This window comes from Gammaproteobacteria bacterium, from assembly GCA_029880545.1.
Classification (GTDB): Bacteria; Pseudomonadota; Gammaproteobacteria; order Acidiferrobacterales; family SZUA-150; genus JAOUOD01.
Map to the genome: position 1 here is coordinate 173,015 of JAOUOD010000001.1, position 57,671 is coordinate 230,685.

At 53.1% G+C, this 57,671-nt stretch carries 47 protein-coding genes (2 of these 47 running past the window's edge); 23 read left to right on the forward strand and 24 right to left on the reverse strand.

Annotation, left to right across the window (positions count from 1 at the left end):
* The 3 genes from OEZ10_00735 to OEZ10_00745 all read right to left on the reverse strand — a co-directional run.
* A protein-coding gene (locus OEZ10_00735) for an Ig-like domain-containing protein (protein ID MDH5631497.1) crosses the window boundary here: on the reverse strand, positions 1 to 1,159 show its 5' portion. The gene continues 4,745 nt to the left of window position 1, outside the view; only the first 1,159 of its 5,904 coding nucleotides appear in the window; its start codon is at positions 1,157 to 1,159; the stop codon falls past the left edge of the window.
* An 811-nt stretch (positions 1,160 to 1,970) separates the two neighbouring features.
* Positions 1,971 to 2,324, reverse strand: a complete 354-nt coding sequence (locus OEZ10_00740; protein MDH5631498.1) for a hypothetical protein — start codon at positions 2,322 to 2,324, stop codon at positions 1,971 to 1,973.
* Positions 2,325 to 2,517: 193 nt separating this feature from the next.
* The gene (locus OEZ10_00745) at positions 2,518 to 6,117 is read right to left on the reverse strand and encodes an Ig-like domain-containing protein (protein MDH5631499.1); all 3,600 of its coding nucleotides are present in this window, start codon (positions 6,115 to 6,117) and stop codon (positions 2,518 to 2,520) included.
* 767 nt (positions 6,118 to 6,884) lie between these two features.
* On the opposite strand from OEZ10_00745, the gene OEZ10_00750 reads away from it, so the two are divergent.
* From OEZ10_00750 to OEZ10_00775, 6 genes are read left to right on the forward strand one after another with little or no spacing between them, the layout of a single operon-like run.
* Positions 6,885 to 7,289, forward strand: a complete 405-nt coding sequence (locus tag OEZ10_00750) for a hypothetical protein (protein ID MDH5631500.1) — start codon at positions 6,885 to 6,887, stop codon at positions 7,287 to 7,289.
* 30 nt (positions 7,290 to 7,319) lie between these two features.
* On the forward strand, positions 7,320 to 8,444 hold the full coding sequence (locus OEZ10_00755; GenBank protein MDH5631501.1) for a toxic anion resistance protein: 1,125 nt from the start codon (positions 7,320 to 7,322) through the stop codon (positions 8,442 to 8,444).
* The gene (locus OEZ10_00760; protein MDH5631502.1) at positions 8,441 to 9,085 is read left to right on the forward strand and encodes a hypothetical protein; all 645 of its coding nucleotides are present in this window, start codon (positions 8,441 to 8,443) and stop codon (positions 9,083 to 9,085) included. The genes OEZ10_00755 and OEZ10_00760 overlap by 4 nt, the downstream gene beginning before the upstream one ends.
* 1 nt (position 9,086) lies before the next feature.
* A complete protein-coding gene (locus OEZ10_00765) occupies positions 9,087 to 10,790 on the forward strand; it encodes a hypothetical protein (protein MDH5631503.1) in 1,704 nt (567 codons plus the stop codon).
* 28 nt (positions 10,791 to 10,818) lie between these two features.
* Positions 10,819 to 11,676: a DUF350 domain-containing protein gene (locus OEZ10_00770; GenBank protein MDH5631504.1), complete on the forward strand. Its 858-nt coding sequence runs from the start codon at positions 10,819 to 10,821 to the stop codon at positions 11,674 to 11,676.
* 28 nt (positions 11,677 to 11,704) lie between these two features.
* Positions 11,705 to 13,372 carry a polyamine aminopropyltransferase gene (locus OEZ10_00775; GenBank protein MDH5631505.1) on the forward strand — a complete coding sequence of 556 codons (1,668 nt, stop codon included), beginning with the start codon at positions 11,705 to 11,707 and terminating at the stop codon, positions 13,370 to 13,372.
* A 54-nt stretch (positions 13,373 to 13,426) separates the two neighbouring features.
* Here the strand turns inward: OEZ10_00775 and OEZ10_00780 are convergent, their stop codons facing one another.
* The 19 genes from OEZ10_00780 to OEZ10_00870 form a co-directional block, all read right to left on the reverse strand.
* Positions 13,427 to 14,305, reverse strand: coding sequence for a hypothetical protein (locus OEZ10_00780; GenBank protein ID MDH5631506.1), 879 nt, complete (start codon positions 14,303 to 14,305; stop codon positions 13,427 to 13,429).
* A 31-nt stretch (positions 14,306 to 14,336) separates the two neighbouring features.
* Complete coding sequence (locus OEZ10_00785) at positions 14,337 to 15,242, reverse strand: hypothetical protein (protein ID MDH5631507.1); 906 nt, start codon at positions 15,240 to 15,242, stop codon at positions 14,337 to 14,339.
* A gap of 52 nt (positions 15,243 to 15,294) precedes the next feature.
* The gene (locus OEZ10_00790) at positions 15,295 to 16,512 is read right to left on the reverse strand and encodes a hypothetical protein (protein MDH5631508.1); all 1,218 of its coding nucleotides are present in this window, start codon (positions 16,510 to 16,512) and stop codon (positions 15,295 to 15,297) included.
* A gap of 520 nt (positions 16,513 to 17,032) precedes the next feature.
* On the reverse strand, positions 17,033 to 17,332 hold the full coding sequence (locus OEZ10_00795) for a fibronectin type III domain-containing protein (GenBank protein MDH5631509.1): 300 nt from the start codon (positions 17,330 to 17,332) through the stop codon (positions 17,033 to 17,035).
* Between the two features lie 245 nt (positions 17,333 to 17,577).
* Positions 17,578 to 18,174: an L-threonylcarbamoyladenylate synthase gene (locus OEZ10_00800; GenBank protein MDH5631510.1), complete on the reverse strand. Its 597-nt coding sequence runs from the start codon at positions 18,172 to 18,174 to the stop codon at positions 17,578 to 17,580.
* On the reverse strand, positions 18,125 to 18,625 hold the full coding sequence (gene purE, locus OEZ10_00805; protein ID MDH5631511.1) for a 5-(carboxyamino)imidazole ribonucleotide mutase: 501 nt from the start codon (positions 18,623 to 18,625) through the stop codon (positions 18,125 to 18,127). The genes OEZ10_00800 and purE overlap by 50 nt, the downstream gene beginning before the upstream one ends.
* A 43-nt stretch (positions 18,626 to 18,668) precedes the next feature.
* A complete protein-coding gene (gene purD / locus OEZ10_00810; GenBank protein MDH5631512.1) occupies positions 18,669 to 19,955 on the reverse strand; it encodes a phosphoribosylamine--glycine ligase in 1,287 nt (428 codons plus the stop codon).
* 20 nt (positions 19,956 to 19,975) lie between these two features.
* Positions 19,976 to 21,535 (reverse strand): bifunctional phosphoribosylaminoimidazolecarboxamide formyltransferase/IMP cyclohydrolase, encoded by a 1,560-nt coding sequence (gene purH / locus OEZ10_00815; GenBank protein ID MDH5631513.1) that lies wholly within the window; start codon positions 21,533 to 21,535, stop codon positions 19,976 to 19,978.
* 79 nt (positions 21,536 to 21,614) lie between these two features.
* Positions 21,615 to 22,178: a DUF3365 domain-containing protein gene (locus tag OEZ10_00820; protein ID MDH5631514.1), complete on the reverse strand. Its 564-nt coding sequence runs from the start codon at positions 22,176 to 22,178 to the stop codon at positions 21,615 to 21,617.
* A 13-nt stretch (positions 22,179 to 22,191) separates the two neighbouring features.
* On the reverse strand, positions 22,192 to 22,446 hold the full coding sequence (gene fis, locus OEZ10_00825; protein ID MDH5631515.1) for a DNA-binding transcriptional regulator Fis: 255 nt from the start codon (positions 22,444 to 22,446) through the stop codon (positions 22,192 to 22,194).
* Positions 22,443 to 23,429 carry a tRNA dihydrouridine synthase DusB gene (gene dusB / locus OEZ10_00830; protein MDH5631516.1) on the reverse strand — a complete coding sequence of 329 codons (987 nt, stop codon included), beginning with the start codon at positions 23,427 to 23,429 and terminating at the stop codon, positions 22,443 to 22,445. The genes fis and dusB overlap by 4 nt, the downstream gene beginning before the upstream one ends.
* Positions 23,430 to 23,583: 154 nt before the next feature.
* The gene (locus OEZ10_00835) at positions 23,584 to 24,417 is read right to left on the reverse strand and encodes a zinc-ribbon and DUF3426 domain-containing protein (protein MDH5631517.1); all 834 of its coding nucleotides are present in this window, start codon (positions 24,415 to 24,417) and stop codon (positions 23,584 to 23,586) included.
* 31 nt (positions 24,418 to 24,448) lie between these two features.
* On the reverse strand, positions 24,449 to 25,333 hold the full coding sequence (prmA, locus tag OEZ10_00840; protein MDH5631518.1) for a 50S ribosomal protein L11 methyltransferase: 885 nt from the start codon (positions 25,331 to 25,333) through the stop codon (positions 24,449 to 24,451).
* A 200-nt stretch (positions 25,334 to 25,533) separates the two neighbouring features.
* Positions 25,534 to 26,880 (reverse strand): acetyl-CoA carboxylase biotin carboxylase subunit, encoded by a 1,347-nt coding sequence (gene accC / locus OEZ10_00845; GenBank protein MDH5631519.1) that lies wholly within the window; start codon positions 26,878 to 26,880, stop codon positions 25,534 to 25,536.
* Positions 26,881 to 26,939: 59 nt separating this feature from the next.
* Positions 26,940 to 27,398 (reverse strand): acetyl-CoA carboxylase biotin carboxyl carrier protein, encoded by a 459-nt coding sequence (gene accB / locus OEZ10_00850; protein MDH5631520.1) that lies wholly within the window; start codon positions 27,396 to 27,398, stop codon positions 26,940 to 26,942.
* A gap of 5 nt (positions 27,399 to 27,403) precedes the next feature.
* Positions 27,404 to 27,847, reverse strand: a complete 444-nt coding sequence (gene aroQ, locus OEZ10_00855) for a type II 3-dehydroquinate dehydratase (GenBank protein ID MDH5631521.1) — start codon at positions 27,845 to 27,847, stop codon at positions 27,404 to 27,406.
* Positions 27,848 to 28,084: 237 nt separating this feature from the next.
* Positions 28,085 to 28,606: a TlpA family protein disulfide reductase gene (locus OEZ10_00860; GenBank protein MDH5631522.1), complete on the reverse strand. Its 522-nt coding sequence runs from the start codon at positions 28,604 to 28,606 to the stop codon at positions 28,085 to 28,087.
* The gene (gene dsbD, locus OEZ10_00865) at positions 28,607 to 30,871 is read right to left on the reverse strand and encodes a protein-disulfide reductase DsbD (GenBank protein MDH5631523.1); all 2,265 of its coding nucleotides are present in this window, start codon (positions 30,869 to 30,871) and stop codon (positions 28,607 to 28,609) included.
* Positions 30,872 to 30,886: 15 nt separating this feature from the next.
* On the reverse strand, positions 30,887 to 31,219 hold the full coding sequence (locus OEZ10_00870) for a divalent-cation tolerance protein CutA (protein MDH5631524.1): 333 nt from the start codon (positions 31,217 to 31,219) through the stop codon (positions 30,887 to 30,889).
* 324 nt (positions 31,220 to 31,543) lie between these two features.
* Between OEZ10_00870 and OEZ10_00875 the strand changes: the two genes are divergently transcribed.
* The 6 genes from OEZ10_00875 to rlmJ all read left to right on the forward strand — a co-directional run bounded on the left by OEZ10_00875 (position 31,544) and on the right by rlmJ (position 42,837).
* Positions 31,544 to 34,816 (forward strand): PAS domain S-box protein, encoded by a 3,273-nt coding sequence (locus tag OEZ10_00875; protein ID MDH5631525.1) that lies wholly within the window; start codon positions 31,544 to 31,546, stop codon positions 34,814 to 34,816.
* A gap of 85 nt (positions 34,817 to 34,901) precedes the next feature.
* Positions 34,902 to 35,705, forward strand: a complete 804-nt coding sequence (locus OEZ10_00880) for a hypothetical protein (GenBank protein ID MDH5631526.1) — start codon at positions 34,902 to 34,904, stop codon at positions 35,703 to 35,705.
* Positions 35,706 to 35,775: 70 nt separating this feature from the next.
* The gene (locus tag OEZ10_00885; protein ID MDH5631527.1) at positions 35,776 to 36,234 is read left to right on the forward strand and encodes an FxsA family protein; all 459 of its coding nucleotides are present in this window, start codon (positions 35,776 to 35,778) and stop codon (positions 36,232 to 36,234) included.
* A gap of 204 nt (positions 36,235 to 36,438) precedes the next feature.
* Positions 36,439 to 40,119, forward strand: a complete 3,681-nt coding sequence (locus OEZ10_00890; GenBank protein ID MDH5631528.1) for a tetratricopeptide repeat protein — start codon at positions 36,439 to 36,441, stop codon at positions 40,117 to 40,119.
* Positions 40,116 to 41,918, forward strand: a complete 1,803-nt coding sequence (locus OEZ10_00895; GenBank protein MDH5631529.1) for an adenylate/guanylate cyclase domain-containing protein — start codon at positions 40,116 to 40,118, stop codon at positions 41,916 to 41,918. Before OEZ10_00890 ends, OEZ10_00895 begins: the two co-directional genes overlap by 4 nt.
* 73 nt (positions 41,919 to 41,991) lie before the next feature.
* A complete protein-coding gene (gene rlmJ, locus OEZ10_00900; protein ID MDH5631530.1) occupies positions 41,992 to 42,837 on the forward strand; it encodes a 23S rRNA (adenine(2030)-N(6))-methyltransferase RlmJ in 846 nt (281 codons plus the stop codon).
* 67 nt (positions 42,838 to 42,904) lie between these two features.
* On the opposite strand, the gene OEZ10_00905 is transcribed toward rlmJ, so the two are convergent.
* Positions 42,905 to 43,693, reverse strand: a complete 789-nt coding sequence (locus tag OEZ10_00905; GenBank protein MDH5631531.1) for a hypothetical protein — start codon at positions 43,691 to 43,693, stop codon at positions 42,905 to 42,907.
* A gap of 137 nt (positions 43,694 to 43,830) precedes the next feature.
* A complete protein-coding gene (locus OEZ10_00910; GenBank protein ID MDH5631532.1) occupies positions 43,831 to 45,207 on the reverse strand; it encodes an MFS transporter in 1,377 nt (458 codons plus the stop codon).
* Positions 45,208 to 46,054: 847 nt separating this feature from the next.
* Here OEZ10_00910 and groES point away from each other — a divergent pair.
* The 11 genes from groES to OEZ10_00965 form a co-directional block, all read left to right on the forward strand.
* Complete coding sequence (groES, locus tag OEZ10_00915) at positions 46,055 to 46,342, forward strand: co-chaperone GroES (GenBank protein ID MDH5631533.1); 288 nt, start codon at positions 46,055 to 46,057, stop codon at positions 46,340 to 46,342.
* A gap of 50 nt (positions 46,343 to 46,392) precedes the next feature.
* On the forward strand, positions 46,393 to 48,036 hold the full coding sequence (groL, locus tag OEZ10_00920; GenBank protein MDH5631534.1) for a chaperonin GroEL: 1,644 nt from the start codon (positions 46,393 to 46,395) through the stop codon (positions 48,034 to 48,036).
* 251 nt (positions 48,037 to 48,287) lie between these two features.
* Complete coding sequence (locus OEZ10_00925; protein ID MDH5631535.1) at positions 48,288 to 48,884, forward strand: hypothetical protein; 597 nt, start codon at positions 48,288 to 48,290, stop codon at positions 48,882 to 48,884.
* Between the two features lie 180 nt (positions 48,885 to 49,064).
* Positions 49,065 to 51,965 carry a bifunctional [glutamate--ammonia ligase]-adenylyl-L-tyrosine phosphorylase/[glutamate--ammonia-ligase] adenylyltransferase gene (glnE, locus tag OEZ10_00930; protein MDH5631536.1) on the forward strand — a complete coding sequence of 967 codons (2,901 nt, stop codon included), beginning with the start codon at positions 49,065 to 49,067 and terminating at the stop codon, positions 51,963 to 51,965.
* A gap of 38 nt (positions 51,966 to 52,003) precedes the next feature.
* Positions 52,004 to 52,924, forward strand: coding sequence for a branched-chain amino acid transaminase (locus tag OEZ10_00935; GenBank protein MDH5631537.1), 921 nt, complete (start codon positions 52,004 to 52,006; stop codon positions 52,922 to 52,924).
* A gap of 40 nt (positions 52,925 to 52,964) precedes the next feature.
* Positions 52,965 to 53,165 carry a zinc-finger domain-containing protein gene (locus tag OEZ10_00940; GenBank protein MDH5631538.1) on the forward strand — a complete coding sequence of 67 codons (201 nt, stop codon included), beginning with the start codon at positions 52,965 to 52,967 and terminating at the stop codon, positions 53,163 to 53,165.
* A 17-nt stretch (positions 53,166 to 53,182) separates the two neighbouring features.
* Positions 53,183 to 54,205 (forward strand): lipopolysaccharide heptosyltransferase II, encoded by a 1,023-nt coding sequence (gene waaF, locus OEZ10_00945; GenBank protein MDH5631539.1) that lies wholly within the window; start codon positions 53,183 to 53,185, stop codon positions 54,203 to 54,205.
* Positions 54,205 to 55,245 carry a lipopolysaccharide heptosyltransferase I gene (waaC, locus tag OEZ10_00950; protein MDH5631540.1) on the forward strand — a complete coding sequence of 347 codons (1,041 nt, stop codon included), beginning with the start codon at positions 54,205 to 54,207 and terminating at the stop codon, positions 55,243 to 55,245. The genes waaF and waaC overlap by 1 nt, the downstream gene beginning before the upstream one ends.
* The gene (locus OEZ10_00955; protein MDH5631541.1) at positions 55,245 to 56,408 is read left to right on the forward strand and encodes a glycosyltransferase family 4 protein; all 1,164 of its coding nucleotides are present in this window, start codon (positions 55,245 to 55,247) and stop codon (positions 56,406 to 56,408) included. The genes waaC and OEZ10_00955 overlap by 1 nt, the downstream gene beginning before the upstream one ends.
* On the forward strand, positions 56,405 to 57,241 hold the full coding sequence (gene rfaP, locus OEZ10_00960) for a lipopolysaccharide core heptose(I) kinase RfaP (GenBank protein MDH5631542.1): 837 nt from the start codon (positions 56,405 to 56,407) through the stop codon (positions 57,239 to 57,241). Before OEZ10_00955 ends, rfaP begins: the two co-directional genes overlap by 4 nt.
* Positions 57,242 to 57,528: 287 nt before the next feature.
* A protein-coding gene (locus OEZ10_00965) for a hypothetical protein (protein ID MDH5631543.1) crosses the window boundary here: on the forward strand, positions 57,529 to 57,671 show its start. It continues 1,288 nt past the right edge of the window; 143 of the gene's 1,431 nt are visible here — the first part of the coding sequence; its start codon is at positions 57,529 to 57,531; its stop codon lies beyond the right edge, outside the window.

Consider the following 57,671-nt stretch of genomic DNA (forward strand, 5'->3'; position numbering starts at 1 on the left):
GGTAGCCGGGTTTAATATCTTTCACCATCACGGTACCGGCTTCGGTGCCATCGGATTTCCAAAGTTCCTTTCCATTGACGAAGTTGTAAGCACTAAAATACAGTACGCCGTTAACATTGGTGAGGTAAGCCGGGTAGCTCCCAGCACCTGCCCCAGTAATATCTTTCACCATCACGGTACCGACTTCGGTGCCATCGGATTTCCAGAGCTCGGCGCCATGGGTTAGGGCATCATAAGCCTGAAAATACAGCACACCGTTTACGTTGGTGAGCCAGATTGGGTTGCTAGATGCTGACCCAGGCGCAATGTCTTTCACTATCACGGTCCCGACTTCGGTGCCATCGGATTTCCAAAGTTCATATCCATTGACGCCATCATAGGCCTGAAAATACAGCACACCGTTGTAGTTGGTGAGATCGCTAGGCAGGCTACCACCCGCTCCTGGCCAGATATCCTTGACCATCACGGTACCGGCTTCGGTGCCATCGGACTTCCAGAGTTCTGGGCCGTTGATGCCATCATGGGCACTAAAATACAGTACACCATTGATGATGGTGAGATCTCGAGGTTGGCTACCACCCGCTCCTGGCCAGATATCCTTGACCATCACGGTACCGGCTTCGGTGCCATCGGATTTCCAGAGTTCGGTACCGTTGATGCCATCAGAGGCAGTGAAATACAGTACGCCATTGATGTTGGTGAGCCAGGAAGGGTTGCTAGATCCTGGCCCTGGCGCAATGTTTTTTACCATCACGGTACCGGCATCGGTGCCATCAGACTTCCAGAGTTCAATTCCATCGTTGGCAGTAAAATACAACACGCCGTTGGCGTTGATGAGAGAAAATTGAGGGAAAATACTTGTTCCTGGGTTAATGGCTTTTACCATCACGGTGCCGGCTTCGGTGCCATCGGACTTCCATAGTCCATAACTATCGACACCATTATTGGCAGTAAAATATAGTATTCCGTTTAAGTTTGTGAAACCAATAGGGGAACTCGACCAAATCCCTGGCCTGATATCCTTCACCATCACGGTGCCGGCTTCGGTGCCATCAGATTTCCACAGTTCATCACCATGACCACCTAGTCCGTCATTAGCGACAAAATAAGTTACGCCATTGATTTCTGTGAAGCCGCGTACATTTGATCCTTTATTCAAATCCTGGGCTGTATTTATGTCTTGGACCATCTCAACCAAGTGGCCGGCATTCGCTGGAGTTGAGAGCGGCAAGCTGACTGCTGTAAACAGGAAAATAACCAGCCTTGTAGCCCATACCACTGCATCTATTTTTGATACATGGCCTGATCCCGGAATGGGGCGTTTTTTCGAAGGCGAGAATATGGAATCGTGGATAGGTTTGAATATTTTAAATGGCAAGTTTCGTAATGACATCACACGACTCCCGATTTATTAAATACCAGATTTATTGTTCGGGTCGGGGTGTGTACCAGGCTCCCGCACAGTTAATGCAGAAGATCGATACCCGGAAGGTTTTCTCTTGCACCCCGCCAATTATTCTTAAAGCAAATATTGTGGCGTCACATCATCGTGGCCGTGCCTGGCACATAATTATATATGCGTATGACTCAGTTTACGCCTAATTCTGGTCGATTCAAGTTTCCAGATGAGAATGATAAACAGTGTTAGTCAGGAGAATGGCCAAGAATTTCAAACGTGTTATCTAAGACGATAGTCTGATTTACCATCCATGATGGTGGAAGGTCTATTTGAAGTTTGTACTTGGCCGGGTATCACCAACACTTCGCTGGTATCAAACCGTCGATAGGCGCAGTTCGATAGCGCTGCAGTGTACTTGCCTGGTAAAGCGGTAACGGAGTGATCGTGTATGCGCGCCAGAACAACCTGCTACGCGTGCTTATCCTCTTCGTGGCGCGTTTCGGAACCTGATGCGGAATTTAGCCCTGGCTGTCGTCTGGCTCAGCCAGGACTATCCGGAGTTGTGAAGGAGTTATTTGTATTGGCGCATTTGTACTTCAATCGCAATGACGCTGTCCTTGTCAACGATGGCATCATAGCCGTTGTCATTGCCATCATTTTCATTTTTCAATTTCATATGAATATGGCCCTTTCCGATAGTATCAATGTCGCCCGTAAACTTTGCACCGGATTTCAGGTACACGGTAAAGAAATCAGCCTTTCCCTTGTTGGACAGGTTCATAACGTTCTGCCATAAGTCCACTTTCATGGTTATTTTGCGGCCATCAATGTTTTTCATGCCAGCCGCGTTAACGGCAGAAACACCGGTTATCAACAGCGCGCTTGCCAATATTGTTGTAATCAGTCCGGTTTTGCAGTTCTTCATTTCAGGTTACTCCTTGGTTTTTTGTTTGTATGGAAAATAGCTGGTTGTTCTTTCTTCCATTCTTGTCAAAAGCTTGCAAGAAAGGGATTTGATTGGTCGGCCTCCAATACTGTGCGTAATCGTTCGGCCCTGGTTACCGACCAGGAAAACGCAACCTGATCGGTAATCGGTGGGACGGTTTAAATACGGGATATTAAGGGTTTGTGGTAAATCTCCAGACTTGACTGTCCGTCGCGCCACCATTGCCATCCAGTGCGGTGACTTTCCAGTAATAAGTCGTGCCGCCAGCGAGGTTATCCCTGATTTCACTCAATATAGGCACGCCGGCGTTGCCATGGTCTTTGTCACAGCCGCCCATGCTCGAAGCGATGACCAGAACCACGATCAAGTTCAGTATCATGCGACGCCTTGTCGGCGCATATCCAAGTACGCCAATGAGCAGAAGACCGGTGCCGCTGCCAAGGCCCGCCAGCATGATGTCGGTTTGGAACAGGGAATTGGAAGTCGTCGGAATACCGCAAGAACCAAAGGTGGGGTCTTCACAGACACTTAACCTGTATGTCACAGGGTCTCCGTCCGGATCGGTTGCAGCGTGCCACTGGAACTTGATACCGGCGCGGTTTATGCCATTGGCGCCATCGGCCGGCCCAACCAGGCCAGGGGGTGCAGGCGGCCGGTTTGTTGTGCCTTTGCCTGTGACTTGCAGATCAAATACCGGAAGACTGCTGGTGTGAATGCCATCACTGACACTGATAATGATACCACTGTAGGTGCCCACGTCGTTGTTGGCCGGTGTGCCGCTCATGGTACCGGTGGTATTATCAAAACTTGCCCAGAAGGGCAGGTTGGCAACGCTGAATACCAGGGCGTCACCGTCGGCATCACTGGCCGTGGGCGTGAAGCTATAGAGTTGACCTGCCGGTATGCTTGTCGGAGGTGTTCCGCTGATAATGGGAGCTTCCGGCATGGCATTGACGGTAATGCTTACCATCGCCGCGGCACTGTCCACCGTACCGTCATTGACCTTGAAACTGATGCTGTCGCTGCCATTGAAATTGGCATTGGGCGTGTAGATCAGGTTCGGTGCTGTGCCAGACAATGTGCCATTCGTTGGACCGGTGATAACCGCATAACTCAAGGAATCCCCGTCGGCATCGGTGGCGGTCAAGGTGATGCTCACGGCAACATCTTCATCCGTGGTGATGACCTGGCCGTTGGCTGTTGGCGCATCGTTGATGGCATTGACGGTAATGCTTACCATCGCCGCGGCACTGTCCACCGTACCGTCATTGACCTTGAAACTGATGCTGTCGCTGCCATTGAAATTGGCATTGGGCGTGTAGATCAGGTTCGGTGCTGTGCCAGACAATGTGCCATTCGTTGGACCGGTGATAACCGCATAACTCAAGGAATCCCCGTCGGCATCGGTGGCGGTCAAGGTGATGCTCACGGCAACATCTTCATCCGTGGTGATGACCTGGCCGTTGGCTGTTGGCGCATCGTTGATGGCATTGACGGTAATGCTTACCATCGCCGCGGCACTATTTGATGTGCCATCATTGACACGAAAAGCAAAGCTGTCTGATCCGCTAAAATTTGAATCCGGAGTATAGGTAAGATTCGGTGCGGTACCGCTCAACGTGCCATTTCCGGGAGATGAGGTAATCGTATATGTCAGTGGATCGCCCTCTGAATCTGAACCGGTCAGCAAAATATCGATCGCGGTATCTTCGTCTGTTACGACATTTTGACTGTCAGCGACAGGAATCTGGTTGTTGAAAACCTGTATTCTGTTATTGCCAAAGTCGGATACAAAAATATTGTTTGTATTTGTTACGACAATGCCGAATGGGCCATCAAATTGCCCATTCCCGTACCCCCGCGTACCGAATTTGCGCAGGAATTGCCCGTTCTTGTTAAACACCTGCACCCGATTATTGGTGCTTTCAGTGACATAGATATTGCCACCAAGATCAAAATCAATGCTGGACGGTGACCTGAACTGCCCATTCCCGGTGCCAAAGCTGCCAAAGCTGCCGATGAAGGTGCCGGTTGGACCGAATACCTGTACCCTGCTGTTACCCTGTTCCGTAACGTAAACATCGCCGGTAGTTGGGTGAATTCCCACATCCGTCGGCCTCAGTAATTCTCCCTTTAAAGATCCTTGTGTCCCGAAAGAAAACTGGAAGACGCCCTTGGGATCAAAAACCTGAACCCGGTGATTGGCGCCGTCGACTACGTACGCGAAGTTGTTATTGTTGTTTATTGCAATGCCATTGACTGAGGAAAACTGTCCGTACCCGGTTCCGACAGTACCAAATGTAAACAAAAATGCCCCGGCACTATCGAATACCTGTACGCGACTATTTCCATTGTCGGTAACATAATATCTCCCGGCTTTATCGGTAGCGACGTCCGTCGGAAAAGAAAATTGTCCTGGCTTGGTGCCCTTGCTGCCAAATTGTTTCAGAAAAGCCCCGTTTTCTGTAAGCACCTGAACCCGGTGGTTATAGCGATCGACAACGACGATGTTGCCATTATTATCCGTAGCAAGTCCCGAAGGTTCGTGAAATTGTCCATCGCCCGACCCGTGTTGGGATATCTTGAACAGGAAATTACCGGTTGCATCAAACAGCTGCGCCCAAACGGGATGAAACTGTTGTATGACCCAGATTTTGGCAGGCGTGAAATAGGCCCCGTTAGCGGACAGCTTTTCCGCTAATGTTAGCTGCCCAAAGCCCGTTCCTCCGCTGATTATTTCTTGTTCGTAGTCAGCAGTATAGGATGTGGCATAAGGCCCGCCAGTCAGCGGTGGAGGTGGTTGGACCCCGTATGCAAAAACTGAATTGTTGCCAGCAATATACATTTCTCTTGACCAGAAAGGAATAACGCCACCAAAAAGGCAGTCGGATCCAATCTTGTTGCCTGCAAATTGGTAGCTCTCCGTCAACAAGTATGGAGAAAATACATTTGGGCTCGTTTCGACCAGGAAGATTGCTTCATACATAATGTGGCCTTCATCCAGTCGCCCAATCAGGATTCTCCTGGTATGCCGAAATATGTACACGCCATCGCCCATATCAGGTTCTACCGATATCCATGGATAACCATAGCAATCAATATACATATCAGATATGGATGCATAGCCGATATCGGTTGTGTTTATGGCCGATTGACCGGATTCGGCGAGAAAGCCGCCGTTTAAATCAAAGGCCTTGATCTTCAGGAGGCATGACGACAGCGCAGTAGTTGTACATGAACGATAAGAAACAAAAATCCGTCCTCGAATAGCATCTACCGCAATATGCTTGGAATTCTCAAAAGCTCCATTCAAAATGTTCTGTCCATATCTCACATGTGTATCAAAGTCTATAAGTGGATTTCCGTTCGCGTCGTATTTTGAAATTGAGATGTGAGTGTCGTTTTGCGACAAAACATACAGGTTATCATTTGGATCGGTATCGATTGACAATACTGTCTTTATAGGCTTGATGCGCCAAACCTCTACTTGACCGTAATAGGTGAATTTCGCGATTTCGTTGTTATCGAATGCGATATATGTGTTTTCGGTTGTCGGGTCAGCCAACACATACCTGGAAAAAGCAACATCTATCGGTTTTTCGCTGTCCGCAGGAATCTCGTACTTCATCGTTTCGACTGCATTTGCCAGTTGCATATTCAGCAGGCCGACAAAGAACACCACGAATATCAATGTTGATATCGGTTTGTTAAACAGCGAAAGGTTTTTGAGAAATGGCCTGCGAAGTTCATAGAAGTAGTCAGGTGACAGCATGGCACAACCCCCGTTGGAAATACTGTTTTTTTTCTTAAGGGGGGCATGACGCCTGACGGCCAGAAGTATAACTGATTGAATACCGGCCAGATTGCTGCGCCACCCCCACTTTTGATTCTTCTGGTATCGCGTTGTAGTGGCCGTACCTAGCTCATATTTATAGCCACGCTGAATTGTCGTCAGTCGTGCATGTGAATGAGTTTACGCCAATGACAGGGGTTTTCAAGTTAGCTCTCGGCAAGCTGCGCATCACCCCTTGGCCAACAAGTCAGACGAGGCAGGGTATGTGCATAAGACGATCGTCCTATTTACCGCCCAAGATCCGGAATGTTCTATTTGAAGTTTGCGACCTGCGCGATACTACCGGTATTTGCGTGGCACCGGGTCGCCGACACGGCTGGGTCGGGTGCCGCGCCCGCAGCCAGGGCAATATATTGAATAGTTATCAATTGTGTTCAAACTGGTGCACAAATATCAGGCCTGTCCAGGTCCGAGGAGCGGCGGACTGGTCAAGGTATTTGTGTATTAAATGCCGGATAATTTGCCCCGGCCCGTCTGGCCTATTATATTCAAAGGTGGAGAGGGTGCCCAGGCAGTACCAATTTGGGGCGAATGCAGACTGACGGCAGTATATAAGTAAATAGTGATTCTTTGTTGTTTGCCAATTATTCACCCGGGAACATGAGATGAACATAACGATAATTATAATAATCGCCGTAGCCATCCTTCTGGCCGGTATATTTTTTGTACGGAAAAATCGGCCACCAGTGAAAACACGGGTGGATGACGTTGATTACGCTCGCGAATTATTGCGGATCAATCTCTTGGTGAGAGAAACCATTGTACCGGCCAGTATTCGTGACGCTGTTGAGGCCATCGTTGATACGCTATTTCGGCTGCTGGCAATGTTTGAAAACGTCCAGGGCCAGGGAAGCCTGGAATGGGTGGTACAGCGCATGATTACCACTTATTTACCGGAAAAGGCGCTACGCCCTTACCTGGCACTGCCGGCGGAAGAGCGAAATGGCGAGAATAATGTTTCTGCCCTGAGCGAGGCACTCACTGGTATTCAGGCCGAACTGGATGATGTTGAGGCTATGATTGAAAAACAGAAGCTCTCCGATTTTGATCAAAAGGCGGAATTTCTGAAGCGTCGATTCAGGCTCGACTGAATCATGTCTAGTTAAGAAAGGATAACAATAATGACCAACTCCAAGCTTACGCCACCTGAATGGGCAGACGCCCCGGTACTGGAAAAATTAAAAACAAAATCCGGGGAGCTGTTCGAGAAAATTCGCACGGAAACCGGCCCCGCGATGATCCGTACGATTGACCTGGTTGGCACGGCATCAAGCAAGAGAATGCAGCTGGCCAATGACCTGATGCAAAAAAATGTCGGTGACCTGCTCAAGGGCATGAGCGGAGAATCAGCTGTCGCCAACAGGCTGGTGGCACTGCGAGCGAATATGGATACGCTTAATCCCCACTCCTTGCATAACGCCTGGTATTTCCGAATTGTGCCCTCGGGCATAAAGAGGTTTTTGATCAAGCGATTTGTAGCGCGTTACCAGTCTTTGCAAACCAACGTGGACAGCATCATGAATGGCCTGCGCGGAGGCAAGGACGAGTTGCTGCAAATCAATATCGAGCTTGAGGCGCAATACCGGGAGATCCAGGAGGCGCAACGCCTGATCCAGGCAGATATCTATACCGGGGAAATCCTGATTGAAGAGCTGGAGGACCAGCTGAACCGGGATAGCGGCAGTGAGCGGGCGAAGCTGGAAACCGCAATCAATGCACTGGCGCGACGGATTCGTGACCTCAGGACCAAGGAGCAGGCCGCGGTCCAGTTTTTTATCAGTATCGATCAGACCATCCAGACCAACATGATCCTGGGTGAATCCATCGATAGTGCCCTGACAGTTGGCCCAATGGTTATGACAAATGCACTCAGGATCCAGGCGGCACTGGCGACCCAGGAGACCGTAAAAAATGCGGTCAAGGATTTTCAGGATGGTCTCGGCGACCTGATGGCGCAGAATGCAAAAGCCGTAAATGACGCGGCCCAAACTATTGGCGATATGTACAATAGTCCGGTCATTGCGTTGTCAAAGCTCGAAGAAGGTTTTGATAACCTGATGAAGGCCGTGAATACCGCCAACGAAACCATGCTCAGCAGCACCAAGAAAGCCAGGGAGGCCAGCGCCTACCTTGAACAAATGACCAGCGAGCTGACACCGGTAGCAGAGAGTCTGCACGCAATAGAAGGAAGTTTTACCGCAGAAACCGGTGATACGGTTGCCATCGAGCAGGACAAAAACAAATGACAGGCAATGTGGCAGAACGACTCCAGGCGATTCGGGGCCTTGAACCGTTGGTGGAATCTGAACGGCGCTCCGCCAGTATCAAGGACTGCAAGGCAGGCGGCTATCTAAAGTTTGAAAACGAGACCTGGCAGATACGCCGGTTAATGCGTTATCTCGATGTAAAATGGTCGACGTTCAAGAAAAGAAAAACCGACTACTGGATAACCGAGCTTGAGTTGTTTGGCCTGGTAACGGGAGCGACGAGATATATTGAATGGGAGCTGGACGATGAGCTGGAAATAGCCGTTACCACGGATATTGTCGAGTTGCGTGACATAAACTACAAAGGCAAACCGGTCAAGCACCAGGATCTTGAAGATATTGCCTATGAGGAAGAAGGAGAGGTCAGGCTGAAAGGAGTCACGTATTCATATGACGAAGATGAGACCTGGGCCGGACTGTATTATCCGGATGAAAACGGTGGCGAATCGTTAAGAATGCGAGCCTACGAATTTTGCGGACCAAAAGACAAAACTTTCCTTACCATCGAAGCCTGGTTGGATGAAGACGGGGAGCGACCGGAGCGCGAGGCATTTGTGAGTCGGCCGGTGAAAAGATCTGAAATCGAAGTCTTGCAACCAGGACCAAGCGGGAACGCGTAGCATGGTTATACAGAGGTTTATTGCCAGGTCCCGGGTTCGCGACATCGTTTGCTGTTGTGCGGCGCTGGTGCTGGCTTCAGGGTGTACCCAGTTTGATCCGGAGGAGCCCAATCACGCGTACTTCTCGGAAACGAGACTCCAGGCCATCGAGCAGCAAATCAATGATCACATTGCGCATGTGGTCAAGGAGGAGAAGTATCTTGCTTCCCTTTCTTCCGGCAACAACTGGTGGTACCTGGGGCCGCTGTCCAAAAAGGAAAACTGGCAAGGAAAGATTGATCTGGCTAGGGCAAAAATCGAACAAGCCAGACGTGTCTATTATGACAAGCTCCGACCGCAGCTGAAGTGGTATTCGCCCTTTTCACAGGAATTGTATAGCTACCCCGGTGTCATTCTTTCGCATTTGATTGATGCCAGGTATCACGCCACCTGGCCACGGTTAAGGGTGCAGCGCGTCGAGCAAGTGGGCACCGATCTGGCTGGATTCGCTAACCGGGCAAGAATTGACTACGAAAAAATCGTCAGCATCAACAGGAGCGTGCAAGCCGCTGCCGCCAGGGCGGTTGGAAAATTTCCTGCCTACAAGGAGGACAAAAACCAGTTGTACCAATTGTTCGTGCAAATGACCGACAGCGCCACAGTCAATTATGAAAACGTCAAGTCCGAGTTCGACAACTACAAAAGAAAATCGGAGACGGACATTGCGTCGTTGGCCGACAATGCAGCTGAATTGGCCGAAATCAGCAGATTGCTGTCAGAGAGACAGGCAGATTTATATGCAGAGCTCAAATCCCTCGAGCAGCAAGAGTATAAAATACTGGTCGACATGAAACATAATTACAAGGTCCGGGTCGCAAGGGAACAGTGGTGTACCGGCCTGCTGGAATTTTTGAACACCATCACTTTGGGTGATTACTGCGAGGAATCGTATGAGATCAGGGACTGGACCGAGCTGGATGAAGTTGATTATGTCTCGGTACTGAGAGACGCTGACATAGACGTTTCCTACGACGGTTATATCGCGGGGAAAACCTCAAGTCTCAGAACAGTATATGGGGATTGGGATCGCCCGAAAATATTCAGAAGCAATTACACAGGATACGTGCTGCACGATGCCAAGATTGATGGATATCACAAGTACCTGATCCTTGAGAGTGGAAGCAAGCCCAGGGTATCCGATTGGATAGCGGTTGACTGGGATACATATGAAAAGCACCTGGATCACCTTGGAATGGTGGTTTATGCCAAACCCGAAGGCAAGACTCGAAACAACGTGGATCCGTTCTCCTATCCACCGTGTTTTGTCTACATGAAAGAACCGGACGTTCAGAATGGCCAGCCTGTCGGAGCCAATGAACACGGGCAGTGGGTTACCCGGGCCGGGGCCAGTTACTGGGAATATAACGGAAAAACCGGGCCTGGCAAGGAATTCCAGGGGGCGGAAAACACATGTTCTTACGATGACTACAAGGGTTACCGTGAAAATCGTGGCGTTCGCCACTACTATGGCGTGCACCATTACTGGGGTACTTATGGATCGAGGACCTACGGGTACGGGCGGGTTGTCGGCGGCGAGTTTGTCAGGAGAAACGGTGGAGTGGTGCAAGGCGCGAAAAGCGGCACAAGGACCAGGGGCCCAATGACTACCAGCGTAAGAGGGCTGGGAACCGCGTTCAGAAATCGCGGACCAGGATTCGGTAAATAGCAATACTATATTTCAAAACGGAATCGTTATGAAAACAGAGCTCGGAATGTACCCAACCTATTTCTCATACGCCCTGCTGTACCTTGCAGTTGCGACGTTGCTGAATTTTTACATGCGCATGCGGGAGCGTACGCTGAGCACCGCCGATTCAGCAGCCGGGCATGGCGGTATCGCCTTTGATATCAGGCATGGCGCCGCCCATCTTGGCCTGGCCATAGCCATGATAGGTGTTATGTATTCCGAATCACGAGGAAAGCTGATAGATGATCTGATGCTGTCCGCAGGCTACAGCCTTTTGGCCGCACTGTTTATGATTGTTTCACTGGAGATAACCGATAAGGTGATCTTGCCGGGAATAAGAAATGTAAAGGAACTAGTAAATAACAATCTCGCCGTCGCATTTGTTGAAGCGGGCGCCCTGGTTATGACCGGCAACATCGCGTACGCCAGTATAAGAGGAGAGGAAGGCGGAATTGTTTCATCGATTTCCTATTTTCTGGCCGGGCAGCTGTCTATAGTGGCCCTTGTATATATTTATGAAAAGCTGTTCGTGCGAAAGCATGATATCAGGGCTAGTATCCAGTCCGGAAAGCTTTCCGCGGGTATCTACCTGTCGAGTAAAATAGTCGCTTACGGTCTGATAATACAGAGCGTTATCGTTTCCAGTGATGCTGCTGCGCCGCTGGCAGACAAGATGCTTGATTTTTCGACCGCGGCAGTTGCAGCCATGATAATGCTTTACTTGCTGGAGATTCTGATTGACAAGATTATCCTGTTAAAGACAACCGTAACCGGCATGCTGGACAACGACCGGGTAGGAGATGCAGTACAGTTGGCACTGACAAAGATCGGCATGGCAATGTTGCTGGGGCTGATAATTCTCTAGATCAGAAAATATAGCGCGGTATCTTAAAGTGACGCACGAAGCTCGATTACTTCCGGTACTGCTGGCATTCTGCATGTTTTCAACAGGTGCATCGGGCCTGGTAAACGAATACGTGCTCGCAACAATAACGACATATATTCTCGGAAATTCAATAGAACAATTTTCAATTGTCATCGCATTGATGATGTTGATGATGGGTATATCCGGCATTGTCCAGCAAAAACTGGATGATACGAACCTTGTCAGAAAATTTATTCTTGTTGAGGCTGCAATGGCCGTTCTCGGTGGTTATGCACCGGTTGCCATCTATGGCGCATATGCGGGCCTTGAGTCACATTTTTTGCTCGTGCACTATTTTTTCATTCTGGCCATCGGCTTCCTCATCGGGTTTGAAATACCGATAGTCATGCGAATAATCGAGCAGCAAAAGGTAAACCTGAAAACAAATCTCGCAATTGTCTATGCAATGGACTACGTTGGCGCGTTCATCGGCGCCGTAATCTGGGTAAAGTTTCTGCTTAGGACGTTCCCGCTCACGGAGATCAGTTTTATTGTTGCCGGGTTCAACTTCCTGGTCGCGGCCGTAACCGTTTTTTATTTTGTCTTCAAGAAAGTACCCGGTCTTGGAAAAATGGCGCCCCTAACGATCATGCTGGTGACCGCCAGCCTCGCCTGGGGTTATGCCAATAACAGGGAAATGAGCGACTACCTGGAACAGCATTTTTACGATGACAGGATAATTTACAAAAAAACCACGCGCTATCAGCATATCGTGATAACACGAAACGAAAACCTGGATGAAACCCGGTTGTACCTGAATGGCCACACGCAATTCTCTTCCGTCGATGAAAAACGGTATCACGAAATGCTGGTTCATCCCGCCATGAAATTGTCTGCAAATGCCGAAAACGTGCTCATCCTGGGAGGCGGAGACGGGCTGGCGTTGAGGGAAGTGCTGAAATACCGAAATACCAAAACCATCAGCGTAGTGGACCTGGACCCCGAAATGATACGCCTGGCATCCAGTCACGAAAAACTGACCGAGCTGAACCGGCACGCGTTCAGGGATGCGCGGGTCAAGGCGTTGTCACCGGGAGGAATTACCGATACCGGTGTAGTCAGTATGATGATGGAAGGGGAGAATGAAGCACAACAGACTCGCGTAGCGAGCGTGACAGTCTTTAATCTCGATGCAGACCGGTTCCTGGAAATTGATACGGACATCAGCCGATGGGAGGTGGTCATTATTGACCTGCCCGATCCAGCCTCGGTAGAGTTGGCCAAGCTGTACAGCAAGCAATTTTACACCAAGCTCAAACGTAAGCTGGCGCCCGGAGCAATCGTGGCGTTGCAGGCGACATCGCCCTACCATGCCAAGGAGTCGTATCTGACGGTAGGTCGTACGCTGAATGCAGCCGGGCTCAAAACAGTTCCCTATCATGTTAATGTGCCATCATTCGGGGACTGGGGGTTTTACCTCGCGTGGGCCGGAGATCCGGATATTCCCGAGGTAAGAAAACGACTTTCAGCCATCGGTAAAATTGATGTGGCTACCGATTATATCTCACCGGAGATTATCGCCGCCTCCCTGGTTTTCGGTAATGATGAATTGAGAACAGAGTCGGACTGCGTCAATACGTTGATGTTTCCTTGCCTGTTGAGCCAGTATATTGACCAAGGCTGGAAGATTTACTGAAAAATATCACTCCGGGCCTTATGAAGACGCTGTCACACTGGCCGATAAAATATATTAAAGAGACTTGATCAGCCCTTCAGTATCGAGGAAAACCGGTAGCGAGAGTATTTCCTGCGCCTGGCAGTATTCCCTTAAAAAGCCCGACAGGTTTTCGGCTCCGCCGATCCGGATCAGATCCTGGTGCAGCGCCTCGTTGTTGACGCCTTTTTCCGACCCTGTGAGGGCCAGGGAATAGATCTCCAGTATTGGTCTGATTGTCAGGTTGAAGTTTTCCAGCCTCGGTTCAACCGGAGGTTCAGGAATCCAGTGGTCACGCACCGCCATGGTCCCGTTTTTCGAGTATTGTTCCCTCCATCTGTTTAGCCCGGACAGTCTAATTCGATAGTACCTTAAGGTCCTTTGCCACGTCGATTCCTCTTTCTTGTTACGTTTCCTTGGCGTGTAAACGTTGTTAAATGAAAAGTCAAACGCGGCCACTCTTGGCTTGTCGCCATTGATCGTTTTCAATATCAATGCAACGGTTGATTTCGAAAAACCGCCGCAGATATATTTAGGATCGACTTTTTGTAGAGGAATATCGCTCGCTACTACGTGCTTGGAAACATCGCGGTCGAATACATCTAGAATCGAGTATCCGGAAATCGTGTATACAACTGTGTAACCGAAAATTAAATAGACGACCACATATAAAGCTACCGCGTCCCTCCATTCTTTTTCATTACATACCTTTCGATGGCGAAGACAGCTCCAATCGGCCGCGAGAAATATAGCAAGAACAAGAAATAATATAACCAGGTAGATAGTGATAAGAAGAAAATAGGTGTTATGAAACTTATAATAAATATAAGATAGCCAAAACGGAGCCGTAAGGCCAACAATACTTGAGACGATTCCTTTCACCACAGAAAAGCTTTCAGCGAATTTGAATTTCATAACAGTTTATCGCCAACAGAAATTACAATTGTCATCCCCTGACCAGTCCTTGTGCATCAAAAAAGACCGTCAGTGAAAAAATATCCTGCGCCTGGCAGTATTCCCTGAAAAAGCCCGACAGGTTTCCGGTTCCGCCGATCCGGATCAGATCCTGGTGCAGTGCCTCGTTGTTGACACCTTTTTCCGGCCCCGTGAGGGCCAGGGAATAGATCTCCAGTATTGGTCTGATTGCCTGGCTGACGTTTTCCCCCCTGGGTTCGCCCAACCGGCTGGGCGCCCATAGCCTGAGAAATATACGTTCTCTTAGAGTCAGGGTGCCGTTGCTGGCAGCCAGTTTCTTCAGTCTCTTGTACTTGGCATCAATTTTCCTCCTTTTTTCAAGCATGGAATCCCACTTCTGTTTTTGCGCTTCCGTCAGCTTTTTCGGAGTATAGATATTTTTGAATTGATATTCGGACCCGGACAATTTTGTGCGTGCTGAATTGATATGACTGATAACCAGGGAAGTGGTGACCCTGGAAAAACTGTCACAGACGTGCTCAGCTTCAATTTCCTGAAGCGATGTTTCGCTCGCAAGAATGCCTTTGTTCTCAATATCAGAATTGCTATCGCCGAAAACCGAGTAGCCAAACATGGTGTAGACAAAAATGTAGCCAAGACATGCATAGCCGGTCGAGTACCAGAAGAATATGCGCCGACCCTCTGCCGGGTCACGTTCTTTGGTGAGACGGTGTAATTCCAGTTTTTTGTTCAGGCTGACCGTGATCATCAGGAGTGCCAGCGCAAGGAAGAAAAATATAACCGGGATGTAACCGAGGCCATCATCAGAGACTTCGATAATCAATACCCATATTATCGCCAGTATGCCGATGAAATGGACAAAAGCCCGGGAAAACGTATTGATATAATCCAGTCTTGTTGGCTCTTTGTCAGCCATGGCTGCCTTTCCTAAAGCGAGAAAACGGTATCTGGTTTTGGAGTGACCGATTCTAAAGTCTCTTCAGATCAACCAGGTCATAAAAAGCTGCCTCGTCTATTTTGTTGCAAGCTTGTTCAAAAAAACCGCTGACGCGTTCGACGCCACCAATTTGTACCAGGTCCTGGTAGGCTGCGGCCAGTTCCGATGCACTTAAATTCCTGGCCTGATCCAGTCTGGATCGAAGTCTGGATGAAAATACAGACTTGATGTATTCAGGCTCAAGTTTAATGAAACCCATGGACTCGATATTAAATACGCTTATCCATGTGTAGGAATCGTGAATATCGGCAACATTGGCCGGTTCGTCGTTATGGAACCCGCGGACATAGGTCCAGCTGCGGTCCGTCAATATTTGTTGAAACTTGTCCAGTAACGCATCAATTTTTTGTTCGGTGGATGTGTATTTTCGGAATTCCCACTTGTCTTCCGTAATCGCAAGCGCGCCGGAGCTGGCATAAAGTGAGCAAAAATGTGTTTTCTGATATTCAGTCCTGGATAATCCTCTACCCGGAAATTGGTACTGAACCATCGCAAGTGAGCGCGTTTCACGCTCCAGCAAGCCTGAATAAAAGGGATCAGTGCCAAGGAAAAGGTAAGGCAGGGCGGCAATGGCCCATACGAACAACGCTGTTCCCACTACGCGAGCGTGGTTGATGTTCCGGCAAGCAGAACCTTGGCCTCGTTTGCATTTCCTTAAGGTATTTTCGTACACCCGCTTGAACTCCAGTTTGTATACGTGGAATACGAGCCAGAGAAAAAGACAATAAACGACAATGGCGGTGTACACGCTGTTAATCAGGTTGATAAACATGATTGCGGAAAATTGAAAGATCAAGAACCCTATAAATAACATCGCCAAATAAAATACGGTTGCCATCAGTTCAATGACGCCGCTGTCGAAGGAATCGAAGGACGAAGCGGTCTTGCCTTTTTTTGAATTATTGCCTGTATCAAATGATATAAAGGCCATGGCAACAATGGATAGCGCGCAAACCATGATATAAGTGATCGTGAACCCGTTTCCGTAAAAACTGACAGATAGATAAATACCGAATACTGTGAGAAGCAATGGAACTGTATATATTGGCGCAAACATCATCGAGGCGATGAAAATAAGTGCAGCCAGGGCGGGAACCGTGCCGAGCACGACCAGCAGAACAGTGGAAAGTGTTATGCCCAGAAACGCGTAAAAACGGGGCGGCTTCAATTGACTAAAGTTCAGAATCATGGCGGCTTCATTTTTCTTGTCATTGTATCCGATGTTAATGAAAGTTATCGGAAAGCAGACGTCTTTTGTCGGCTACGGAAAATATGCCCGCAATACACATATATTTATCTTAGCATCGGTAGCCGGGGGTGTCACTGTGATCCGGATAGGCAGAGTCTGTAATCAGGGAGCCAAAATTGAGACTTGTTTTTGACTGGTGATGCATCGGATTAAGATCCGGACCAATTCTGCAATCAGCTCCTGCTGAAAAGTGCTCCGGGGTAACCGCGAGCATCGCCTTGGACGAAAGTCTGAATAATCAGCCATGCTGCCGGGGCGTATACCTTGCATAAGCGTTTTTCGCGATTACGGCACACGCTGTTAGTGGGCCGGAGCAGCCCCTGGTACGGCGTCATACCGAGGTGGAGGCAATATTTGCGAGCCACAAGCCGCAACAAGTGATCAAAAAAACAGCCCCTGTGAAGGGGCTGTCGTTAATGGGCTGCTGAGCAATCTATATTATAACTAGAAGGTCACCCGGTTAGGGCGCCGTGGTAAAACTCCAGACCACGCTATCGGTAACGCCACCCCGGCCATCATTGGCGGTGACCTTCCAGTAATAGGTGGTACCCGGGTTCAGGCCGGTGACCGTGTGGCTGGCGGTAGCCGGTGGCACCACCTGGTTCACCACGGTCGTATCCCCTTCCTTGCTGCAGGCGCTTAAGCCAATGACCGCAATGATCACACCGACTTGCATGACCCGTTGCCGGCGTGACGGTGACAGGCCAACCAGGCCGATGAGTAACAGGCTCGAAGTCCCGCCTAATCCTGCCATCAACATTAGGGGCTGGTCGTACCAGGCAACAGCACAGTTAATGCAGAAGATCGATACCGGGAAGGTTTTCTCTTGCGCCCCGCCAATTATTCTTAAAGCAAATATTGTGGCGTCACATCATCGTGGCCGTGCCTGGCACATAATTATATATGCGTATGACTCAGTTTACGCCTAATTCTGGTCGATTCAAGTTGCCAGATGAGAATGATAAACAGTGTTAGGCAAGAGAATGGCCAACAATTTCAAACGTGTTATCTAAGACGATAGTCTGATTTACCATCCATGATGGTGGAAGGTCTATTTGGAGTTTGTACTTGGCCGGGTATCACCAAAACTTCCTGAGTATTGAATCTTCGACAGGCATCACGAAACGTCAGTGCCGGTTGCTGGCCACTTCGATTGGCGGAGGTGGAGACAAGGGCGCCGCCATACGCTTTACACAAAGCAGCGGCGATGGGGTGGGCGGTGACGCGCACAGCGATGGAATCGTGTTTGCCGGTAAGCCAGCGCGGTGTTGAGGATCTGGCAGGCAGGATCCAGGTCACCGGTCCAGGCCAGGTGGCCAGGGCCTTGGCAGGAATGGTTTCTACAAATGGTTTGAGTTGCTCGGGATCACTGGCAATGAGAATTAATCCCTTGCTGGCAGGACGCCGCTTGATACGCAGCAGGTGTTTGACTGCCTTGACGTTGCACGGGTCGCAACCCAGACCGAATACCCCTTCCGTGGGGTAGGCAACAATGCCGCCCTTTGCAATGTGCTGGACTGCTTGTTGAATCCGGTCGGGTTTCACGAACAGGTTACAGCAGTTTTTGTACTTCTTCGTTCTTGGCGATAACGGCGGCGGCATTGGCTTCGCGCTCTGCCTTCACCTTTGCGGCCATGTCGGCGTCAGCCACGCCAAGAATCTGCGCCGCCAGGTAACCGGCATTCTTGGCACCGGCGCTGCCAATGGCAACAGTCGCAACCGGTACACCGCCGGGCATCATGGCGGTAGACAGCAGTGCATCCATACCATCCAGCGGACCGGCGTCCATGGGCACACCGATAACCGGGCGTGTGGTCAGGCCGGCAACGGCACCGGCAAGATGCGCGGCCAGGCCGGCAGCGGCAATGAAGACCATGCAGCCGCGGGCTTCAGCGTCAGTTACATAGGTGTGAGTGGCGGCCGGTGTGCGATGCGCAGAAGTAATACGTACTTCGTGTTGAATACCGAAGCTTTTCAATACCTCGATACACTTGGTCATGGTCTTGAGATCAGAGTCCGATCCCATCAGTACGGCAACAAACGGTTTGCTCATTGATATCCCCTTGAATGATTAAATTGAATTCGACAGAAGTTGATCAAGACTGATCCTGTTCGCGGGCAATGGCGCGATGGCCAATGTCCCGACGAAAATAGGCGCCATCCCAGCTTATGGTATGCAATCTTTCATAAGCTTTCTTTTGTGCTTCGCCGACAGTGTTGCCCAAAGCGGTGACACACAGGACGCGACCACCGGCAGTCACCACCAGTCCGTCCTTGTCAGCAGTGCCGGCGTGAAACACCTTGGTATCGGTGATTTCGTTATCAAGGCCGCAAATGGCATCACCCTTGTGGTAGCTGTCTGGATAACCACCGGCCGCCATGACCACGCCCAATGCAATGCGCGTATCCCATTGCGCCGTCGCGGTATCCAGCTTGCCGTCCAGTGCCAGCTCAACCAGCTCAACCAGGTCTGATTGCAGGCGCATCATAATAGGCTGGGTTTCCGGGTCACCAAAGCGAACATTGTATTCGAGTACCTTGGGTGTGCCGTTGTGGTCGATCATCAAGCCCGCATACAGGAAACCGGTGAAAGCGTTGCCTTCAGCCGCCATGCCCTTGACGGTTGGCTCAATGACTTCGCGCATGGCGCGATCATGAATATCCTGTGTCACAACCGGCGCCGGTGAATAAGCGCCCATGCCACCGGTATTGGGTCCGGTGTCGCCGTCATGCGCGGCCTTGTGATCCTGTGATGATGCCATCGGCAGAATGTGTTCACCATCGACCATGACAATAAAGCTGGCTTCTTCGCCCCGGAGAAATTCTTCCACAACAACACGATGCCCGGCATCACCAAAGGCATTACCGGCAAGCATGTCGTTTACCGCGGCAATGGCTTCGTCTTCGGTTTGCGCGAGTATCACGCCCTTGCCGGCGGCGAGTCCGTCTGCCTTGACCACAATCGGTGCACCGCATTGCTTAATGTAGGCAACGGCTTCATCAATATCGGTGAAGTTGCCATAGGCGGCAGTGGGAATATGGTGACGTGCTAGAAAATCCTTGGTGAATGCCTTGGAGCCTTCCAGCTGTGCGGCGCCCTTGCCCGGACCAAAACAACGCAGCCCGGCAGCTTTAAAGCGATCAACGATACCGGCTACCAGTGGCGCTTCCGGACCGACAATGGTCAGCTCAACATTATCCCGGGCAAAGGCGAGCAGGCCGTCAATGTCATCGGCACTGATGGCAACATTTTCCATCCCGGTTTCGCGTGCGGTTCCGGCATTACCCGGCGCAACAAATACCTTGTCGACTTTTGCTGACTGCGCCGTTTTCCATGCCAGCGCGTGTTCACGACCACCGCTTCCAATAACAAGAACTTTCATATCAACACACCGCTGGTTGTCTAGTGTCGGAAATGGCGCATGCCGGTGAATACCATGGCCATGCCATGTTCATCGGCGGCGGCGATAACTTCGTCGTCACGCATGGAGCCGCCCGGCTGAATCACCGCGGCAATGCCGGTTTTGGCTGCCTGGTCGATGCCGTCACGGAACGGGAAGAAGGCATCCGATGCCATTACCGAGCCTTCCACTTTCAGCTTGGCCTGTTCCGCCTTGATGGCGGCAATGCGCGCGGAATTGACCCGGCTCATCTGGCCGGCACCGACACCTATGGTCATGTTGTTCTTGCCATAGACAATGGCATTGGACTTGACGAACTTGGCTACCTTCCAGGTAAACAGCAGGTCGCGCATTTCCTCATCAGTGGGCTGGCGCTTGCTGACGACCTTGAGTTCATTGTAGAGCAGCTCATCGGATCCCTGTACCAGCAGGCCGCCGTTGACACGCTTGTAGTCCAGGCGACCGGCAGGTTCAGCCGGCCATTGGCCGCACTGTAGCAGGCGAACATTCTTTTTGCTTTTTACGGCTTCAATAGCTTCCCTGGAAACGGATGGCGCGATGATGACTTCGACAAACTGTTTTTCAACAATGATCGCCGCAGTGTCGCCGTCGAGTTCCTGGTTGAACGCGATAATGCCACCAAAAGCGGATTCGGGATCGGTAGTAAAGGCGCGCTCATACGCCTGCAGCAGGTTTTCGCCCAGGGCAACGCCGCAAGGGTTGGCATGTTTGACAATGACGCAGGCAGGCGCGTTGTCGAATTGCTTGACGCATTCCAGCGCGGCATCGGTATCGGCGATGTTGTTATAGGACAATTCCTTGCCCTGGATCTGGGTTGATGTCGATATGGATCCGGCCTCGGCATTGTTTTCAACAAAAAATGCCGCCGACTGATGCGGGTTCTCGCCGTAGCGCATGGTCTGGACCTGGCGGAACTGGCTGCTGAAGGTACGCGGGAATTCGGTTTTTTCTTCACCAACAAGCTTGCCGAAATAGTTGGCAATGGCGCCATCATACCTGGCGGTGTGTTCGTACACCTTGATGGCCAGGTCAAAGCGCGTGGCTTCCGTGGTGGCGCCGGCATTGGCTTTCATTTCATCAAGTACGCGCACGTAATCATCAGCATTGACGATAACCGTGACATCCTTGTTGTTCTTGGCGGCAGCACGCAACATGGTCGGGCCGCCGATATCAATGTTCTCGATGGCGGTCGGGATATCACAGTCCGGCCTGGCCACAGTCGCTTCAAACGGGTACAGGTTGACAACGACAAGATCAATGGCGGCGATGTTGTGTTCCGCCATGATGGCATCATCGGTGCCGCGACGACCCAGCAGGCCGCCATGAATCCTGGGATGCAGGGTCTTGATGCGACCATCCATCATTTCCGGGAAGCCGGTATGCTCGGAAACTTCCTTGGCCTTGATGCCTTCGTCGGCCAGCAGCTTTGCCGTGCCGCCGGTGGACAGGATCTCAACATCGAAATCGTTCTGCAGGCTGCGGGCAAAATCGACTATGCCGGTTTTGTCGGAAACGCTAATCAGTGCTCGTTTGATGGTCATCGCTATATCGTCTGCCGTTTGTATGATAAACAAAGGCCGGCCCGAGGGCCGGCCTGCCGAAGAACAGTTTTACATGTTCCTATAATGGTTGCTTGATCGTGAAGGCGCCGCGTATGTCGCCTACCTTGTAACCACGCGCCTTGTCATCCGGGTAAAGCTGGTTGATTTGCGCTTCCAGCTTTTGGTCGATTTCCCCGGCATGACAGGTCATGCAGGGCGCGCCCGCCGGTATGGCTTTCATGTACCGGAAGTAGCGTTTGCCGTCTTCAGAGACCACCTCGGAGTATTCCAGTGTCTCGGGATTGGTGCCCGCTGCCTTGCGGGTTTCAAACTCATTCAGTACCTTTTGTTCCCAGGCATCCGGTGCGTTGGCCGGGTTGCGCAGTTTCAGGCTGGTGCGGCCGATTTGCCAACCGGTTTTGTCCGACATCATTGCCGCCATTTTTGGCGCCTTGTTGCGACAAACTTCGATAGCCTTGATCGGACCATGTTCTTTCATGGTTGATTGCAGTGTTGCCTGCATCCTGGTTTTCATGGTGCCGATAGTATCTCGCGAAGCAGCAATACGCTCTTCGGTATTCACTGTTGCGCAACCGGCGAGAGTAACAACAAGGACTGGAACCACGTTTCTGAGCAACTTCATGTACGCCCCCTGATTAGATCAAGTTGTATTGAGTGAGTTTTTTCCTTAACGTGTTGCGGTTTATGCCAAGCATGTCCGCGGCACGAGACTGGTTGCTTTCCGCATGCTTCATGATTACTTCCAGCAGCGGTCGTTCAACTTCTTTTAACACAAGCTCATATACATTATTTACGTTGGTGCCGTTTAAATCCTTGAAGTATCGTTCAAGACTCCGGGTGACGCACTTTGCCAGTGCGCCTTCATCAATATCTTTCTTGCGTGTAGTCACGCTGCCCACCCCACTTCGTTAATTTGGTGTTCAAAAAAGGTTTCTACGATCTCTTTTTGTGCCGATGCATCTTCGCTTTGATTGATCAGCCTGCGGAAGTCTGCGCCTCCTCGGGTGCCCTTGCTGTACCAGGCAATATGCTTGCGGGCTACACGTGTACCCGTGTAGTCGCCGTAAAACAGGTACAGGTTGTCCAGGTGACCGAGCAAGGTATCACGAACCTCGGTCAGGCTGGGTGGCTCGAGCATTTCGCCGGTTTTCAGGTAATGCTCAACTTCGCGAAATATCCACGGTCTTCCCTGGGCGGCCCGACCAATCATGACGCCATCGACGCCGGTATAGTCGAGCACATGTTTCGCCTTTTCCGGTGTTGTTATGTCGCCATTGGCAATCACCGGTATGCCAATGCGTGATTTGACTTCTGCAATGGTGTCGTATTCCGCGTCACCCTTGTACATGCATGCGCGGGTGCGGCCATGAATCGCCAGTGCCTGGATGCCGGATTCTTCGGCAATGCGGGCAATGGTTGTGGCGTTACGGTTGTCCTTGTTCCAGCCGGTACGAATCTTCAGCGTAACCGGGATATCGACTGACTTGACGACGGATTCAAGTATGCGTGCCACCAGCACTTCATCCTGGAGCAGTGCCGAGCCGGCCATGACATTGCAGATCTTCTTGGCCGGGCAACCCATGTTGATGTCGATAATCTGGGCGCCGTTTTGTGCGTTGTATTGCGCGGCCTGGGCCAGCATGTCCGGGTCGGCGCCGGCAATTTGCACGGACTTGGGTTCGGTTTCACCTTCGTGGTTGGCGCGGCGCCGGGTTTTGGCGCTGCCATATAATAAGGAGTTGGATGTCACCATCTCGGATACAGCCATGCCGGCACCCAGCTGTTTGCACAGTTGTCGGAATGGTCGATCTGTTACCCCCGCCATGGGTGCCAGGAACAGATTGTTGTCCAGTTTGTAGGGACCAATTTGCATACGCTTTCCCGCCGCGCTTGATGCCCGGTTGGTTTGTCCAGGGTACATATGGTTTTGAAAAAAGGGCGGCAATCATACCCAAAATTGACTGGCGCGGGGAGTGTATTTTGTAAGTGCTTGTCTTAAAACGTGAAGCCAACGACGTTTTGATTAATTATTGGGCAACCAGCCGAATTTCGTAGCCCTCGGTAGCATCATCCGGGCTGGTGACATCCAGTTGTATACGGTTGGCGGTATTGCGAGACATGGATCCGGATGTTCTTTCTTCCTTGTCGAGATAGTTATCCGGTCCGAACAGTCTGCGCGACGTGGTTTCGCCACGACGGTTGGTCAGTTTGACTTCCATGTGTGGAAAAGGTTGTTCGTACTTAGCCCGGTTAATCAGCGTGGCCTTGATGCGCAAGGCGGATTTGAACTTGGGGTGTGGCGCCACTGATGTGCCGGTGAGTTCGATCAGCGCCACGTCCTGGCGTGGCGCGATGGTGCAACCGGCGAACTCGCAGGCCTGGTGGATATAACTGCCCAATTGCGGATGCCAGGCCAGGTTATCCCGGTAGTAATAAAGTGTTTGCGCACATACCAGCAGTAACAGCACCAGGCTGCCCAGTCCCCAGTAGACCGGGCGCGTACGCTGGCCGGGGCGGCGACCGGTCAGTTCTTTCAGGATATCGCGTGCTTCGTCCCGGCTGAGTTGTGTCTGGTCAGGCCGGATATGACGACGAGGGCGCGTATCGATTTTGAATTCCGGAAGCGCCGGCGTCGTGGCGTCTGCAGCCGTGGATATTGGGGTGCTGGATTCCGCCGGTGTTGGCACCGCGACCGGAGCTTTGACCGGCTTCGCTGGGGCCGCTGCCGGACTGCCTACCAGGTTTTGATCACCGCGGAACACGGTTGTGCAATGACCGCAGCGGACCAGGCCATTGCGTTCCTGCAACTGTTGTGAGGTGATGGAAAATACCGTCTGGCATTCGGGACAGCGACAATACATAGATCGTAGTGTAATAGTTTGTTCGCTGTTGTCAGCTTTTTTGTTGTACGCCGCGAACACCGGCCAGCCGGGTCCAGCCGTCGCGACTGGTTTTTTCGAGGCTGAATTCAGGATAGCTAGCCGCCACGGCATCGGCCTGTTCATCCAGCAACCCGGCCAGTACCAGCCAGCCACCGGGCTTGACGTGCCCGGCTATGATATTGGCCAGTTGTTGCAGGGGTTCGGCCAGAATATTGGCCAGCACCACATCCGCCTGTTGATCGCCCGGAAAGTCTTCCGGCAACGCCGCATGCATGTGCTCAGCTACGCCGTTCTTTTCGGCATTTTCCAGAGTCACCGGCAACGCTAATGGATCATTATCAATCCCCCAGGCATCGGCAGCACCCAGTTTCAGCGCGGCGATGGCGAGCACGCCGGAGCCGCAGCCGTAATCAATAACCGTTTTTCCTTCAAGCGGCTGTTCCGCCAGCCAGTTCAGGCACAAGGCCGTACTGGCGTGGGTGCCGGTACCAAAAGCCAGGCCTGGATCCAGCAGGATGTTGGCGGCATCAGCAACCGGTGGCGTGTGCCAGCTGGGCACTATCCACAGGCGGCCACCGAAATGCATGGGCGTGAAACGCTCCATCCAGCTGCGCGTCCAGTCCTCGTCGGCCAGGGTTTCGGCGTGCCAAACCGGGCGCTGCCCGAGTCCGAGTTCGACCTTGTTAACAATGGCCTGGGCATCGGCATTGTTGTCAAACAGGCCGGTCACCTGGGTCTGGCTCCACAGGCCGCGCGCTTCCTGCGTCTGTTGCAGCAAGGGTTCGTCGCCGGCATCACGAAAGGTGACCGCCAGCGCATCGGCGGCGCTGAGCAACTCCGAGATAAACTCGGCGTTGTCGGGAGAGGCGGAAATGTGAATCTGGAGCCAGGGCATGGCTGGATGATAAAGCAGTTTTGGGGTGATGGCGACCGTGGTAGTTTATTGCCCGCGTTGTAGATGCTGCCTGCTCAGGCGCATAGAAAGGATAACAATATTTATGATCCATCAATGGAATACGGCGCCGTATTCTGACGGAGTTATGAGCCATTAAAAAAGCCCGCAGTAGCGGGCTTTTTTAATTCTGACTGTTGTATTTAATGCGACATTCCCAGTTTCTTTTCCAGGTAGTGAATGTTGACGCCACCGGCGGCAAAACCGGCGTCTTCCATGATGCGTCGGTGCAGGTCGATATTGGTGTTGATGCCTTCGACGACCACTTCACTCAGGGCGATGCGCAGGCGCTGCATGGCTTCGTCACGGGTACGGCCATGGGCGATGAGCTTGCCAATCATGGAGTCGTAGTACGGCGGTACCGTGTAACCATTGTAGATATGGGTATCGACGCGAATGCCGGGACCGCCGGGCTGGTGAAACTGGGTGATCTTGCCCGGTGATGGCAGGAAGGTCCTGGCATCTTCGGCGTTGAGACGACATTCAATGGCATGGCCGTTGATCTTGATATCTTCCTGCTTGTAGGCAAGTCGTTCACCGGAAGCGATTCGCAATTGTTCCTGGACAATATCGACACCGGTAATCAGTTCGGTAACCGGGTGTTCCACCTGCACACGCGTGTTCATTTCGATGAAGTAGAACTCGCCGTTTTCATAGAGGAACTCGAAGGTGCCGGCGCCGCGGTAACCGATTTTGCGACAGGCTTCGGCACAACGTTCGCCGATGCTGCTGCGCAGTTGCGGGGTAATGCCGGGTGCCGGTGCTTCTTCCACCACTTTCTGGTGACGACGCTGCAGTGAGCAATCACGCTCGCCAAGATGGATGGCATTGCCATGTTCGTCAGCCAGTACCTGGATTTCCACGTGGCGCGGGTTTTCCAGGAATTTCTCCATGTACACGGTGCTGTTGTTGAATGCGGCACCGGCTTCGGTCTTGGTCAGGGAGATGGCAGCCAGCAAGTTGGCCTCACTGTGCACGACACGCATGCCCTTGCCACCACCGCCACCGGCTGCCTTGATAATAACCGGGTAACCGATTTGACGGGCCAGGCGCAGGTTTTCTTCATCGTTTTCATCGAGCCCGCCATCAGAGCCGGGTACGGTCGGTACACCGGATTTCTTCATGGCTTCAATGGCGGCAATCTTGTCGCCCATGATGCGAATGGATTCCGGTGTCGGGCCGATAAACTTGAAGCCGCTTTCTTCGACGCGTTCGGCAAAGTCAGCGTTTTCTGACAGGAAGCCGTAGCCGGGATGAATGGCAACAGCGTCGGTGACTTCGGCGGCACTGATAATGGCCGGTACGTGCAGGTAGCTTTGCGTGGCCATGGCCGGGCCGATACAAACTGATTCGTCCGCCAGCTTGACATACTTGGCTTCGCGATCAGCTTCCGAATATACGGCGACAGTCTTGATGCCAAGAGTGCGGCAGGCGCGCTGAATGCGTAATGCAATTTCGCCACGGTTGGCGATTAATACTTTTTCAATCATGATCTGGTTCCGCCTTGTCAGTCGCCACTGGTGTGCGGGCAACTGACAATTGTTCGCTGTTACTCGATGACAAACATGACTTCGCCGTATTCAACCGGTTCGCCATTCTCTTTAAGAATGGCCTTGATGGTACCGGCCTTGTCGGCTTCGATTTCATTGAGCATCTTCATGGCTTCGATAATGCAAAGTGTGTCGCCGGCATTGACGGTGGCGCCCACTTCAACGAATGGCTTGGAACCCGGTGATGATGCGCGGTAAAACGTGCCTACCATCGGCGACTTGACGCCGTGGCCGCTGGGTACGGTGCTGCCGCCTGCAGCTGGTGCTTCGGCAACCGGGGCTGGTGCGGCTGGCGCTGCAACCGGGGCTGGTGCCGGCATCATCATGTGAGTCGCGGCCGGTGTTACCGAGCTGGCACGGCTGATGCGAATTGATTCTTCGCCTTCGTTGATTTCGATTTCGGCGAGGCTGGATTCTTCCAGCATCTCGATGAGCTTTTTGACTTTACGAATATCCATCTTGTTTAACCTTTATTGATGTGGCTAAGGGCCCCTTGCAGGGCCAGCTGGTAACCGGTTGCGCCCAGGCCGCTGATAATGCCAACAGCCAGGTCGGAAAAGTAAGAGTGTTGCCGGAATTCCTCGCGGGCGAAGATGTTCGACAGGTGAATCTCAATGAACGGAATACGGGTGGCAGCGAGGCTGTCGCGGATGGCGACACTGGTATGGGTAAAAGCCGCCGGGTTGATAATGACAAAATCGACGCCGTCCTGGCCGGCCTGCTGAATCCGGTCAACAATGGCGTGTTCGGCGTTACTCTGAAAGCATTCAAGCGTATGGCCGGCAGTGCTGGCACCGGCTTTGAGTTGGTTTTCAATATCGGCCAGCGTGGTACGGCCGTAGTGATCCGGCTCGCGGGTGCCAAGCAGGTTCAGATTGGGGCCATTAACTACCAGTAATTTGGCCATGTGCGTGTGTCCCGTCCCTCGAAAATCATTTAAAACACCTGATTTTTAGTTATTCGCTTTTATCAGGCGGGAATTAGACAGGATCGTGCGGCGATCTGTCTCATTCATTAAATTATTGCCGAAGAAGGGGGGAATGTCCAGAAAATGTGGAAATAACCGAAATTCGGTTATTTTTTTCTGAAGATCGGCACAAATAATCAATTTCCAATGTAAAAACAGAGACTTATGCCCACTGCCTCAAAGTAGCGGCTTGATCAATTCGACCAGCTCTGATTTACGGTATGCGCCGATTTTTCGGGCGATAATCCTGCCTTCACGGTCCATGATTACGCTGTAGGGCAACGAGCCAATTCGATTTCCGTAGTCAGCCATCAGTTTGAGGGTTGTGTCATCGCCTACCAGGACCGGGTAGTTGATGAAAAATGTATCCATGAAGTCGCTGATGTCTTCTTTTTTGTCTATCGCCACGCCAATGATCTGGAAGCCCTGGCCACCGAATTGCTCCTGCACCTCGACAAAGGCGGGAATTTCCTCTCGGCATGGCGGACACCAGGTGGCCCAGAAATTGAGCAACATGACCTTGCCGTTCCATTCGTCGATGGCGCGCGACTTGCCGGTCATGTCCGGCAGGCTGAAGGCAACGCGGTTGCCGGCGCCGTTATCGACGCGCGAGGTTTGTTGTTGCAGTGCCAGCCAGCCTCCGGCTGCAAATGCCAACGCCGCGATAAACGCGGCGATGAGTAATTGTTTTTTATTCATCTAATTAACCTTGTCGAGAATGACTAACAGCTCGTTCACGGTTTTATAGCCGTAAAAATTGATATTTTTACGCGCTTCGCCCTTGCTGTCAAAAAACAGCATGGCCGGGGGCCCGAAAATACCGAAGTGTTTTTTGATTTTTTTGGAATCCGGGTCGTTGGCGTCTTCAAGGTCTACTTTCAGCCGCACAAAACGCTGCATGCCCTGGCGGATACCGGCATCCATAAACGTGGTTTTTTCCATGCGTACGCAATCGGTACACCAGCTGGCATAGAAATCCACCAGCACCGGTTTGCCATCTGTCCTGGCGCTGTCCATTAATTGCTGTATTTGTTCCAGCGAATCCACGTTGTTAAACAACGGTGTGGCATGCGCTTCAACACTGCTCATCGTGCCGGCTTGCAGTAACTGCTCCGGAATCGGTCGCAGGATATCGCGATTGCCCAGTACGCCACCAAACAGGGCCATAACGCCCCAGGTAATCATGACTATACCGATACCCTTGTAGAAATATCGCCAGCCACTGCTTCCTTGCGGAACCTGTTCAAGTGCACCAAAGTACATGGCGGTAATGATTAGTAGCAGGCCCCAAAGCAGCAGCACTGGCACTTGCGGCAGTGTGCCCAGCAAGTAGATCGCGACGCCAAGCAGCATGACACCGAAGAAGTGCTTGACGCGCTCCATCCAGCCGCCGGCCTTGGGTACCAGCGCGCCGGCACCAATGCCGACAACGATCAGGATCAGGCCCATGCCCCAGGCCATGGCAAACATGATCAGGGTGCCAAGAATCGGGTCCTTGCTGGCGATGGCAATACTCAGCGCGGAAATCAGCAGTGGCGAAACGCAGGCGCCAACGATCAGCGCCGAGATGGCGCCGAGAAAGAATATTCCAATGAAAGAGCCGTTCTTGAACCGGTCAGAGTGCATGTGTAACCGGGTCTGGATGCCTGACGGAATTTGCAGTTCGTAAAACCCGAACATGGACAGTGCCAGCAGTACAAACAGTCCGCTCATGATGCTAATGGCCCAGACATTCTGAAAATAGGCCTGCAACTGCTCACCGGTACTGCCGGCGACATAGCCGGCAATGGAGTAGGTAAAGGCTGTACCCAGTACGTAACTGGCTGCCAGCAGGCCGCCCCGGGTCTTGTTGAATTCACGGTCACTCTGGCCAATGATGACGCTGGACAGGATCGGGATCATCGGCAGTACGCAAGGCGTGAAGCTGAGCAACAGGCCAACTATGAAAGCGCCGAATATCGCTGCCAGGTAGCCTTCTTTCATGCCGATAGGCGAGTCGCCGGAGACCGGTGCATCAGCTTGGCCAAACGGCTCTACTAACAGCTTGTTGCCATCAAGGCGCAACTGGAATTTCTTCACCGTTGGCAGGTAGCAAATGCCCTTGTCCTTGCAGCCCTGGTAATGCACGCGTAATACCGGTGAAGCGGACAACTGGTCGTTAGTGAATGATGTGGTCAGGCTGAAACTGTGCGGGTAGATCTCGGTTTTGCCAAAGCTCGGGTCATCCTTGATTTTGCCTGCCGGCAGCTCGATCGAATTCAGTTCGGTTTTGTTGCCGCCGTTATCCAGTACAAAGCGAAACTTGTCGCGATACAAATAGTAGCCTTCGGCGATATCAAAATTCAGACGCAGACCGGTTTCACCGGAAGCCAGCGCCGCGACTTTAAAGGCTTCGTCAGGCTTCAGAAATTCAACCTGGTTGCTGGGAATGCCATCACTGGAGCTGAGCGTGGCAGCAGCAGTCGGGTCGGATACATTATTCCCTGCATCAATGTTGCCGGCCGGCAGGTTCAGGACTGCCTCTTTCTTGACCGGGTTGTAACAGACGCCAATGGGTTCATTGCAGCCCTGGTAGCCGATCCGCAAGGTAACCAGGTGGGCCTCGGCCTTGCTGCGACTCAGTGGCAGCGTGATTGTGACCTTGTCGGTATAGGTTTCCACCTGGCCGAACAGCGGGTCCTGTTTGATTTCACCCTTTGGATAGACCGCCGGTTTCAGGCTGACACCGCCGTCGATCACGCCGAACTCAAACTTGTCTCGGTACAGGTAGTAGCCCTTGGCAACCACCCAGCTGGCCTCCACGGTATTGGCATCAACGACGCGAGTGGAAAGCTGAAAGGCGATATCCGGATCCAGCGGCTGATCATCGTTGGTCAGCAGGGAATTGGCCCAGGCCCCGGGCAGTGCCAGCAGGGCGAAGAGCAAGGCGGTCAAATATTTTTTGCCAAAGCAGAAATAAGTCATTGTTATATATCGCTTTTACTTTGAATTCAGGATCCAGTCCAGGTAACCCGCGAGGCCATCAGTAACTGGGACCGTCACAATCTCAGGAAGTTCGTAGGGATGCAACTCCAGCAGTCGGTCCCTCAGAACAGGAAAGTGTTCCACCGGCGATTTAATCAACAGCAGCAGTTCAGCGTCATCCTGGATACCGCCGTTCCACTTATATACTGATCGCACGCCATCAATTATATTGACGCAGGCTGCCAGGTTTTGTTCCACCAGGGTCTTGGCAAGGGTCTGCGCTGTGTCCCGGTTCGGGCAGGTAGTCAAAACGATGTGAACGCCTGTATTGGTTTGTCGGATTGTCATGCGCGGCAGCGGCAGGTCCTTTGATCAAACACGCATCATACATCAGGAAAATTTCCCGGCAACAGCGCGCGCGGGCTTCGGTTGCGTGCCCTGGGTGCCAGGTAATTCCCCAGATGTAATATGTAAACAATTGAAAAAGCTGTAGCCGAGCCTGCCGTAGCCAGTGTATACCCCGGCATTGGTCATATATGGTAAAGAGAAATAAAGACAATAAAATTACCAATGCACCAGTATCGCCAGGAGAATCCCGGAGACAGGATGCAGGCACCCGCACTTCCAAAAAACGAACCTGATCGTCTCGAGAGTTTGCATGCCTGCGCGATTCTGGATACGGCATCTGACGAGCGTTTTGATCGGCTTACCCGGCTGGCACAACAATTGTTTGATGCCCCGATCGCCCTGATTACTCTCGTTGATGCCAGGCGCCAATGGTTCAAGTCTGCGCAGGGCTTGAGTGTCAGCGAAACCGGGCGGGATATCTCGTTTTGCGGACATACTATATTAAGTGATGACATACTCGAGATTCAGGACGCCCGTCTTGATGAGCGCTTTGCCAACAACCCGCTGGTAGTTGCTGCGCCGAATATCCGGTTTTATGCCGGGGCGCCGCTGCATTCCGATGATAGAATGCGGGTCGGCACCTTGTGTATTGCCGACTATAAACCCCGACAATTGACCGAGCCGCAGCGCAAGGCTTTGCGCGATCTTGCAAATTGCGTTGAAACGGAAATTATTGAGCATCGTCGTCGGCACCAGCAGGACGCACTGGTTACCCTGACCCGAATTACAACACTTCACAATGACGACATTCGCGAGTTGCTGCGCGAGGCGTTGACCATTGGTTGTGCTTACCTCGGGTTGCCAATTGGCATTATCAGTAGTATTGAAGCCGAAGATTACGAGGTGCTGGTGCAGGTTTCGCCTCCTGGTGTGCTGGAGGATGGCGCCCGGTTCGAGCTTGGTAAGACCTATTGCAGCATTACCTTGCAGTCAGGTGACGTGTTACCTGTTACGCATATGCGCAAGAGCAGGCACGCCGGGCATCCTTGTTACCAGGAATTCGGACTGGAAAGTTACATCGGTGTGCCTTTGTACATGCACGGCAAGTCCTGCGGGACACTGAATTTCTCCTCTTCGGAGCCACGTGAGCCGCGGGACTTTACCGGTGCCGAACTGGAATTCATGCGACTGTTCGGCGACTGGGTGTCCAGTCGTCTGCAACAATGGCAGCTGGACCGGGTTGTAGATCTTCATAGGCGGCTTAGCCTGGCCATCAGCCGTGCGCAATCCGAATTCATTCGTCAGCCGGACCGCAACAAGGCTTTTGAAAGCCTGTTGACCGATATATTGAAGCTGACGAACAGTGATTACGGTTTTATTGGCGAAGTGCTGACCGGTGCAGGTGGTGATCTCTACCTCAAAACCTATGCAATCACGGATATTTCCTGGAACGATGAAACTCGCCGGTTTTATCAGGACAATGCCCCTCTCGGTCTTGAGTTCCATAATCTCAAAACCCTGTTTGGTTCGGTACTGACCAGTCGTGAGGCGGTGATTGCCAACGACCCGGCCAACGACCCGAGGCGCGGAGGATTGCCGGAAGGTCATCCACCATTGACCGCCTTTCTCGGATTGCCGATTTACCACAACACCGAAATGGTGGCCATGCTTGGTATCGCCAATCGTCCTGGTGGATATGATGACAGCATCGTGTCTTTCCTGGCCCCGATGTTGACCACCATTGGCCAGATTGTAGATGCCGCAAATACGCAAAAACAGCTGCAAGAAAGTGAGGATAGCTATCGAAACCTGTTCGAATTGTCCGAGGATGCCAACATGACCCTGGATGAGGCCGGTTTCATTGATTGCAACCAGGCCACCCTGGCCATGTTTGGCGCCAGCTCAAAAGCCGATTTTCTTGGCAAGCATCCTTCAGAGATATCTCCGGAGTTTCAGCCGGACGGACGGGATTCGTTGTCAGCGGCCGATGAAAAAATTGCAACGGCATTCAGTAAAGGGCACAACCTGTTTGAATGGTTGCATCAACGAACCAACGGCGAGGTATTTCCTGCCGAAGTGTTGCTGACGCCAATGATGCTTGGTGGGCGCAACCTGCTGCAGGCCGTGGTGCGCGATATCACCGAGCGCAAGCGTACGGAAAAAGCGCTTCATGAAAGCACCGCGCAACTGAGATCGATTATTATGGCTGTGCCCATGGTATTGTGGATGCTGGACAAAGACGGAAGATTCCTGATGTCGGAGGGCAGGGGATTGAAGGACCTCGGACTGACGCCGGGGCAGGTGGTGGGTCAAAGCGTGTTTGACGTATATGCTGATTTCCCCGAATTATTGAATACGGTGAAACGCGCACTGCGGGGTGAAACGCTGTTCCTTGACCAGGATGTTGTCGATCGCACCTACGAAACACATTACCAGCCGTGGATAGACCAGGACGGTGAATTCAGGGGAACCATTGGTGTTGCCATGGACATTACCGAACGTAAACATGCCGAGGCCGCCTTGAGAGAAAGCGAGTCACGATTAAGCTTCCTGTTATTATCCAGTCCAACCGTTATTTATACTTGCGATGCTACTCCGCCTTTTGGCGCCACATTTATCAGCGCCAACGCCCATCGACTGATGGGGTATAGTCCGGAAGAATTTACCGGTGACCCCGGTTTCTGGGCCGATCATATTCATCCTGATGATGCGCCAAGAGTGTTTGAGAATCTTCCGCAGCTGTTTGAGCATGGACACCACAACCACGAATACCGGTTTCGCATGCCCGATGGCAGCTATCGCTGGTTCTACGACGATCTGCGCCTGATCGTTGATCTTAACGGCGATCCCGTTGAGATAGTTGGCTCGTGGATTGATATTTCCGATCGAAAGCGAGTCGAGCAGATCAAGAAAGAGTTCATCTCTACGGCCAGTCACGAATTGCGCACACCACTGACGTCGATTGTTGCAGCGCTTGGGCTGATTTCCGGGGATTATCTTGGAGATTTGCCGCCGCAGGTAAGGGAGATGGTGGCGATTGCCAGGAAAAACAGCCAACGGCTTTCGACCCTGATCAACGAGTTGCTGGATATTGAAAAACTGGAAGCCGGCAAAATGGCCATGAATTTCAAAGTACAGCCATTGATGCAGATTGTCGATCAGGCGGTACACGACAATCAGCCGTATGCCGAGCAATATAATGTTCGATTCCTGGCGGATGGTCGGGTTGACGACATTAATGTCTCCGTTGATGAGCAGCGACTGCTGCAGGTATTGACCAACTTGCTGTCCAATGCGGCCAAGTTTTCCCCGCCTGGAGGAGTAGTCCGCATTCGCACCTCGAGAAGCGGCGGAAACGTTCGCATTGAGGTCATCGACAAGGGGCCGGGTATATCCGACGAGTTTCGTAACCGTGTGTTTGAAAAATTTGCCCAGGCCGATGCCACCAATACCCGAAACTCCGGTGGTACCGGCCTTGGGTTGGCAATCAGTCGGGAGTTGATTGAGCAAATGGAGGGGCGTATCGGCTTCGAGTCCGCGGCAGAGCGGGGTTCAACGTTTTACTTCGAGCTTCCAGTCAGTAATACCCCGGTATAATCCTTATACTGGCTCTGCCTCCACGCCCGGTTTTGTGCTATGGATATGGTATTGAGCCAACTGGTTCCCGGGGGGAGAGAGATCAATGAATTACTCCGCAATCGTTGTGGCAGTGGTGGTGCCGGTCGTCCTCCGCCATGTTATGAAGGCCGTACCTATTTCGGAAGACCCGGATGACTACCCGCCTTACGAAGAGCTGGATCAGCGCTGGGGCAATATCTATCTGGCTATCGGCGTGGCCGTGATACCCGCCATGGCATTGTTCGGTGTGATCAGTTGGTATGTGCTGGCGTGGCTTGCACACATGGCCTTGCCCGATCCAGATTCGGGAATAATCGTTTACCGGGCAAGTGACTTTATGCAAATGTTTCCGGCGTTGTTCCTGGGTATCATGCTGGTTGCACCTGTAGGGATATTCCTGGAAAAGATATTACTGAAGCCGCAAGCCCTGAAAGAATTTATTTATTACCAGAAGCGCCGTGCCGGTGGTGATGATCGCAAGGCGCTAGGCAGAATGGCCGTGTTTGTTGTGCCCCTGAGCCTGTTATTCTCCGTGTTCCTCGCAGATACCTATACAGTATTCCGCGAAGATCGCATTGTTGACAGTGGCTTCTTTGCACTGGGAGAAACCGAGTATCGTTATGAAAATATCACGACCATAGAGCGCCAGCTTACGGTTGAGAAGAACACCCGAACCGGGAAGATCAAGGACTCATATTTCAGCACTCGTATCCGGTTCGGTGATGATGGCGACTGGTACAATGTCGATACCCGCGGCATGCTTGATTCCGACCCGGAAAAAGGTGGGGCACTACTGGCTTTCCTGGAGAAGAAGACCGGCATAAGCCATGTCCGGTTTCCGGATATTGTTTTAAGCACGTCTGATTGATGACCGAAGCAGCGTTGAATTTCCCGTATTTGTCCGCATATAGATACTGGTTCATTTAACGGATACTCCCTTGCCTTATTTGTTTCTTGCATTCCTGCTGGTTCCGCTGGCGGAGATCTGGTTGTTGATCCAGGTTGGCAGCATGATCGGCGCCGGCTGGACCATTGTCGCCGTTGTGGGTACGGCTGTTGCCGGGGCTGCCATGGTTCGCGCCCAGGGCTTGTCGACCCTTCGCAGGATCCAGGATTCGATGCGCCGCGGAGAACCGCCGGCCATCGAGATGCTTGAAGGGCTGGCCTTGTTCATGGCCGGTGCGCTGATGCTGACCCCCGGATTCTTTACTGATGGCCTCGGTTTTATGCTGCTGGTACCTCCGCTTCGGCGCCAGTTGGTCGTGTTTGCGCTGCGGCGTAGTGGTGTCATGGTAAATGCTTATGCGGCCAGTCATGCATCGGACAAGCCCTTTGACCAGACCCGTCAGGCGCCCCTGGAAGGACAGTGGCGTGGCGATGACAATCATTATCATTAATCCTGCCTTCATCGATTTCGGTCTGTTCGCATATTTCCGCGGAATCGCCTGAAAAATCACCAGCTACTCCTGTCAATAATCTTCGGTTTAATGGTTGCCTTGCACTGACGCTGGAGCCTGCGGGTGATAGCGTTATAATGCCTGTCGGGAGAATTATTCGAATGCCATGATATTCGGCTGGATTCAGGCCAGGGGGACAAGGAGATGGAAAACCTTCATGTAAGATGGATTCGACCGGCTATTGCATTGTTCGGGATTTGCATCGCGTCGGGCAACCTGGTTGCGGTAGCCGCCGAAGACCAGCCAGGGAAAGCTGGCGAAATTGTCAGCATCAAGGGAAGCGGCGAACACAAAGACAATGATGCGGCGCAATGGCGGGGCGCGCGAGTCAGTCAAGATCTATTTAACGGCAACTATATCCGTACCGGCAATTACAGCCGCATGGGCATCCTGTTCCGGGATCGCACCCAGATTCGCGTCAACCAGAAAACCGTATTAATGATCAAGTCCGTCCAGGGAACGGCAACCGGTACCAATACCGTGATAAACCTGAACCGCGGGCGTGTCTGGACCCAGACCAAAACTCTTCCCCGTGGCTTGTTGATGAATACACCGTCAGCAACGGCTGCCATTCGCGGCACCGATTGGGATATCGAGGTGGATGATCGCGGTGCTGCCACGATTACGGTGCTCAGTGGCGAAGTGGATTTTTATAATGATCACGGTCGCGTCCTGGTTGGCAGGAACGAGCAGGCTCGCGCCGAAGTGGGCAAGGCGCCGGTAAAGCTGGTAATCGTGCAACCGCGCGACAGGGTGCAATGGGTGACCGCCTATTCCATCGATCCTCTTCAGCATATCTACTTTTATTCCGCAGCGATCAAGCCATTGAAACAGTCCCTGGCTGAAATTCGCGGTGATTCGGTTGATGCCCATGTAGACCGGGGAAACATTTATGCGGACATGGGCCAATGGAAGCAGGCAGAGGAAGAGTATAATAAGGCGTTAGGCATGGATCGGCTGCATGCTGCGGCCGCGGTCGGGCTGGGCTACGCGGCCCTGGCCAGAAAGAACTGGCGCCAGGCCGGCGCGCTGTTTGGTCGCGTCTCCGCAGGCGGCAATGTTGGTGAATTGGCGGAAATCGGCCGGGTGGCTGTGGATGCAGGACAGGACGATCTTGGCAGCGCTATTACCCGGTTGAGCCGGTTAATTGGCAATCGCGGTCTGCGACAACCCGCAGCGTATCTCGTCCTGTCCGATATTATGGTTTACAGCGGTGAGCTGTCCCGGGCCCTGAATTATGCCGAGCAGGCGCAGCGTCGATTCCCGGATAATGCCCGCTGTTACGCGCAGCTGGCCAGGCTGTACATGTTGGCTGACAGGAGCGAGGACAGCCATAAGGCCATCAAGGCAGCACAACAAAAAGATTCACGTTCTTATGAAGCCCGTATTGCCGGTGGTGAGCTGGCTCGCGTGGAAGGTGATGCCGATGAGGCCCTGTCAGCCTACAGACTTGCAACCAGGGAAAGCCCGGAAAAGTCTGCAGCATGGTTCGGGTTAGGCGTGGTTAATACCGAGCGTGAGTATGTCTCTGATGCACGTGTACAGCTGGAAAAAGCATTGTCGCTCAGCCCGGCTGGACCGGGCTACCAGAGCGAGCTCGGTGTACTGGAAAGTTTTGCCAACAATTTTGATGATGCCGAAGCGGCTTTCGAAAGCGCATTGAAACAGAACCCTTCCGATTACCGCGCGTTGACAGGGCTCGGCATACTGCAGCTCAAGCGTGGCCGTACGGCAGAAGCGCTGGACATGTTCCTGCGCGCAGGATTAATGGAACCACGTTATGCGCGGGCGCGCATGTATACCGGTGTCGCTTATTACCAGTCGGGTTATGTTAACCAGGCGCTGGAAGAATTGCGTGTCGCTGCCGAGCTGGATGCCAATGATCCGATGCCGCATTTGTTGGCAAGCATCATTTATTCTGATTTGCTCAGACCCGGTGAGGCCATCTCCGAAGCGCGCAAGGCATCGGCGTTAATGCCAAACCTGAAATCACTGAACCAGTTGGCCAACACCCAGCGGGGTACCACCAACCTTGGCCAGGCATTTGCGTTCATGGGTATGGAAGACTGGGCGCAAATGTATGCACAGGAATCCTATTACCCGTTCTGGGCCGGCAGCCACCTGTTCCTGGCGGATCGCTATGCCGGGCTGTTTACCAAGAACTCGGAACTGTTCCAGGGCTTTATTGCTGATCCCACCGTGTTTGGTGCGAGTAACCTGTTCCAGACGCTGGTGGAAAAACCAGGTCAAAACATCAATGTTTCGTATCGGGGTACCAGCTCAAATGATGGTGATGAAGATTTTTCAGGCACCAGTCCGTTCATCGAGCTGAGTGGATTCAGTAATGGCATTATGCCGCTGGCGTATTATGGCGCTTTCGAGAATTTTGATCTTGATTTTGATTCTGGCCCGTATGAGAGGGATAGTTATACACTGGCGCTGGGATTCAAGCCCAGCCATTTCCTGGGCATGTTCCTGTTTGCAGATCGAGGGGATTTGCTTACCGGTGTTGAAGGCACTGATTTGGCCAGTGGCGTCAGTTACCAGTTCGATGAAGCTTTGATATCAGATCGGGCGGATCTTGGTGCTCACATCAAGTTTTCTCCACGATCACAGTTATGGTTTAAGGCCGGTAACTTTCAATCCGGCGACATTGTAGAGGGCATGATTGCCGGAGAATCGGTGGAAATGGATGTTACCGTTGATGTACCGGAGTTCGCGGTGCGTCAAACCATTGGCCTGGGAAATCATTACGAGATTTCCCTGGGCTATGAACAGGCCAATCGCGAAACTGATGTTTTGTACCGGCAGCTTGATACGGCCAACACTGTTTTGCTGGGAACGCCTGTCTATGGTGTATTTGACCAGGCATATTCCGAGGACTCATCAGATGCCTATGTTTCGGCGCGAATAAAGTTCACCACCAACTGGCTGGTGCAGCTGGACGCCTGGTATCAGCAGCATGAACGTACGGCACACGAGGACTTTTACCTGGAAGCGCCTGCGTTCGGATTGACTACCACGCCAGTCTCCACCGATTTTGATTACAAGTATGACCAGGTCAGCCCGCGATTCGGTATGTCTTATCGTTTTGCCGATCATGGTGTGATCCGGGTTGCTTACCAGAACTGGGTGCGGCCGGCATCGTTCAGTTCCCTGGGCTCCGTGGCAACAGCCGGTATCGCGCTGGATGATCGCCTGGTAGCCCGCGGTGGTGAGTTGACCCGCAGCCGCGGCCAGGTTGAGTGGGAGCTGACGCCGCGCTTGTTTGCCAGTGCGTTCGCGGACTACAAGGAAATCAATAACAACCGCTTCACCATCACCACGCCTTATGCCATTAATGATCTTGAGGGGCTGGACAAGCTCAAGAGTCGCGACCCGGGATCGTTGACCCGCGATGACTTGCTGGAGTTTATCAGTACGCCGGATTACGAAAGCGGTACCATAAGTTCCGGCGGTTTCTCCCTTAACTATCTGTTGGCTGAGCGCTGGGGCGTCTATGGCAAGTATGTCAACACGGTATCTGCCAATACCGGCGATACTTACACGGACAACTGGCTTCCGTATCTTCCCGCCTACGCATCAGCACTGGGTTTGAGCTGGACGCACCCGGGCGGGTTTTACCTGGTCGGGCGCATGATTCATCGTTCGGAACGGTATGCCGATGAAGCCAATACCCGGTTACTGGACGCGGGCTGGAACGGCGCGGCCGATATCTACTGGCAATCACCGGCAAAACACTGGCTGATTCGTTTCTCCGTGGATGATGCAATGGATGATACCAGGGGAACGCAATATACCGCCGAAGCCAGTATGCGATTTTGACCGGCAATAACCTGCTAATGCGCCGGGTATGGAAAATTGCGGTAATTGTCTGTGCTATCTGGCTGGGATTGTTGCTGGCATTTCAGTCTGAGTCCGGTCGCCGCCTGGAATTGGCAGAGTTTGACCTTCTGACAAGAATCACCGCGCCAAAGTCACTTGATGTGCCGATGGTCATCGTTGGCATTGACGACGCTTCCTTTGCCGAATTAAAGCTGCAGTGGCCGTGGCCGCGTAACCTGCATGCCCGCCTGATCGACGAATTGCGGCAGGCAGGCGCTGCTGTCATTGCCTTCGATGTTGTCTTTGCCGAGCCATCCTATCCTGTCGAAGACAACCTGCTTGAGTCGGCCATCAGGCGTGCCGGTAATGTTATTCTTGCCGGTGACCTGGTATTGCAGGATCGACAGCAGTTCAGCCAGCTAATCCGGGTCGATCCATTGAACCGGTTTCTTGAAGCTGGCGCCGTTGCCGGATCGGCAGTGATTAACGTGGATCTGGACCTGGTACCGAGGCAGTTGCCGACAGAGACTGACAGTTTCTGGCAACAGTCTCTGAATATGTATTTTCGCAATGTCTCTGCTGAGCCAATGCCAGTCGCGGCCAAACCAGACAGTCGCGTACGTTATTTCGGGCCTGATCACAGTTTCCGGTATGTTTCCTATTACCAGGCGCTTTCTGCCGATACCATGTTACCGGAGGAAACCTTCCGCGACAGGATTGTTTTAATTGGCCTGGATACGCGTGTGGCACCGGAGCTGACCGCTGGCAGCCCGGACGCCTACCCGACACCGTTCCTGCCGGTCAGTACCCACCTGACGCCGGGGGTAGAGGTGCATGCCACGTTTATTGCCAATGCACTGTTGCAGCGCAGTATCTCCGAGTTGCCCGGTAGCTTGCGCCACGTATTATCAATACTGGTGTTGATCGTTGCTGCATTGGCGATGCGCAACTGGTCGCCTCTTCGTAGCCTGGCCGTGACCATTGCCGTTGCCGTGACAGTGATGTTGTTGGCGGTGTGGATGTTTGGCACACATGATGCCTGGTTACCGCTGACGCTGGTTGTATTGGCGCCGTTCGCCTTGTACGTGTTTCGTGGCGGCCTCGCCTACCTCGCCGAGCAACGGCAACGAATACAGATTCGACGCGCGTTTCAGCATTATGTTGCCCCGGAAGTGGTGTCTCAAATCATTCAGCATCCCGAGTTACTCGTCCTTGGCGGCACCCGGCGAACCATTACCATTATGTTCACTGACTTGCAGGGGTTCACCACCATGTCCGAACAGCTGGACCCGGAAACCGTATCGCAGTTGTTGAACCGCCACTTTTCCGAAATGACACGAATCATTCATGCTTATGGCGGTACCGTCGACAAGTATATTGGTGATGCCATCATGGCGTTCTGGGGCGCTCCGTTGGAGGATGACAATCACGCCATAAATGCCTGCTCCGCGGCCGTCAAAATGCAGCAGGCTGCCGCGGTCATGCGCCGCGAGATCCGCCAGCAGGGTATGCCCGATGTCCATATGCGTATAGGCATACATACGGGCGAGGCTATCGTCGGTAACATGGGTTCAGGGGAACGCTTTGATTACACGGCTGTCGGTGACAGTGTTAACCTGGCGTCAAGGCTTGAAGGCATGTGCAAGCAATATGACACCGGTATCTTGATCAGTGAGGCAACGGCAGAAATCGTCGGCGAACAAATGAGAGTAGAGTTTGTCGACAAGGCGCCGATAAAGGGCAAGGCGGAAGCCGTACCAATTTACAAGATTAAAATTGCTGATACGGTCGGGGATTGAATACGGTTGCGGCAGATCATTTTCGGGCGTATACAGTCCCGCCATCCCGGTAAATTCTATCAGGACCAGACCAATGCTCGGTTATCAACATTGTTATCATGCCGGTAATTTTGCCGATGTCGTCAAGCATGTTGTGCTGGTGGCGCTGTTACAGGCAATGCAGCGCAAGGAGACGCCGATCTACGTGCAGGATACTCATGCTGGTCGGGGGCTGTACCGCCTGGACAGCAAGGAAGCGCAGCACGGGCGTGAGTTTGAAAACGGAATCAGCCGTATCGTATCCGAAACCGTGACTCCCGCTGTGGTACAGCGCTACCTGGATATTGTGCGTTCGTTTAATGCCGGTACCGGTCTGAATCAATACCCTGGCTCACCAGCGATCACCCGATCCATGTTGCGTGATGATGATCGCTTGTTGTTGACCGAGCTGCACCCGGCGGAGTACCCGGTATTGGCGGGCCTGTTTGAAAAAGACAGGCGTGTAAAAGTTCACAAGCAGGATGCGTACCAGGGACTGAAATCCTTTTTGCCGCCAATGCACCGTCGTGGTCTGGTGCTGATTGATCCGCCTTACGAGCGTAAGGATGAGTACGATCGTGTTGTTGATGGTCTGAAGCTGGCCAGTCGTCGCTGGGGCCATGGTGTCTATGCTGTCTGGTACCCGGTGATGTCCGCATCACTGCAGAAGCAGTTTCTGGATTCCCTGAAACAAACCGGCATTCGCAAAATGTTGCATGCCAGTTTCATGATCGAGCCTTTCTCCCGCACCGGTAAAAAGTTTGTCGGTTGCGGCGTTGTGCTGGTCAATGCGCCCTGGCAGTTGGATACGGAGCTTGATCACTGCCTGTCGTGGCTGGGTAAAAAACTGGCGACCGGGAGCCCTGCCCGATATGTCATCGACTGGCTGGTACCGGAATAAGCGACCGAAAAGCTCGCTTGCGCCCGGGAGCCGTGAACCGGCCCCCGGTATGACGAGAACATGACAACTAAAAATAGTTACTGAGACCTACATAAAAGATCGTGTAGTTCTGGTCGTGGGTGAAATCATCACCACCGGTGCTGGCATCGTAATCGGTGTCTTCGAACTTGTAACGATTGACCTTAAACCCGACACGATAAACCATGCTTTCCACGACCGGGCCGGTGAGATTGATGCCGTAACTGAAGCCGGTGGTATCACCGCTGATTTTGCCTTGGGTGGCGCCTTCGTCAAAAATGAAATCACCTTCCATGTCTGCATAGGCAATGTTTGCTGACAGGCTGGATCGCTCGCCAACGGGCAGGGAATAACCAATCCCGGCAAAAGGGCCTTTCATGTTGATTTCGGCGCGGATGTTGAAGCGATCGGGTTCCGAGTTGACGATAGCAGTGTAGTTGGCGGGTCGCCAGACTTCTGTAGCGCCGTCGAGATAGCCGCCAAACAAGGAAAGCGAATTGCTGAAAGCGTATCCCAGGGTAAAGCCTGAGTCGCGTCTCGACATGATCATGATCGTATCGTCCTGACCGGACGAACTGTAATCATATATATAGGCATCCTTGATGGATTCATCATAATTGATGGACGCATAAACTCCCTTGTACGCGCCGGTAAGTGAAAGATCGAATGTCGTCAGGTTCGGGTTGAACGTGGAGTTGCCGATAGCGAACTCCAGTTTCTTGTAGTTTATGGCTCCGCCGACGACCACGGTCAGGGCGTTTTCTTCGGCGGATGTTGTTATTGGCGAAAGACCGTTAAGAAAGAGTCCGACAGAGCAGACAAGAATGGCCTTTTTCATGCTGATTCTCCTTTCGGCATAATATCCTGGGCAAGAGTGACAGATATATACATTATCATTCAACGGTATTCGGGCGTAACCGTTTTCGGGGGGACGGGAAGAAAAGCACCGCTGGCGTTACAGTGTACGGAACCCTGCTATTGACGTTTTTGCGAGGACCGGCGCCTGCCCATTACATCAAAAACCAGTCCTGATAAGGCGTTGTAACGGGCAATTCGAAACATCAGGCCGCTGGTGGACAGTGGCCGGACTTCGCGCACTTCCTTCAGGTGTGGCAAAAACACCGAAGCAACAAGCAGGCGTAGCAGTGCCGAAATGAGAAACACTCCCAGCAGCGGGCTGTGCCAGTCACCCTGCCATTGCCCAAGTGACATGGAAGTGGGCAGGGTGGTGCCAAGCCAGGCCCCGATGGATGCGCCAACAAAGATGCCGATACTGGCGATAACATTATGAACGGCGAGATAGGTGGCGCGCTTTCCGGAAGGCACCAGGTCATAGAAGAAGTTTCCGGCACTTAACGAGAATCCGGCCCACATCAGCCCGCCAAGAACCTGTACCAGCATCAAGTACCAGAAATTGGTTGAGAGCAGCCAGAGTGCCGGCAGCAGTGGGATGGTAAACCCGGTTATGCGCAGTATGGCGCGGTTGCCAAACGTATCGCTTATGCGTCCCCAGGCGTTCAGCGTAATGACCTGTAACATGACTGATGTGGCGGTATTGGCCATAAACTCCAGGTAGCTGAATTTCAGGTCGCGCAGCATGTACAGCGTAAAAAACGGCGAGGCCACGGCAACAGCCGCCTGCATCAGGGCAAAGAACATTGTGAACCGGGCAAACGGAGAATGCCACATGCGTTGCCACAAGGAGCGTTCCACCGGTATCTCCATGGCAGCGGTGTGTCCGCCAGGGTCCGTCATGCGCGTCAGGTGATAAACGGAAATCGATCGGGCCAGCATGGCGACAGTGAAAATAATCAGGAACCCGATAAGGGTCTGCTTGTCGCCGTCGAAGTGATGCAGTACCAGGCCGGCGAGCACCAGGGCGGCGAAAGACGTGGCACTTGCCAGCAGGTTGCGCCGGCCAAAGAACCGGCCGCGTCGGCGTTCCGGTACCAGGTCTCCCATCAAGCTTGCCCATTGTGGTGCTGCCAGGCCCGCCGCTGCGTAGTAGATGATTACAAACGCGATCAGCAGCGTTGCCGCGTGGTCTGTAAAGTACAATGGCAGAATAACCAGCGGCAGCCAGATAAACGCCTGCAGACCCGCACCGGCAACAATTATTGTCTTGCGCTTTCCGGTGAGATGTCCCAGCCAGGCCGACAAAATCTGGGCGAATGATCCAAGCAGTGGCGGTAACGATGCCAGCAGGCCTATTTGTGCCGTGGTCGCCTTTAAAAACAGGGCAAATGCTGAAAAGTAGATTTCACCACCACCGAGCATGACTGAATGCGCAACACCATCACGCACAGAATGACGCAGGGAGCGATCGGTTTCCGGTTCCGGGGAGTAACGCATGTAGTGGACTTGCAGCTGTTGTCTGGATGCATCGAATGCTACACCAGTGTCTTTCTGCTGCTAAGCAATAAATTGTTACCCGGCACCGGGCGAGAATTCCGGGCATCAACTGACTGATTCCCTTGTCTGTAAATGCCTTGTAAGGCGCGGGCTGAAAACTGGGCGAGGTCTGCCGGTTTGTCGGTGCTCCCCGGCATCAAGACCGGTTTCATGCCCGCAAGAGCCAATTCATTATGACCGCCCATAACCAAGCAAAAATATAAGTGAAGACCGCCTGAATTCGAGACAGGCTCGCCCTGGTATCGGGTCTTTTGTTGCCGCTTGCGCACCTGCCTGAAGTTTTCGGGCATGTCCGTCATTCGTCAGGCGGTCAAAAGTGCTGAAGTCGCTGCTGCTTGCCAGGAGATAGTTTTGCGGACGAGTACGGATACTATATTACTAATTAGGAATGCAAACTGGTAGTAGTCAGCTGTCACGCTGCCGGAATAATGCGCGTCTGGGTGTCATTACCCGGCAGGCAAGATGCCAGGCGGGAGTGGATCGGCCATATTCCCGACGGGAAACCGCTGATGGTCGGCAAAAATTTGCGCCTCGGCAGCTTGAATTCCCCCAAACCGCCCCAATCTAGCGGGGGTCAGGGGAAGTACCTGGTGTCTGGATACGCGTCCGGGTGCCACTGCGGGACTGGCGCTTGACATAAGCGGCCCGCTCACTATGATTAGCACTCCCTTGGGGAGAGTGCTAAATCCAGCTTCCCGCAGAATTTCAGGCAATTTTCGGGTTTTCTCGGGACCGATCCCGGGAAACCATGATTTCTCGAATTACAGGACTTTTTAAGGAGACCAATATGAAAATTCGTCCATTACACGACCGCGTCGTAGTGCGTCGTCTGGAGAATGAAAAAATGAGCGCTGGCGGAATCGTGATTCCTGATGCGGCCAAGGAAAAGCCGATCCAGGGCGAAATCATTGCTGTCGGTAACGGCAAGGTTCTGGAAAACGGCGAAGTACGCGCGCTGGACGTCAAGGTTGGCGACACCGTGCTGTTTGGCAAGTACTCCGGTACCGAGGTGAAACTGGGTAACGAGGAAGTGCTGGTCATGCGTGAAGAGGACATCATGGGCGTGGTGGAATAAATCACCCGCCTGGTACCGAATACATTTATATAGAGTAGAGAGGATTGATCATGGCTGCTAAAGAAGTGAAATTTGGCGATAGCGCTCGTAGCCGCATGATGGCAGGCGTTAATGTCCTGGCCAACGCGGTAAAAGTCACCCTGGGCCCCAAGGGCCGTAACGTGGTCCTGGACAAGGCATTTGGCGCCCCGACCGTCACCAAGGACGGCGTTTCTGTCGCCAAGGAAATCGAGCTGGAAGACAAGTACGAAAACATGGGTGCGCAGATGGTCAAGGAAGTGGCTTCCAAGACTTCTGATGTCGCCGGCGACGGCACCACCACGGCAACAGTTCTGGCCCAGGCGATCCTGCGTGAAGGTCTGAAGTCTGTAGCTGCCGGCATGAACCCGATGGATCTGAAACGTGGTATCGACAAGGCGGTTACTTCTGCAGTTGCTGAACTGGCCAAACTGTCTCGTCCCTGTTCAGACCAGAAGGAAATTGCCCAGGTAGGCACCATTTCCGCCAACTCTGACTCTTCCATCGGTGATGTTATTGCCGAAGCCATGGAAAAGGTCGGCAAGGAAGGTGTTATTACTGTTGAAGAAGGTTCCGGTCTTGAAAACGAGCTGGACGTTGTAGAAGGCATGCAGTTTGATCGTGGTTACCTGTCTCCGTACTTCGTCAACAACCAGGACACCATGTCAGCCGACATGGAAAGTCCTTTCATCCTGATTCACGACAAGAAGATTTCCAATATCCGCGACCTGTTGCCGGTACTGGAAGGCGTCGCCAAGACCAGCCGTCCGCTGATGATTATCGCCGAGGACATCGAAGGCGAAGCGCTGGCGACACTGGTAGTTAACAACATTCGCGGCATCCTGAAGGTTTGCGCGGTCAAGGCCCCGGGCTTTGGCGACCGTCGCAAGGCCATGTTGCAGGATATCGCTATCTTGACCGGTGGCCAGGTGATTTCCGAAGAAGTGGGCATGAGCCTGGAAACTGCGACCCTGGACCAGCTGGGCGAAGCCAAGCGCATCCAGGTGACAAAGGAAAACACCACCATCATTGATGGCGCCGGCAAGGCAGATGAAATTGCCGGACGTGTGAAGCAGATTCGCGCCCAGATCGAAGAATCTTCTTCAGACTACGACCGCGAAAAGATGCAGGAACGCGTGGCCAAGCTGGCCGGTGGTGTTGCTGTTATCAAGGTTGGTGCCGCTACTGAAGTGGAAATGAAAGAAAAGAAAGCGCGTGTTGAAGACGCGTTGCATGCAACCCGTGCCGCTGTTGAAGAAGGCGTGGTACCGGGTGGTGGTACTGCCCTGGTTCGCGCACTGTCCAATGTTGGCGAGCTGAAGGGTGACAACCACGACCAGGATGTTGGTATCCAGATCGCCATGCGCGCCATGCAGGAACCGCTGCGCCAGATCGTTGCCAATGCCGGGGGTGAGCCTTCGGTTGTGTTCCAGAAGGTTGCTGAAGGCAAGGACGCGTTTGGTTACAATGCCGCTACTGGCGAATACGGCGACATGCTGGCAATGGGTATTCTGGACCCTACCAAGGTAACCCGTTCAGCGTTGCAGCACGCAGCGTCTATCGCCGGCCTGATGATTACCACCGAAGCCATGGTTGCCGAGGTTCCGCAGGAAAAGGGCGGTGCTCCGGACATGGGCGGTATGGGTGGCATGGGCGGTATGGGTGGCATGATGTAAGCCCGACCAGTCACGCACATTTGCAGTACCAGGAACCCCGTCAGCAATGGCGGGGTTTTTTGGTTTTCGCGACTGGTTTTTGTAGTCAATCTGTCTGGTGGTGTTTCATGTTGTGTGAACCACTTCATAAAGCCCGTGAAATTTGAAAAAGCTGTGATCTGGATCAATCCGTTGTATCCGAGTATGTAGTAAAGGTTAGTATGTTGAAGGTTGGTCATCTGTTTATTATTAACTGAAAAGGAATATGAGCCATGAAGAACTTCCTGTTTTCTGTGATGACGGTAATACTCATGTTGTTATCCGGCCAGGTATCAGCAGCCGGTCTTTCCAATACCGTTAGAGGTGGTGTGTTCGCAAACGACGTGGGCACCATTGGCGTTGTTGAGTATGAAAAGCTTTTCGGTGATCGTATCGCTATTGGCGCCAGGTTGGGCGCGCTGGACTATACCTACGAGGATTCCAGTTACGAAGAAACCGGTGAAGGTACTGGTGCCGAGGTATTGTTTCGACTGTATCCGTCCGGAGAAGGCTTTAAGGGCTTCTACTTTGGTGCCGGCCTGGGTTATTGGCACAGCGAATGGGAGTTCTACGAGTCCGACTTGCCGTTCAATTATTATTATGGATCCGGCGAGACCGAGTCCATCAATTTGAATGTCGGCGTTGGCTGGAAGATTCCGTTGGGTTCTCGTCGAATCTACCTGGATCCCTCGATACACCTGGGAAATTACTTTGGCATTAGTAACGAGTCCGTTTATTACGATGCCTTTGGTAATGCCTACTACGATGACGCTGAACCCGAGCTGGGCCTCTATATTATCGGCGGAATCGCGTTTGGTGTCGCCTTCTGAGTCGGCCAGGTCTGGCCAGCCACAAAGCCGGGCAGTTCAGCCCGGCTTTTTTGTGGAAAATTGCCCGGTCACGGAAACCGGTCGGTGTTCCGGGTATCAATGTGTTCCGGTTTCGTCTTGCACCGCGCTGCGGGTACAATCAGGCATTCATTACTGTACCGGTCTCGTGTTGAATAGCGCATGCCTATAAGCCCACCCCGATCGAACCCGTTTTCCGACGATATTTCCGACCTGGTGCAGCAGTGGCAGGAGCTGGTCGATAATGGTCTGGAAATCGAACCGGGTGACTGGCAGGGATCGCTGGAACGGGTGTGGTCCTGTTCCGATTTTGCCGCACGCCTGTGTTTGCGTATCCCGCAACTGCTGGTTGATCTGCACACAAGCGGTGATCTTTATCGCCCGTATGATCTCCACGAGTTCAGGCAGTCCCTCAGCGGGCTCGCGAATTTTGACGGCACCGAGCCCGAGCTGAAGCGCGAGTTACGACTCCGGCGGCAGCGCGAGATGTTGCGCATTGCCTGGCGTGACCTGGCCGGCTGGACCGATTTGCAGGAAGTCATTACCACCACATCGGCGCTGGCTGACGGGTTAATAAGCGCGGCAACGACATGGGTGCAATCAGAACTGACGGGCAAGCATGGTCAGCCTCGTGAGCAGATGACCGGTGAACCCGCGCAATTCGTGGTCCTGGCCATGGGCAAGCTTGGCGGTGACGAGCTGAACTTCTCATCGGATATCGACCTGATTTTCTGCTATAGCGATGACGGTGAAACTGAACCGACCAATGATTCGCAAAGACAACTGAGCAATCATGAATATTTTGTCCGTCTTGGACAGCGATTGATCCAGTTGCTGGACGACGCCACGGCAGACGGCTTTGTTTTCCGTGTAGACATGCGCCTGCGGCCGAATGGCAAGTCAGGTCCATTGGCAATCTCTTTTGATGCAGCCGAGAATTACTACCAGTCCCACGGTCGTGAGTGGGAGCGCTATGCAATGATCAAGGCGCGTTCATGCCTGAACAACACCGCCGGTGAAGAATTGCTGGCGATACTCAAGCCTTTTGTTTATCGGCGCTACCTGGATTACGGTGCGCTGGAGGCGATTCGCTCGCTTAAAGCTGATATCAATGCCGAGCTCAAGCGCCGTAATCTTGAAAACAGCATCAAGCTGGGTGCCGGTGGTATTCGTGAAATCGAGTTCATCGCCCAGGCGTTCCAGCTGATTCGCGGAGGGCGTGAACCGATGTTGCAGCAACGGAGACTTCTGCCGGTCTTGCAGCGTCTTGGTACCGACAACGTATTGATACCCAATGCTGTCGAAGAACTGCAGCAGGCCTACGTGTTTCTGCGCAACAGCGAACATCGTCTGCAAATGTACCAGGACAAGCAGACCCACAGCCTTCCCGATGATGAAGCCGGGCAGCATCGCCTGGCCTATGCCATGGGATTCGACAGTTATGAAGACTACCTGAAACAACTGAACCTGCACCGGCGTCGCGTCCACGGACACTTCTCCCAGGTATTCACTGCCCCCCAGGAAGAAGAATCTGCCGATGACAGTCACGGCATGGCGGCGGTATGGATGAACAAGCTTGATGAGGCCCCGGCGATGGCGATGCTGGAGCAGCAGGGGTTCCATGAGGACCCGCAATCTGTTCTTCACATGGTCAATGGTTTTCGCAATGGCCACAGTTACCAGGCGTTTTCGGCTGCCGGGCGCAAGCGTGTTGATCGGCTGATGCCGTTGCTGCTCAATGCCGCAGCATTGGCGCCACATCCGGAAGTGACTTTCTCGCGCCTGATCCGGTTGCTGGAATCCATTGGCAGGCGCTCCGCCTACCTGTCGCTGATGTTTGAAAATCCCATGGTGCTGTCGCAACTGGTGAAGCTGTGCGCCGCCAGCCCCTGGATCAGTGAATGGATTGCATCACGCCCGTTGCTGCTTGATGAGTTGATTACGCCAATGGATGCGTTTCAACCCCGGCAGCGCGGCACCATGCTGGCAGAGCTGGCCGGGCTGGTATCCGTTGCTGACAGTGATGACCTGGAACGGCAAATGGAAATCCTGCGGGAGTATGTCAATCGACGCGTATTACAGGTGGCGGCTGCGGATATTGGCCCTGGTTTGCCGGCAACGGAAGTGGGTCGGCAATTAACGTCTATTGCCGAAGTCATGATCGAATACTCGTTGGCCCTGGCGTTGCAGGCGCTTGAACAGCGCCATGGAAGCCCGGTATGCAGTTACCCGGATCACAACAGCCGACCCGGGTTTGCCGTCATCGGATATGGCAAGCTGGGTTCGGTCGAGCTGGGTTACGGCTCTGACGTAGACGTTGTGTTTCTGTATGACGACTGTGATGGCGCCAGCCAGGCCGAAACGGACGGCGAACGCTGTGTCGCCAACGAAACCTTTTTTGCCCGGGTTGGTCAGCGGTTGATCCATATCCTGACTACGCGCATGACCGGTGGCATTCTTTACGAGGTGGATATGCGCCTTCGGCCATCGGGCTCGTCCGGCCCGCTGGCTGCGGGCCTTGTCGCTTTCGAGCGCTACCAGGCGGAAAAGGCCTGGACCTGGGAGCACCAGGCGCTGGTGCGGGCGCGGCCGGTTGCAGGGGATCGTGGCGTCGCCGGGAAGTTTGCCGAAATCCGGCGCCGGATCCTGTGTCGCCAGCGGGATCCGGATGAACTGGCGTCCGAAGTGGCCGACATGCGCAACAAAATGCTGGCTTCACAAAAACCGCACGAGCCCGGGTTGTTTGATGTCAAGCACGACCGCGGTGGTATCGTTGATATCGAATTTATGGTGCAATACTGGGTATTGCGCTGGGCGCGAACGTACCCGGCGCTGATTGAGCATACAGACAATATTGCCATCCTCGAGGCATTGGCTGCAGCCGGGTTGCTGGATTCTTCGCAGACCGGGTTGCTGGGTGAGGCCTACAGCTATTATCTCTCGGTCGTGTATCGGCTCAAGCTGATGCAAACCGGTCCCTATGTGGACGTGGCATCACTGGGTGCCAATCCGGAGCGGGTGGCAGCGGTCTGGAATTCGTTATTTTCGGCAACAGCAGACTAGCTTGTTGCACAGGTTTTTTGTGTAAGGAGTAATAATCCATGTCCATGGCTGATCGTGATGGCGTGATCTGGTACGACGGTAAAATGGTGCCCTGGCGCGATGCGACGACGCACGTACTGACCCATACCCTGCATTATGGCATGGGTGTGTTTGAAGGTGAGCGCGCCTACAAGACCGACAAGGGTACGGCGATTTTCCGTTTGCAGGAACACACGGAACGGTTGTTCCGTTCTGCCCATATCATGGGCATGAAGATTCCGTACAGCAAGGACGAGATCAACCAGGCCACGCTCGCAGCCGTGCGCGAAAACAAGCTTGAAACCGCCTACATCCGGCCGATGGCATTTTATGGTTCCGAAGGTATGGGCCTGCGCGCCGACAACCTGAACGTGCACGTCATCATTGCTGCCTGGAGTTGGGGAACGTATCTTGGTGCTGATGGCCTGGAGAAAGGCATTCGTATCCGCACCTCATCGTTCACGCGCCATCACGTGAATATCACCATGTGCAAGGCCAAGGCCAACGGTCATTACATCAACTCCATGCTGGCACTGCAGGAAGCCATGCGTGACGGTTACGACGAAGCACTGTTGCTGGATGTCGATGGTTTTGTTGCCGAAGGCTCCGGTGAAAATATCTTTATCGTTCGTAACGGTGTGATCTACACGCCCGAGCTGACCTCGGCACTGGAAGGCATCACCCGTGACACCATCATCACGCTCGCCGCCGAAGCCGGTTACCAGGTTCGTGAAAAGCGCATTACCCGCGACGAAGTCTATGCCGCTGACGAAGCATTCTTCACCGGTTCTGCTGCCGAAGTTACGCCCATACGCGAATACGATAACAAGATTATTGGCAATGGTGGTCGTGGCGCCATAACCGAGGTGTTGCAGACCATGTATTTTGACCAGGTGCATGGTCGCCGCAAGGAACATGCCGAGTGGCTGGCACACATTTAACATCCCTCGTCTGACATGACCGGTATGCGGGAGGCAGAGCATGCAAGCAGAAACAAAACAAGCCAACTCTGAAGTACGATATGAAATCACCCTCGATGACCTGCCATTGCATTGTCCGATGCCCGGCATGTCCACATGGAACTCGCACCCCAGGGTGTTTCTTCCTATTGAGGAAACCGGTCATGCGCGCTGCCCTTATTGCAGCGCAGAATACGTGCTGACCGATCAAGCTACTGATTAGGAATTTCTCGCGATATTGTGAACAACTCCACACGTATCCTGGTTGTGGGTCCGGCATGGGTCGGTGACATGGTCATGGCCCAGTCCATGTTCAGGTTAATCAAGATGCGCGAACCGAAAGCAACAATAGACGTGGTGGCGCCGGCCTGGACCAAACCGTTGCTGGCGCGTATGCCGGAAGTTAATGAAGCCATTGCAATGCCTTTGGGTCATGGACAGTTGCAACTGGGCTTGCGCTGGAACCTGGGTCGGCAGTTGCGCGACCGCCATTATAATCGTGCCATTATCCTGCCGCGTTCGTTCAAGTCCGCTATTACCCCCTTCGCTGCAAAAGCTGCGCTTCGTACCGGATATATCGGTGAAATGCGCTGGGGCCTTTTGAACGATGCCCGGCGCCTCGACAAGGATGCTTTGCCACGCACGGTGGATCGATTCAATTACCTGGCGCTTGAGCCCGGCGAGGAGTTGCCGGAAATTACGCCATTACCACGGCTTGTTACCGGTGTCGATGAAGCCGAGGCGCGCCTGCAAGCGCTGGGCAGTGCCCGTCCTGATTCGCCGGTGCTGGGTTTGTGCCCGGGCGCAGAGTACGGCCCGGCCAAGCGCTGGCCGGTGGAGCACTTTGCCAGTGTTGCCCGCAGCATGCGTGACCGCGGCTGGGCGGTCTGGTTGTTTGGTTCCGGCAAGGACGTGGATGCCACGCGCGCCATTGCCGAACTAACCGGCGAAGGCTGCCTGGATCTTGGTGGCAAGACCAGTCTTGGTGAAGCCATTGATCTTATGGCTATGTGCACTGCTGTTGTCAGTAATGATTCCGGGTTAATGCATGTGGCCGCAGCAACAGATCGGCCGCTGGTGGCCATATACGGTTCATCTGATCCCGGGTTTACGCCACCATTAAATGAGAAGGCCAGTATCCTGAGGCTGGGCCTGGATTGCAGTCCATGCTTCCGGCGCGAGTGCCCTCTTGGTCATACGCGTTGCTTGACCGAGATTACGCCGGAACAGGTCATCGGTGCCTTGCAGAGGCGCCAGGTCTGATGAAACGTGTACTTGTGGTCAAAACCTCATCTCTTGGTGATGTTATTCATACTTTGCCGGCGATAACTGATGCCAGTCGGCAGTTGCCCGGGCTGCGTTTTGACTGGCTGGTGGAAGAATCGCTGGCTGAAATACCGGCCTGGCATCCGGCTATCCATGAGGTCATACCGGTGGCGTTGCGTCGTTGGCGCGGGAGCCCGCTGAAAACCTGGCGGTCCGGTGAATGGACCACATTCAGAAACAGGCTGCGCCAGTACGACTATGATTGCATTATTGATGCCCAGGGACTGATCAAAAGTGCCGTACTGACCCGCCTGGCTAAAGGTCGGCGCTGTGGGTTGGCGGCAAAGGCCGCGCGTGAACCGCTGGCCGCCTGGGCGTATGATGAAAAGCATGTCATTGCCCGGGGTCAGCACGCCATTGACCGGGTACGGCAGCTGTTCGCTGCCTGTCTTGACTATAATGTTCCGGCCACTGGGCCGGATTACGGTATAGACCGGCAGCGTGTTATGCCCGGACAAGCTGTTACTGGAACCGCGCCCTACCTGGTATTTCTGCACGGTACCGCGTGGACGACCAAGTTGTGGCCGGAAACCTACTGGCAGACATTGATTCGACTGGCAACAGCTGCCGGTTACAGGGTGTACCTGCCCTGGGGCAATGATTCTGAATATGATCGCGCCTGGGCGCTGGCCAGGACAAGTGACAAGGTAACGGTATGTGATGCGATGAACCTTGTGCAGTTGGCACAACTGATCGCCGGCAGCAATGGTGTCGCCGCTGTCGATACCGGTCTTGGACATATGACTGCTGCGCTGTCGGTACCGGCGGTAACGGTATACGGGCCAACCCGCCCGGGCCTGACCGGTACGCGCGGCAATCATCAACGACACCTGGAATCCGTGTATCACTGCGCGCCGTGCCTGAAGCGCAAGTGCAAACAGCCGGCACTGCAGGCCGCCTGGCCACCATGTTTTGCCGAGCTTGATCCTGACCGGGTCTGGCAGTTATTACTTGAAGAAATGGAGTCGCGCAACTGATGTCCAGTTATCGCCTGGCCTTTGCCGTGTCAATGTATTTTGACTATGGCGGCATGCAACGCAGTATGTTGCGTATTGCTCATGAGTGCGCCCGGCGTGGACATGACGTCCACATCTTTACAGGTAGCTGGACTGGTGACAAACCTGAATATGTCACTGTCCATGAACTGGATACGCGCGCTTTCACTAATACCGGAAAAAACGACGTACTTGCCGCGAAACTGAAACAGGCCGTTGCCGCTGAGCATTTTGATTGCGTGGCCGGCTTTACCAAGATTCCGGGACTCGATGTCTATTATGCCGGCGACCCGTGTTATGCCGCCCGCGTCAATGAAGACAAGCGTTGGTGGTACAAACTGTTGCCTCGTTACCGCGCATTCATTCGCCAGGAAGCTGCAGTATTCAATCCGTCGGGCAATACCGAGTTCATGTTGATAGCCCACCAGGAAAAGAAGAAGTTTATTGATTACTACAAGGCCAGGCCGGAGCGTTTTCACCTGTTGCCGCCAGGCATCAACCGTAACAAGTTGCTGCTGGAGCTGATCAGTCACGATGCCCGCGAAGAGTTACGTGATCATCTTGGTATCGCAGCCAATGACAACATGATCCTGCTGGTCGGTTCACGTTTCCGTACCAAGGGCGTGGATCGGGCGCTGCATGCGTTTGCATCACTGGCGACAGCGCAAAGAGAAAAAAGCAAGCTGGTGATAGTTGGTGGTGACAGGCAGGCGCCCTATGCGAAGCTGGCGAGAAAGCTGGGAATTGAACACCGTGTTGTGTTTACCGGCGCGCGCGACGATATGGCACTGTTTTATGCCAGTGCCGACTTGTTATTGCACCCGCCCTACAGCGAGAACACCGGCACCATTTTGATCGAAGCCATGTTGTTTGGTCTGCCGGTGCTTGCTACCGATAATTGTGGCTTTGCTTTTCATGTACGCAATGCCAATGCCGGCCTGATTTGTCCTTACCCGTTCCAGCAACAAAACCTGAACCGCCTGCTGGCGGAAATGTTGACATCGAAGAAGTTGCCGCAATGGCGTAACGGTGGTCGAACCTATTGCGATATCACTGACCTGTACAGCCTGATTGAGCGGGCCGCGGACGTCATTGTCGATCGCGCCAGGCGCAATGCGCAGTCACGCCGCGGAGGCGCGGTGTGATATTTGTGCGTGAGGAAGTGCGCCAGGACTTTCCGGAAACCACGGTGGCCGGGTTTATGGCCATTGACAGCGAGACCGTCAAGCACGTGGTGGCTGACCGGCGTACGTCGCATTTTTATCGAAACGGGCGACACTACTACATGAAGGCACACCACGGCATTGGCTGGGGTGAAATCCTGAAAAACCTGGTGACCTTCAAGTTGCCGGTGCTGGGTGCACGCAGTGAGTGGCAGGCCATACGTGCCCTCGAGCGCCTGGGCGTGGCGACCATGCGCATCGCCGCCTATGGCGAAACCGGGTTCAACCCGGCGGCAATTCAGTCATTCCTGGTTACCGATGCCCTGGAGCAGACCGAGGACCTGGAGCAGTGGCTCCCGGGCCTGGACCTGGCCCGGCCCGCCGATGTGCGCCTGAAGCGCGCCATTATTGCGCGCATGGCCAAGGTTGCCCGAATTCTCCATGGCAATGGCCTGAATCACCGCGATTTTTACCTGTGCCATTTCCGTATTGATCTTTCCGAAGGAAAACCGGTCGAGGACAACCTGCGCCTGTACCTGATGGACTTGCACCGGATGCAGCAGCGTCACAAAACGCCCGAGCGCTGGGCGGTCAAGGATGTGGCCGGGCTGATATACTCCGCCTTCAATGTGCGTGGACGACCGCTTTTCAGTCGCACCGATATTGCCCGCTTCATTCGCGCGTATGAATCTTCTGATTTTGGCAGTGCTTGTCGAAGTCACCGGAAATTCTGGCAGCAGGTTACCGCGCGAATTCGCGGGTTTGCCCGGCGCAAGCAGTATAGCCGCGCGGAATTGCCGTCGTGGCTGAAGTGACACCAAGCAAGAACTTTCACCTGGAGCAACACACACGTGGTTGAAAGATTCAATCCGAATCTCGAATTCTCCGACAAGTACGATGACCCACAGGATTCATCATATCGCTTGAACAAACGAGTCGGTGCAGAGGTGGTTGCGGTGGCGTGTCACGCCCGGGTATCGCCATCGGCAACGGTACTGCCGGAATATTTATCAGGCGCCAGGAGGGCGCGTATATCCCGGTTACAACATGAATGTCTTTATTCAAAACACGTACCAGCTGCAAAAAAGTACCAGTGATGACAATGACCAATATCAATATTGACTTCTCCCTGTCAATGCCGGTATCGCTGGCATTGACTGATGGCAGCATACTTGTGTTGAATGAAAGCCGTCGTGTATTGCCGGGACGGAGGCTGGTAGCCAGGGCGCAATGGCAAGATCGTGA

Bases quoted from the DNA above. Each gene is read 5' to 3' on its own strand.
- OEZ10_00740 (MDH5631498.1), bottom strand. From the start codon at position 2,324: ATGAAGAACTGCAAAACCGGACTGATTACAACAATATTGGCAAGCGCG.
- OEZ10_00745 (MDH5631499.1), bottom strand. From the start codon at position 6,117: ATGCTGTCACCTGACTACTTCTATGAACTTCGCAGGCCATTTCTCAAA.
- OEZ10_00755 (MDH5631501.1), top strand. From the start codon at position 7,320: ATGACCAACTCCAAGCTTACGCCACCTGAATGGGCAGACGCCCCGGTA.
- OEZ10_00760 (MDH5631502.1), top strand. From the start codon at position 8,441: ATGACAGGCAATGTGGCAGAACGACTCCAGGCGATTCGGGGCCTTGAA.
- OEZ10_00765 (MDH5631503.1), top strand. From the start codon at position 9,087: ATGGTTATACAGAGGTTTATTGCCAGGTCCCGGGTTCGCGACATCGTT.
- OEZ10_00770 (MDH5631504.1), top strand. From the start codon at position 10,819: ATGAAAACAGAGCTCGGAATGTACCCAACCTATTTCTCATACGCCCTG.
- OEZ10_00780 (MDH5631506.1), bottom strand. From the start codon at position 14,305: ATGAAATTCAAATTCGCTGAAAGCTTTTCTGTGGTGAAAGGAATCGTC.
- OEZ10_00785 (MDH5631507.1), bottom strand. From the start codon at position 15,242: ATGGCTGACAAAGAGCCAACAAGACTGGATTATATCAATACGTTTTCC.
- OEZ10_00790 (MDH5631508.1), bottom strand. From the start codon at position 16,512: ATGATTCTGAACTTTAGTCAATTGAAGCCGCCCCGTTTTTACGCGTTT.
- OEZ10_00795 (MDH5631509.1), bottom strand. From the start codon at position 17,332: ATGTTGATGGCAGGATTAGGCGGGACTTCGAGCCTGTTACTCATCGGC.
- OEZ10_00800 (MDH5631510.1), bottom strand. From the start codon at position 18,174: ATGCCGCCGCCGTTATCGCCAAGAACGAAGAAGTACAAAAACTGCTGT.
- purE (MDH5631511.1), bottom strand. From the start codon at position 18,625: ATGAGCAAACCGTTTGTTGCCGTACTGATGGGATCGGACTCTGATCTC.
- purD (MDH5631512.1), bottom strand. From the start codon at position 19,955: ATGAAAGTTCTTGTTATTGGAAGCGGTGGTCGTGAACACGCGCTGGCA.
- purH (MDH5631513.1), bottom strand. From the start codon at position 21,535: ATGACCATCAAACGAGCACTGATTAGCGTTTCCGACAAAACCGGCATA.
- OEZ10_00820 (MDH5631514.1), bottom strand. From the start codon at position 22,178: ATGAAGTTGCTCAGAAACGTGGTTCCAGTCCTTGTTGTTACTCTCGCC.
- dusB (MDH5631516.1), bottom strand. From the start codon at position 23,429: ATGCAAATTGGTCCCTACAAACTGGACAACAATCTGTTCCTGGCACCC.
- OEZ10_00835 (MDH5631517.1), bottom strand. From the start codon at position 24,417: ATGTATTGTCGCTGTCCCGAATGCCAGACGGTATTTTCCATCACCTCA.
- prmA (MDH5631518.1), bottom strand. From the start codon at position 25,333: ATGCCCTGGCTCCAGATTCACATTTCCGCCTCTCCCGACAACGCCGAG.
- accC (MDH5631519.1), bottom strand. From the start codon at position 26,880: ATGATTGAAAAAGTATTAATCGCCAACCGTGGCGAAATTGCATTACGC.
- accB (MDH5631520.1), bottom strand. From the start codon at position 27,398: ATGGATATTCGTAAAGTCAAAAAGCTCATCGAGATGCTGGAAGAATCC.
- aroQ (MDH5631521.1), bottom strand. From the start codon at position 27,847: ATGGCCAAATTACTGGTAGTTAATGGCCCCAATCTGAACCTGCTTGGC.
- OEZ10_00860 (MDH5631522.1), bottom strand. From the start codon at position 28,606: ATGAATAAAAAACAATTACTCATCGCCGCGTTTATCGCGGCGTTGGCA.
- dsbD (MDH5631523.1), bottom strand. From the start codon at position 30,871: ATGACTTATTTCTGCTTTGGCAAAAAATATTTGACCGCCTTGCTCTTC.
- OEZ10_00870 (MDH5631524.1), bottom strand. From the start codon at position 31,219: ATGACAATCCGACAAACCAATACAGGCGTTCACATCGTTTTGACTACC.
- OEZ10_00880 (MDH5631526.1), top strand. From the start codon at position 34,902: ATGAATTACTCCGCAATCGTTGTGGCAGTGGTGGTGCCGGTCGTCCTC.
- OEZ10_00890 (MDH5631528.1), top strand. From the start codon at position 36,439: ATGGAAAACCTTCATGTAAGATGGATTCGACCGGCTATTGCATTGTTC.
- rlmJ (MDH5631530.1), top strand. From the start codon at position 41,992: ATGCTCGGTTATCAACATTGTTATCATGCCGGTAATTTTGCCGATGTC.
- OEZ10_00905 (MDH5631531.1), bottom strand. From the start codon at position 43,693: ATGAAAAAGGCCATTCTTGTCTGCTCTGTCGGACTCTTTCTTAACGGT.
- OEZ10_00910 (MDH5631532.1), bottom strand. From the start codon at position 45,207: ATGCGTTACTCCCCGGAACCGGAAACCGATCGCTCCCTGCGTCATTCT.
- groES (MDH5631533.1), top strand. From the start codon at position 46,055: ATGAAAATTCGTCCATTACACGACCGCGTCGTAGTGCGTCGTCTGGAG.
- groL (MDH5631534.1), top strand. From the start codon at position 46,393: ATGGCTGCTAAAGAAGTGAAATTTGGCGATAGCGCTCGTAGCCGCATG.
- OEZ10_00925 (MDH5631535.1), top strand. From the start codon at position 48,288: ATGAAGAACTTCCTGTTTTCTGTGATGACGGTAATACTCATGTTGTTA.
- glnE (MDH5631536.1), top strand. From the start codon at position 49,065: ATGCCTATAAGCCCACCCCGATCGAACCCGTTTTCCGACGATATTTCC.
- OEZ10_00935 (MDH5631537.1), top strand. From the start codon at position 52,004: ATGTCCATGGCTGATCGTGATGGCGTGATCTGGTACGACGGTAAAATG.
- OEZ10_00940 (MDH5631538.1), top strand. From the start codon at position 52,965: ATGCAAGCAGAAACAAAACAAGCCAACTCTGAAGTACGATATGAAATC.
- waaC (MDH5631540.1), top strand. From the start codon at position 54,205: ATGAAACGTGTACTTGTGGTCAAAACCTCATCTCTTGGTGATGTTATT.
- OEZ10_00955 (MDH5631541.1), top strand. From the start codon at position 55,245: ATGTCCAGTTATCGCCTGGCCTTTGCCGTGTCAATGTATTTTGACTAT.